The sequence below is a fragment of the Aquimarina muelleri DSM 19832 genome (genome assembly GCF_000430665.1).
Taxonomy (GTDB): domain Bacteria; phylum Bacteroidota; class Bacteroidia; order Flavobacteriales; family Flavobacteriaceae; genus Aquimarina; species Aquimarina muelleri.
In genome coordinates this window covers 1-53,788 of the sequence record NZ_KE387191.1, presented here as the reverse complement: position 1 = coordinate 53,788, position 53,788 = coordinate 1, and the positions used below count along the sequence as shown (strand labels likewise).

Sequence of the window (53,788 nt, the reverse complement as noted above, 5' to 3'; positions counted from 1 at the left end):
CAGTAACTTTTGATGTTCCACTAGAGCCCCAGAATGATCCACAGTAAACCCCTTACAACCCATATATCGCAAAAAATAATAGGGTATCTAAAATAACTTCAAAAAAATAAACTAATAATATATAAGATGTCTTCTCTTTTTGTATTTTAGAAAACATACGCTCAAAAAGACTTAATACATTTTATATAATGAAATTGAAAAGCTTATTTATCACTCTTTTATTAATTACTAATTCTATAACCGCACAACAAATCACTTGTTCGGCAAAGGATAAAGAAATTTTTACTCAAAAAATAGCACAACTTAAAAAAGGATATACTCCTACAGCAGATTTTGGAAAAACGATAGTGTATGTAGGCAAAACCTTTTTAGGTACTCCATACGTAGCCAAAACCTTAGAAATAGGCACAAAAGAATCTTTGGTTATTAACTTACAGGGGCTGGATTGCACCACTTTTGTAGAAAATGTATTAGCTTTTGGTTTACTACTTAAAAATAATAAAGAGGATTTTGAAGCGTATACCAAATACCTAGAAAAAATACGATATAAGGATGGTGTCCTAAATGGGTATGCCTCTCGCCTACACTATTTTTCAGAATGGATAGCTAATAATCAACAAAAAGGAATTATAAAAAATAATACTGCAGATATTGGGGGAGTCGAAATAGAAAAAGAGATCAATTTTATGAGTACGCACCGCGACCTGTATCCTTTTCTTAAGGAGGATAAAAACTTTGAAGGTATACTACAATCCGAAAAAGTCGTTAGTGAATCTTCTTTTTGCTTTTTACCAAAAGAGGAAGTGAAAGAAAATGAAGAATCTATTGCATCTGGAGATATTATTGCATTAACAACTTCTATAAAAGGATTGGATATTACCCATACCGGTATCGCTACCCGAGAAAAAGATGGCAGGATACACTTGCTACACGCTTCTTCTAAGGGGCAGGTTGAAATCTCTGAGTTGCCACTGGTAGATTATCTTAAAAAAATAAAAAATAATATAGGGATTATGATTAGTCGACCACAATAAAAGAGTATTCTTCATAACATATAGTTCTTTATTTACTCTTCTATAGTTTTGCTATATTTAACCTAAATCACTAATTTAGTGTAGCTAAAGAAGAAGAAAATGATAGTATCCAGAACTAATATTGAAAAAAAACTAAGTGCTCTTAGAAATAAAGAATTTGACCCCGAAACTTGGGAATACCAAGTACGGAAAATATTTGAAAGAGAAGAAAGTCACGAAAATAAAATTCTGAAAAACCTAGATACTTCTTCTTCTATAATAGCTAAAAATTACTTTGATCCAGATCATTTAGATACACATAGGATATACCATTTGGATCAAATCAAAAGTATTTGTGTAGATTATAGATTACGTTTTTTAGATTTTAAATACTTTAAAGGCAAATTACCTATTTCAGCACTGTCTGCTATTAAAGAGCTAGAGAAAAAACATCAAACAGAACTTATTGGATTTAAAATAATGGCACCTTCTAAGCTTTTTAAATTAGAAAATGCAGACGATCCCCTACTCTTTGCTCCTATGGGTAATGATTATTTTTATTTAATTCATAAATGGGGCAACGACTTGCACCCTATGCGTAAAAGTATGATGTGGTTTTTTAAAAGTTTCGAAAACTTACTTATTCTTACCTTTTTAATAAGTCTTTTGGTTACTTTTATGGTTCCTAATGGTATGTTTACTAAACATAGTAATGCTTCTACACATATTATGATTTTTTTCTTTATGTTTAAGTCATTAGCTGCTATCGTTTTATTTTATGGTGTTGCCCTAGGCAAAAACTTTAATTCTGCTATTTGGAACAGTAAATATTTTAATGCTTAATAACGGTACAACATATGTTTCCTGAAAGTGAATATGAAAGATTATATACAGGAAGTTTGATTAATATTCAATTTTTGCAAACTTTACTACAAGAAAAAGGAATCCATTCTATCGTTAAAGATGAAATGAAATCTGGTATGATGGCTGGCTTTGGAGGAGGTATTCCGGATCATATTCAACTTTTTGTTAAAAAAACAGATTTAGAAACAGCATTACCAATCGTTAAAAACAATCTATCTTAAAAAATTATGGAAGAAGAAAACAAATCTCCCCGAAGAAAATGGGATTTAATTATAGGGATTGCTCTTATATTATTTGGAGGAATAAGACTATACGACCGTTTACAGGCAGAAGCAGAATGGTCTTTTAGATCCATGATTACTATACTATTTATTGGATATGGAGGATATTTAATCTATCGTTACTTTCAGAATAAACCTAAATAACAAATTCAATTCGACTTTATTGTTTTTTAAAGTAATCTAAATTATTCAAAGAAAAGAAGTATTGTTCTCTTCTTTTTATATTAATTAATAACCTCGGAACAAGCTCACGAGGTTATTGATTGGGTTTTTTCGGAAAAATTGGAGAGCCCTCTGATATTGCCGAGGTTGTAACATTTCTTGCCAGCGATGAAGCAAAATGGATTAATGCTCAAAATATTGGTATTAATGGAGGAATGTCTTAAGAAAACAGAAAAACCTGTAACTTCTCATATAGTTTTTTGATTACCATACGCTATATATTTGTGTAGGCTTTTATACATTTACACTTTATAATATAAGCTTATTCTAATACAAGATACTCTAGATTTAGAATAACATTTTTCTTTTACGAACCAGTAACCATATTACTATGGGAGCTCCTATCAGAGAAGTAATAGCATTAATAGGCAAAGTATATTCACTAGATGGCAACTGTGCAATACTGTCACAAATTAACATAATAATGCTACCTAGTAATATTACTGCAGGAATTAAAGTTTTATGATTTGAAGTATGAAATAATAATCTGGTAAGATGGGGTACTGCAAGACCTATAAATGCAATAGGGCCAGCAAAAGCAGTAACACTACCTGCTAATAAACCTGTAGCTATAATAATAAGAAAACGGCTTTTTTTAATATTTAACCCAAGGCTTCTAGCATAGTTTTCTCCTAATAATAAGGTATTTAGTGGTTTTATAGAAAGAATGGCTAATAACATCCCTACTAAAGATATACTAAAAAAGAGAAGAACATCATACCAACTAAGGTTTCCTAAACTACCAAATCCCCAAAATACATATTGCTGTAATTGGTTTGCAGGAGCAAAATAAGAGAGCACACTTACTATTGCAGAAGTTATGCTACCAAACATAAGTCCTATAATTAGTATTGCCATAGTATCTCTAACTTTAACTGAAATTACCATTACAGCAAATAATACTAATATACTTCCTAAACTTGCAGCAATTACTAATCCCCATTTTGAAACTAAAAAAGTAGAAAAAACAATACCAGTAAAGGTGCTACTTAGTATTAACAAAGCTACTCCTAGTGTTGCTCCTGAACTGATACCTAAAACAAACGGCCCTGCCAAAGGGTTTCTAAACATGGTTTGCATTAACAAGCCAGAAACCCCCAGCCCACTACCAACAATGATAGCTGTAATTGCTTTTGGCAATCTATAATCTATGACAATATGTCTCCAGGATTCTTTTTCTACATTACCACCAATTAAACTATTTACAGTATCAGACCAAGGTATAAATACAGAACCTAAACTTATGTTTACTATAAAACAAATAAATAAAAAGAGAAATATCCCTAAAAAGACACGTTTATATGATTTGATTGGAGTCAATTAGTTTAATTTTTTGAAAAAATAAGGTTCATAATCAATTAATAATTCTGGATGTACAATTTTAATAATATCTTTTAAAATTAAATCCGGACGCATTGGTCCTAATTCATAATAAATCAACCCTTCTTTTGCTCCAGTTTTTAACGAGTAAGAATATACGTTTTTATTTTTAAATGCGTCAAAAGCTTCGTAACGAAGGTTTTTTTCTTTAAGTTCTTCTAAAGATTTGGAATTACCTACTCCTATCCATAGCTCTGCATTCTGTCCTTTTTCTAAAACACTTTCAAAATTTAGTGTTAAACTACCAGAATGGTTATTATCTGCCCATAAATAAGTTGTGTTCGCATCTTTTAAAAATTGAGCCATAAAACTATTTCCGCCAGGTACATACCAAATATCTTTAAACATACTACCAGATAGTACAGTCGGTGATTTTTTTACATTTTCAGCAAGAGTAACAGCTCTATTATATTCCTTTTTTATATTTTGAAAAATATGCTCGGCAATTGTTTCTTTTCCAAAAAATGCAGCGATAAACTTTATCCATTCTGCTCTGCCCAAAGGGTGTTTTTCCATCCAGGAACCATTCATAACTACAGGGATTCCTGTTTTTTGAATTAGATCATATGCTTTGGTATCTCCTGTTGCCGAAAAACCTATTATTACTTCAGGAGAAAGTTCGAGAACAACCTCTGTATTCAAATCATATTCTTTACCAAGTTCCTTGATCTTTCCTTTATCTATTAAAGCACGTGTTTTTTCTGAAGAAATATAATTAGTATGAGGAAATCCTACTAAGTGATTTTCAAGATTCATGTATTCTAACATAGGAATATCGGTAGTAGAAGTAACTACAACTCTTTCTATAGGGACTTCGATAAATATCGAATTAGCAGAATAAAAAGGTTTTTTGGTTCCTTTTGGATATAATATATAGGTTAAATCCTGTTTAGCATCTGGCCATGGGGTAGTGACTTTTATTTTTTTATAATCCTTATAATTCTGGATAGTAAACCCTGTAGCATATTCAATCTTTTGAGCAGAGAGATACATTGCAGTAAGTGGGTCACTATTTTCTTCTTTTTTCTTACAAGATATACTTAACAGAAATAAAAAAGAAAATTGGAGCAGGGTACGCATGAAAAATATTTTTTGTAAAAATAGTAAATCAGTAATAAGTTTCGCTCCAAAGTAGTATTTCATTACTCTATTATTATCCATGTGCTTTGGTTCATTATCATTTTATTAAATAATAGTGATTAATTGATAATCAAAATAATTAATCCATCGTATTTTAACCATTTGTTATCTTAAAGCTAAGGTAAAAAGAGGTTAAAAAAATGACCTTTGAATACCTAACTCATATAATATATCAATGAAAAATCTACAATATTACGTTGCTATTTTTACACTGCTTCTTTTTTTTTCTTGCTCTGAAGACGATAATAATATAAAGGATTACGAGAATCAAATAAAATCTCAAAAAAATAAAAATAGAAATACTGAAAGTTTAACAATACTAAGCTATAATATATTTCACTTGCCTGGGATTGCACTAATAAAACAATATAAAGAAGAAGAGAGGTCAAAAAAACAGCTTCAGGTTTTAACAAAAATGGCTCCTTCATTAGATGTTATTGTTTTTCAAGAAGGGTTTAACCACCATGTCGAAACACATTTGTTTAATAAATTAAAAAACATATACCCTTATAACACAGTACTTGTTGGTCAATATTGTAGTGCAAATTCTAATTGGGATTCTATTAGCGGAAACTGTTCTAACAGCATGTTTGTTGTTAATGGAGGTGTACGGATTTTTAGTAAACATCCTATAGATAGCAAAAAACAATATGTATTTAATAATTCTGGTTTTGGAACAGCAGATTATTATTCCAACAAAGGAGCCGCTTATGTAGAGGTTACTAAAAACGGTAAAAAATATCATATTGTAGGAACTCATTTACAGGCAGATCAAGAAAATTATAATGGAAGTACTGTTAGAATAAATCAATTAAAAGAAATTAAAAACTGGGTAGATAGCATGGATATCCCTGTATCAGAACCATTAATCTATGCAGGGGATATGAATATAGAATATACAGATACCCCTTCTTATACCAGTATGAAAAGTATTTTAAATTCTAAAATATATTATTCTTTTAATCCCTCTACAGATATAGGAACGTATTCTAATACCAATACTTTGGTTAACAAAGAGTATCCAGATTATAATAATACTTTAGATTATATTTTAATAAGTAAAGATCATAAAAAACCTATTTATATACCACAAATGGAAGTATTACAATTTGTGCGAGATAAAGAAGATCTATCGGATCATAATGCTATAAAAGCAACATATCGTTTTAATCCTTCATAGAAAATTTAATAACTTTATAATATAGTATAGCTATCCTATGGTTTCTACGATATAAATTTAGAAAGCTATAAAATCCCCGTAAAGAAAATCAAATCATTTTTGATTTAGGCTAAAAAAATCAGAGGTAACATTTTAGTTTGCCCCTGAATAAATTCGAGGTGTTCTTCTAAATTTTAAACTTAATATATTTGAGACATAAAATACAAGAAATGATTTTCGCAAATAAATTCAGTTAAGAGCTGTTATTATTTCAAAATAAATCTTATAAAAATCAATACTATATACTTGATTAAAATAGGATCTATTGCAATACCTATATTTAGGATTCATTAAGTATAACAATCTGATCAGAGCAAATACTTTGATAATAGTCAAAAAAATACTATTTAAAATCAAAGTATATTTGTCTATCCAATAAATTTTCTTACTACTTTTAAATATTCGATAATCACATACTGATAATGTACTTACAAGAACTAAAAAACTCTCATAAACTTATTAAACCATTTATACATAATACTCCTGTATTTACTTCAAACCTACTAAATCAAATTTCAGATGCTCAGGTTTTTTTTAAATGTGAAAACTTTCAACGTATGGGTGCATTTAAAATAAGAGGAGCGACTAATGCTATTCTTAAATTATCTGAAAAACAAAAATCAAAAGGTGTAGTAACACATTCCTCTGGAAATTTTGCTCAGGCGGTTTCTCTTGCTGCATATAATCTAGGGGTAAAAGCATATATCGTAATGCCATCTAATGCTCCTAAAGTAAAAAAAGAAGCCGTAAAAGAATATGGAGGTATTGTTATAGAATGTCCCTCTACTTTAAAAGATAGAGAAACAACCGCTACACAAATTGAACAAGAAAAAGGTGCTGTTTTTTTACATCCTTCTAATAATCTCGATGTAATATTAGGGCAAGGAACTGCTGCAATAGAATTGTTAGAAGATCATTCTGACCTAGAATACATCTTTACTCCTGTAGGTGGTGGTGGGCTCATTGCAGGAACTGCTTTAGCTGCTAATTTATATGGTAATAATTGTAAAATTATAGGAGGAGAACCTTATGAAGTAAATGATGCATACCGCTCTTTATTAAGTGGAAAAATAGAAACTAACAAAACTACACAAACCATAGCCGATGGGTTAAAAACACAGTTAGGAGATATCAATTTTCCTATAATACAAAAATATGTTACGAAGATAATCTGTGTTGAAGAGCAGGAGATTATTACTGCAATGCGATTAATTTGGGAACGTATGAAAATAATTATAGAACCATCTTCTGCCGTTGCATTCGCCGCTTTATTAAAAGAAAAAGAACAATTTAAAGACAAAAAGATAGGAATCATTATATCAGGAGGTAATGTCGATCTTAAAAATCTACCTTTTTAAATACTAAACTATTTTATATAAAATGTATACTATAAAAAAACAATACCCTCTATTTATCTTATTAGTTATTATATCTACTGTACTATGTGCTCAACAAAAAACTATTACTTATAAAACTATAGACTCTTTAATCTATAGTCAAAATGTTACAAATAACATGAATGCCTTAAAGCAGTTAGAAAATAAGTTTATTAAAGACAGTAGTAAAGTAGAATACTGGGAGAGATATGCACAAGCTTGTTTTAACTCGTTTAAATATTCAAAAGCTATAGAAAGTATTGATAAAGTAATTCAAAAAAAACCTAAATATTCTGAAGCATATTTTAAGAAAGCAACGTTTGTTTTAAAAATAAGAAAAGACTTAATAGAAGCGATTGATCTAATGTCTCAAGCAATACGTTATGAAAACAAAGGAGAATATTATTTTTATCGAGGTATTTATCATCAAATGAATACAGATGACCCTAAAGCGATTAAAGATTATGATAGTGCATTAGAACTAGGGTTTGTACATCCTGGGCTATACAGAAATTATGCTATATTATTACTAAAGTGGGATGATCCTAAAACTGCTTTAAATATTATTGAAAAAGCAATACAGCTCAATCCAGATGTAGCTGAAAACTATTCTACACGTGCCCAAATATACATACCATTACTAGAACCCGAAAAAGTATGTAGTGATTTTAAAACAGCGACAAAATTGGGGTATACCAAAAATATAAGTTTACAAAACATTCTTTGCAAAGAAAATTCTACTATAAATAAATACATGATTTTTGGAGATGTTCTTCAAAAAATGGAGAAGTTTGACTTTGCTAAAAAGGCATATAACTTAGCTATAGAAAAAGAAAAAGATTCGTCTAGATATTATCTAAATAGAGGATACTGTCATTTTAAACTTGAAGAATATGATTTAGCAGAAAAAGATTACTTAACAGCATTACAGCTACCTACACCAACAAAAGATTTATTATACGATAACCTTAGTTTACTATACTTTAATCAAGATAAATATGAGAAATCTATAGAATATTCGACAAAGCGTATAGATCTTAACTCAAACAATGAAGTTCCTTATATAGATCGAGGGCTAGCATATCGAAAGCTCGGAAAATATATAGAAGCTGAAAAAGATTTTAATACTTCTCTTTCTATAAAACCTACTTTTTTTAGAGCTTATGGCTACAGAGCATACTTGTTTTTTGAAAAAGGGGATTTTAACAAGGCTTTCGAAGATGCAAAAAAAGCTATTTCTTTAAATCCTGAATATGGATATGGACATGTTGTTCTTGGCTTATCTAAGCAAAAACTAAATATTGATGGGTTTTGCACCGATTTTAAGACTGCAAAAAAATACAATGGTCTAGATGCAGATAAAGCTATTGCAGCATATTGCAATACAGAAAAATAAAAATAAGACATTCCTAGAAAATGATTACCCTGCTTGTTTAATAAATTAACAAGCAGGGCTCTAAAATAGTTGGTTTTTAATTGTCTTTTTAAAACCTTTATATTCTTGGCAAGTCCCCTTCTCCTTTCAATGGTAAATTAGAGGTTTCCATTAAGTACATATCTACATGATATGCTGCTTGTCTGCCTTCTGCTATTGCCCAAACAATCAAAGACTGTCCTCTACGAGTATCTCCTGCTGCAAAAATGCCTTTGACGTTAGTTGTATAATTATCTTCTGTAGCCTTTATATTCGTTCTGACATCCATATCAACCCCTAACTGTTCTGCAATAGTAGGTTCTGATCCTGTAAACCCTAGAGCCAGTAATGCCAATTCACATTTCCACTCTTTTTCTGTATTCGGGATTTCCTTTAATGTAAAACGACCATTTTCTTTTACCCACTCTACCTCAGTCGTAATCAAACTTTTTAGGTTTCCATTTTTATCTCCTATAAATTCTTTGGTCGAAATACTCCAGTTACGTTCTACTCCTTCTTGATGTGAAGAGCTTGTACGTAAACGCATAGGCCAAAATGGCCAGGGTTGGTTTGCAGGGCGCTCAGTAGTTCCTTTACCCATAATTTCAAAATTTGTTACTGAAGTTGCTCCGTGCCTTACAGAAGTTCCTATACAATCTGATCCTGTATCTCCACCTCCTATAACTATTACATTTTTATCGGTTGCAAGTATCTCTTCTCCAAGATCTTTGATTCCATCTACTCGACGATTATTTTGGGGTAGAAAATCCATTGCTTGCACTACTCCTTTTAAATCCACTCCTTTTACAGGTAAACCTCGTCGAACTGTTGCTCCTGTACATAATACAACAGCATCAAAATCCGATTTTAGTTCCTCTGCTCTAATATCTTTTCCTATATGGATATTTGTTTTAAAAACAATCCCTTCTTCTTCTAAAACAGCCACTCGACGATCAATTACCTTTTTTTCCATTTTAAAGTCGGGAATACCATATCGCAACAGCCCTCCAACTTTTTCATCTCTTTCAAAAACAGTAACCAAGTGTCCTGCTCGATTTAATTGTTGTGCTGTTGCTAATCCAGAAGGGCCAGATCCTATTACTGCTACTGTTTTGCCTGTTCTTTCTTTTGGAGGATTGGCTTTTACCCATCCATTTTTAAAAGCTTGTTCTACAATATTTTTTTCGATATTCTCAATGGTTACTGGATCTTCATTTATACCCAAAACACAGGCTTCTTCGCAAGGTGCCGGACATAATCTACCTGTAAATTCGGGAAAATTATTGGTAGCGTGCAAAATAGTAGACGCTTTTTCCCATTTACCACGATATACTGCATCATTAAAATCTGGAATCAAATTACCTAAAGGGCAACCACTATGACAAAACGGAATACCACAATCCATGCAACGAGCTCCTTGATTTTTAAGTTGTTCTTCTGGCATTTCTACCGTAAACTCTTTATACTTTTTAATACGATCTTTTACAGGCTGGTACTGTTCGATCTCCCTTTCAAATTCTAAAAATCCAGTTATCTTTCCCATGTTTTATATCGTTTTATGCTTGCGCTAATTTTTCTTCTTCTAATCGTTTTAATGCTTGTTTATATTCTTCTGGGAATATTTTTATGAAATTTGACAATTCGTTCTCCCAGTTCTCAAGGATTCTTTGTGCCAAGGGGCTTAAGGTTGTATTGTAGTGGTTTTCTATTAATACTTTTAACTCTTCTATATCTTTTTGTTCTTTAAGAGACTCCAGATTAAGTGCTTCTTTATTGCAATGTGCTTCAAATGTCTTATTGCGATCATAGATATAAGCAATCCCTCCAGACATTCCTGCTCCAAAATTTCTACCTACTTCTCCTAGAATTACCGCAACACCTCCTGTCATATATTCGCATCCATGATCTCCTATGCCCTCTACTACAGCTATTGCTCCAGAGTTACGCACACAAAATCGTTCTCCTGCTTTGCCATTAATATAAACTTCTCCTGCAGTGGCTCCATACAAAGTAACATTACCTGTAATTACATTATTTTCTGGAATGATGGTAGACTCTTCTGGCACTTTAATTATCAATCTTGCTCCAGAAAGTCCTTTTCCTAAATAATCATTAGTATTACCATTTACTATCATAGTTAAACCATTAGTAGCAAAGGCTCCAAAACTTTGACCAGCAGCTCCTTTAAAATTTAATTTTAACGTATTATCTGGCAATCCTTGCGCTCCATAAATTTTAGAAATCTCATTACTTAATATAGTTCCTACGGCTCTATCTGTATTACAAATATTAAAATCTAAAACTGTTTTTTCTTTTCGGAAAAGCGCAGGATGTGCTTGCTCTATAATTTTAAAATCTATGGATTTTTTTAATCCATGATCTTGTTTTTCTGTATTATATATTGCAACTCCTTCGGGAGTTTCTACCTTATGTAAAATCGGTGTTAGATCTACTCCTGCTGCTTTATAATGATTTAGCGCTTTTTTATGATCTAATTTACCGACTTGCCCGACCATTTCATTTATGGTACGAAAACCTAACTGCGACATAATCTCACGCAGTTCTTGTGCTACGAAATACATATAATTTACTACATGTTCTGGTTTTCCTTTAAACTTTTTACGTAATTCAGGATTTTGAGTAGCGATACCTACTGGACAAGTGTTTAAGTGACATACTCGCATCATTATACATCCAGACGCTACAAGTGGTGCTGTTGCAAAACCAAACTCTTCTGCTCCTAACAAACATGCAATAGCTACATCACGCCCTGTTTTTAATTGTCCATCACATTCTAATACGATACGGCTACGTAAATTATTACCCACTAAAGTTTGTTGTGCTTCTGCCACACCTAACTCCCATGGTAAACCAGCATGTTTTAAGGATGTTAAAGGGGATGCGCCTGTACCTCCATCAAATCCAGATATCAAAACAACATCTGCTTTTGCCTTAGCAACGCCTGCTGCAATTGTTCCTACTCCTACTTCTGATACTAATTTTACATTTATTCTGGCTTCTCTATTTGCTGATTTTAAATCATAAATTAGTTGGGATAAATCTTCTATAGAATAAATATCATGATGTGGTGGTGGTGAAATCAAGCCTACATAAGGAGTAGAGTTACGGGTTTTAGCTATTTCTGGGTTTACTTTTGGCCCTGGTAACTGCCCTCCTTCTCCAGGCTTAGCTCCTTGAGCCATTTTGATCTGGATTTCGGCAGCATTTGTTAAATAGTTGGAAGACACTCCAAATCTACCTGAAGCTACTTGTTTTATAGCACTATTTTTCCAATCTCCATTTACATCTTTATAAAAACGTAAAGAATCTTCTCCTCCTTCTCCCGAATTACTTTTTCCTCCTATACGATTCATTGCAATAGCCAAGTTCTCGTGTGCTTCTTTACTGATAGATCCATAAGACATTGCTCCTGTTTTAAAACGTTTTACAATTTCTGTCCAAGGTTCTACTTCTTCTAACGGAATTGGATCATAATTAGAAAATTCTAATAACCCCCGAATTGTCATTAAGTTTTTAGACTGCTCATTGATCAGCTCTGCATATTCTTTATAAGTCTTAGGATCATTATCCCTGACTGATTTCTGTAATTTGGCAACAGATAATGGGTTAAACTGGTGTTTTTCTCCATTACGTCTCCATCTATATTGCCCTCCTATTTCTAAATCTAAAGTAGCTGCTACTTCTTGTTCTGCATATGCCTTTTTATGACGTTTTGATATTTCTTTTTCAATTTCATATAACCCAATACCTTCAATACGAGTAGCTGTATTAGGAAAATACTGATCTACTACCTTTGCATTAATCCCTATACACTCAAATAATTGAGAACTTCTATAAGAATTTAAAGTAGATATCCCGATCTTGTTCATTACTTTTAAGACTCCTTTGCCTACTGCCTTATTGTAATTTTGTATAGCATCATCAAAACTTAGATTAGAAATAGTACCCTCTTCTATTTGTTCCTTTATAATTTCATTTACCATATAAGGATTAATTGCACTTGCTCCATAACCAAACAATAAAGCAAAATGATGTACCTCTCTTGGTTCTGCAGATTCTATAATGATACTAACTTTAGAACGTTTTCCTAATTTTTGTAATCCACTATTTACATAAGAACATGCTAATAATGCGGGAATTGGTGCTTTGTGCTTGCTTACATTCCTGTCAGAAAGTATAACCACATTTGTTTCTTTGTCAATTACCTCTGATACATTTTTAAGTAATGTTTCTAATGCATCCTCAAGTCCATTTAAACCTCTGTTAACATTATAAAGTGTAGGAATAGAAGTTACTTTAAACCCTTTATCTGTATATGTTTTTATTTTGTCTAAATCTTCCTTAGATATTACAGGGTTTTGAATTTTTAGTTTTTTACAATGTTTTTCATTAATATCGAAGATGTTATGATCTGCTCCTAAAGTAAGGCTAATATCCGTTATTAACTCCTCTCGAATACCATCTAATGGGGGGTTTGTTACCTGAGCAAATAATTGTTTAAAATAATTATAAATCAACTGTGGGCGCTGTGATAATATCGCTATCGGCGTATCCGATCCCATAGAGCCTATTGGTTCTTTACCTAACTGCCCCATTGGAGCAATAATAGTGTCTATATCTTCTTGTGTATATCCAAAAATCGATTTTCGTTTTGCAACGGTTTCTTCTCCTAAAAATAATGGACAATCATTATATGCTATATCTTTTAAATAGACCAGATTGTTATTTAACCATTCTCTATAAGGGTGCTGAGATGCTATTTTTTCTTTTATTTCTTCATCATTAATAATTCTTCCTTGATCCATATCTACCAGAAACATTTTCCCTGGTTCTAACCTACCATGGTATTCAATATTAGCTGGTTTTAAATCTACTACTCCTGTTTCTGAAGACATAATTACATACCCATCTTTGGTTACACTATATCTAGAGGGTCTTAATCCATTTCTATCTAATACGGCTCCTATATAGTTACCATCTGTAAACGGAATAGATGCAGGGCCATCCCATGGCTCCATCGTACAAGAATTATACTCATAAAATGCTTTTTTAACATCAGACATTTCTGGGTTTTTTTCCCAAGCCTCTGGAACCATCATCATCATCACTTCTGGCAATGATCTGCCTGTCATTAATAACAATTCTACTACCATATCCATAGAAGCAGAATCGGATTTACCTTTTAATATTACAGGAATTATTTTTTTAATATCCTCTCCAAACCAATCACTTTTTAATAATTCTTCTCTGGATCGCATTCTGGTTACATTACCTCTTAATGTATTAATTTCTCCATTATGACACATATATCGAAAAGGCTGTGCAAGATCCCAAGTAGGAAATGTATTGGTGGAAAAACGTTGATGTACCAGTGCCAATCTTGTAACCACTTTGGGGTTCATAAGATCTGTATAGTACAACTTAATATCCTCTGGTAACAATAGCCCTTTAAATATTAATGTTTTTGTAGACAAACTTGGTACATAAAAAAACTTACTTTCGGATAATTTAGAACTATATATAGTATGTTCTGTTATTTTTCTGGCTGTAAATAACTTTAAAATAAAATCAAAATAGCTTTGTTCTTTATTTTCTTTACTTATAAATATTTGTTTAATGAAAGGTTCTGTAGTAGCAGCAATCTTTCCTATATGTGTATGATCTACAGGAACATCTCTCCATCCTAACAAAACAAGCCCTTGATCATTTATGTTTTTTTCAAATGTTTCTATGCAAAACTGTCTTTGATTCTCTTTTTTTGGTAAAAAAACATTACTTACGGCATACTCTCCTGATTCTGGTAATTTAAAATTACAATGCTCTACAAAAAAATCATGAGGGATATCAATAAGAATTCCTGCTCCATCACCTGTTTTGCCATCTGCACTAACTGCTCCTCTATGTTCTAATTTTTCTAGAATCTCTAACGCTTTGTGAATAATATCGTTTGATTTTTGCCCCTCTAAACTACAAATGAATCCGGCACCACATGCGTCGTGTTCAAATTCTGGTAGATACATACCTTGTTTCTTCATATTATTTTTCCGATCTAAAAAATGGTTCTTACCGATGAAATTAACAAAACATTAATGAATAGAGAAGAAAATTGAAGTAATCCATATTACTTTTCTGAGCTCCCTAAAAAAACAGCTTCTTAAATAAAACAATCCTAAAATAATGACTTGTAATTATGAATTTGACAATGCGTTTTTTAAGAAAAAAATACAATTCTGACAAAAACACAGTCTATTGATTATCAATAATTTCAGTCGAAAACGTTTTCGCTATAAATTCAAAAAAAACCACATCACAGATCATCATTTTTTAAATAAAAATGAATACCCCTTATTTTTTATAGGTTAAAAATATAATATCAATAAAAATATATAATTACACCCTTAATTTTTATATGTTAATAACACAATATTATATTTTTGAATCGAAACAATATTAATTTAATCTTTTTTATGAAGAAAATAGAAGCAATTATCAGAAGATCAAAATATCGTGCAGTAAAGGAGGCTTTACACAATAAAGGTGTAATGTTCTTTTCATATTGGGATGTTACTGGGGTTGGCCATGAGCAAAAAGGTAGTGTTTATAGAGGTATCTCTTATAGCACTACCGATATACAAAGAAGATATTTATCTATAGTTGTAAACGATGATTTTGAAGAGGCTGCAATATCTGCTATTCTGGAAGCTGCCAAAACAGGAGAGGTTGGAGATGGAAAAATATTTGTTTCTGACATACAGGAAGCATATAGAATTCGCACAGCAGAAAAGGGAGAAAACACCTTAATCTAGTTTACCACAATTATTACAAAACATCCAACTAAAACAAACAATAAATTTAATATCAATTAAAAATGGAACTTTTAACCACAAACAATGTATGGATGATGCTATGTACTGCATTAGTATTTTTTATGCACTTAGGGTTTTCTTTTTTAGAAATAGGATTAACTCGTCAAAAAAACACAATCAATATACTTTTTAAAAATGTATTTATTATATGCGCAGGATTATTACTGTATTACATTGGTGGATTTAATTTAATGTATCCCGGATTTGAAGAAGGAGATTTTGGGTTTTTAAAATTTGCGGGATTTGGCATTACTGCACCAGAAAACGGTATGACTCCTGAATACGCTAATGGAGGATATACTTGGTGGACAGATTTCTTATTTCAAGGAATGTTTGCTGCCACTGCTGCCACAATCGTATCTGGAGCTGTCGCCGAACGTATTAAACTTGGCTCTTTTATGATTTTTAGTATTATATATATAGGCTTAATATACCCTATAGTTGGTTCCTGGCAGTGGGGAAAAGGTTTTTTATCTACTTTAAAAATTGGAGAAGCAGAAGGTTTTTATGACTTTGCAGGATCTACATTAGTGCATTCTGTTGGAGGTTGGGCTGCTTTAGTAGCTGTAATTTTACTAGGTGCCAGAATAGATAAATTTACACCAAATGGCAAACCACAGGCAATCCCTGGGCACAATATACCTCTTGCTGCTGCTGGAGTGCTTATTCTTTGGCTTGGATGGTTTGGTTTTAATGGTGGATCTGTACTTTCTGCAGATCCTTCGGGAACTTCATTAGTACTAGTTACTACTTGCCTTGCAGCAGCAGCAGGAGGTATTGGAGCTTTTGTTTTATCTTCCATCTTATACAAAAACTACGACCTCACTATGTTTTTAAATGGAATATTAGGCGGACTAGTTGGGATTACCGCAGGAGCAGACTTAATGTCTCCTAATGAAGCTGTTGTTATTGGCTTACTTGCAGGTATAATTATTATACTTGGAATTGCATTCGTGGATAAACTAAAATTAGATGACCCAGTAGGCGCTATTGCCGTTCATTTAATCTGTGGTATTTGGGGTACATTAGCAGTAGGGATTTTTGGATCTAAAGCTAGTTTAGATCAATTTTTAGTACAAGGGATTTGTATTCTTATTGTTGGAGGGTTTTGTATCATTAGTGCTTTCTTAATTATTTTTGGACTTAAAAAAACAATAGGGATTCGAGTTTCTGAAAAAGAAGAAGTTGATGGATTAGATAATCATGAACATGGTATGGATGCCTATCCTGATTTTAGAATTAACCAGCATTAGAAAATGTAATTTCTAAATTAATTACTAATGAGCTTTTTATATGCATAAAGAGCTCATTAGTAATATCATTTTAATGGATAAGATCTTATTTTTTGAAAAAGATCACTTTTTTTATATGGCTTAGTGATAATACCATTCATTCCTGATTGACCGATTTTTTTAATATTTTTTTCTAAATCAACAGCTGTAAGCGCCAATATGATAACCTTTTTATTAAACTCTCTTATTTTTTGTGTAGTTTGTAAACCGTCTTGACCTGGCATGTGAACATCCATAAAAACAATATCAAAATTATTTTTATGTATTTTAGCGATAGCTTCAACACCGTTATCCACAATTATACAATTTGCCCCTGCACTTTCTAAAACTTTTTTTGTTATCATTAAATTAATTTTATTATCATCTACTATCAGTATATGATATCCTTTTAATATTTTTTCACAATCTTTACCTTTTAAATTAATAGTAGTTATTGTTTGTAAATTTTGCTTCATTTCTATATCAAAAGAAAATGCAGTTCCTTTGTCTTTTTTTGACTCTAATTGTATAGAGGATTTGTATAAATCTTCTATAATTTTTTTTACAATATATAATCCTAAACCAGATCCTCCTGTATTTTCATTTATATGATTAACTCCTTTAAAACCATTAAAAATGTCTGCTTGTAATTCTTTTTCAATACCGATCCCATCATCTTTTACCACAAAACGAAACATAATTGTATTTTCTATTTTAGTTAACTGAATTACTTTTACCCAAATATTTCCGTTAACCGTAAATTTAATCGCATTAGAAATAAGGTTAATAAAAAGCTGTGAAATTTTTAAACGATCGCCTATAACATTAGTTTCTGTTCTTGGTGATATATCGATATGTAATGTAGTATTGTTTTTATGAAGTTGATATGAAAATGAGTTTCCTATTTCTTGTAACATTTCGTCCAGACAAAAAGCATCTTTATTTAATCTTACATTACCTAATCTAAACTTAGAATACTCCAAAGCATTATTAACCAAACTAGACAGATGATTATTAGAGAATTGTAGTGTTTTTAAAAATTCTTTTCTTTGTGTTTCGTTTGTTGTATTTTCTATAATCTCTATTAATCCTTGTATTGTATAAATAGGTGTTCTTAATTCATGGCTCATTACAGAAAAAAATTGATTACGCTCTTCATCAACAGCTAATAACTCTTCATTTTTGTCTTTTAATTTTTTATTAATTTTATTATTTTGACTGTAAGATCTAAAGACATAAGCGCTAAAAATAATTGCTAACAATAACAAAAAACTAATTAGAAAACTTATTTGAGCATAATTTTTTTTTAATTGAATATTTGTGTTATTGATAATAGAAAGTTTTTCTGTATCATTTTTATTTTTAGCAATTTCATATATAAAATCACTTGCATTAGAAGCCCGTTCTTTTAATTTTTTTATATAAACTTCTTGATATTTATTAGATAAAGATTGATGATAGAATACAGAATCAATATTTTTATCAAATTCATAAAAATATCGAGCTTTATATTGACTTATAAGTCTTAGATACTGATCTCGTTCTCTTTTAACAAAAAGAAGAGAATCTTTATTTACTTCACCTAGTAATTGATAGGATTTTTTGTAATCCTCTTTTTTTTCTATTAAAGCCATTGCCAAGTGTAATTTTAGCTCATTACGAACAACTTTATTTATAGATTTAATTATACGTTTGCTTTTATCTGTAAAATCAAACGCGTCTAATTCTAAAATAGCTTTATTAGTAGTATCTATTACTTTTTTGTATTGTTTTCTACGCATACAACTAATTACGTAATCCGTATAATTTAAGAAAACAGCTACTGAATTATTTTTTTTGTTTTCTACAATATTTATCGCGTATAAACTATCTAATTCTTTGTACATATTAACCTCTCTATAGATTCTTAAAATCATACCAGAGATTCTTTCTTTATATAATTTATTGGGTGTTTTATTTGAATATTTTTGAGATTCTAAAAGGTATTTCAAAGCTTCCTTAAATTTTGCTGAACTATTAAACAGAACTCCATAATTATAGTTATAAATTACCCAAAAATTATTGTGCTTTGTATGTTGATACTTTTTATAAACAGTATCTAATACAGTTCGTGCTTCTACAATACTATCATTCTTGATTAATCTAGAAACTATTTCTTCGATACTATCTATAGATTTATGAATTACTGTTTTCTCTTGCCCAAAACTTACATTACAAAAAAACAACAAAATTATAATAGTTTTTTTGACATTCGTACTCCATACTTTCATAAGCTCTATTTGTTCTTACTTTTTATTAAATATAATAAATCTATTTATAATTCATACAAAGTAAGATTTATCAAATAAAGTATATCTTTTGAAGAATACTAATAAATGTAAAAGCTAAATTAAACTTTCATATTTAAACAGCACAAAAGACTATATGCGTGTTATTTACACCGTTTTTTTTATTGTAAAAAAAATTGTTTTGTATTTAATGTTTTGTATAAAAAAACAGGTATTAAGGTTCTCTTCTACTATTAACTTAAGTACTTATACGATTTACGAATAAAAATCTCGCATATAATCGCATTCTTTTTCTACTATATTTTCTTCATAAAATGAAACAATAGCTATGACTATTCTTTAATTTGATTCATCAATCTAGCGAAAAACCTTTGCAATTATTTATACGCAATTCTCATCCGTAAATCGTATTATTTATCAATAATAATCTAAAACAAAACATTAATAAAACTAAAAAACACCTCGTAAAAATAAACGAGGTGTTCTTAACTATATTTAATTCTTTTTAAAATATTAATTTAATTGATTATAAGTTTTTGTGTATTAGTACTACCATCACTACTTATAATTTTTACTAAATAAACTCCAACACCCAAAGATAAATCACGTGTGGATATAGTATTTACTCCTGGTTGCAATTCTAAATATCCTTTTTTGCTTCCTAAAATAGTATAAATAGTGGCCCCAACTTTTCCTGTAGCATATGGATTAATATGTAATGAAAATACATCTTTAGCTGGATTAGGAGTCATTTTTAGTCCTGCAAGATCCCCTTCTTCTTCATTACCCAATATTGGCGAAACAGATTCTAATTCTGCTACCAAACTTTCAGAAGTAGCAGACTGCCCACAAGATCCTTCATATATTTTCACATTACTAAATACAGAAGTATTACCACTACCAGTATCATTATCATTAATAAAAACTAGTCTATTCATAGCTCCTGTATAAAAATTCCCTACTGGTATAGTATATTTTTTAGTTCCTGATCCTGAGTAATTATCAAAGTTACCTACTCCATAATTCTGTGTCCCATACACTCTAAAATATCTTGAAGAAGTAAGAGAGTTATCATTTTCAAAACCTACACCATGTATTTCTCCTTGAGAAGTGCTACTAAAATCAAATTCAATAACGGTATTTGATGTTACTGTATAATTTAGCGTTATATATTTCCAAGTATTATTTTGCATAGATATACCTGCTCCACCACTTACGATTGAAAAGTTACCAGCAGTATCTTGATTTGAAAATGAGGTAATCTGATAATCATTAAAATCAAGAGTTGTACACGTTGGTGGAGGTGGAGGATTTCCATCTAACCCCATAGCATTCCAAAAAGCAGGTATAGTAGCTCTTTCTCCAGAGTTAGAACCTCCTGATGAGGAACAACCTCCATAAGCATGAACTCCAATTGCGTTTCCTGTAGCTGCATCTATGATCGGGCTTCCAGAATTTCCTCCTGTTGTATCTGTTCTATATCTAACAAATGTATTTGTAACTGAAGATAATGGACCTGCATGAGTTTGCTGAGTTTGATTATCAATTCCCGTATCGGTACCAAAACCAGTAATTCTTATCGTACTACTTGGAGCACTTTGCACTACATTAAACGATTTTCCTTGTGCTTGTATAGGTGTTTTTCCTGTTTGTGAATTTGCACTAGCCGTAAATACTCCCCAATCATTAGCCTGACTTGGACTATTTATATAAGGAGACACAAAATTACCTATTGGATATTGATCTTCTGGACCAGGGTGTACTATTGTTCTATTTGGGTTAGATTTAGGCACATTAAACTCTATTATCTCAGATCTACTAGTTAGGCAATGCCCCGCTGTTACAAGTTTACCATTAGTAATAATCCAACCTGTACATCCAATTGGAACTATTCTTCCAATAGCATTATCTGCAGAATCTACTCGGTCATCTGCTGATCCACATTGCGATTTCACATTAGGATCTTCTTCTCCAACACCTACCTCGAATATGTTTAATCCAATGGATTTCTCTCCAGAAGCTATAGTTAGTTTTACAATAACTTTATCTCCATTAAAATAAGCTGTTGTGTTTTTCCAATCTTTTATAGTTTCTGCCGTTAATGTTTGTGTGGCACCATCTAAAACAGAAGTAATAGTTACAGTACTTTTAGCTCCAAGATTTACATCTTTAAAAAATAAACGTAACCATGTCGCTCCTTTTTCTGATATGCTTTGAGTAATAACTTCAGAATTACTTTTGTTGTTAATACCTTCCGATTTTAAAGTTATGTCATATTTTGTATAATGACGAGCAAGTTCATCCTGAGCAAAATTAACATACGGCGAAAGCATAAAAACCGTACATATTAACAGACTGAACTTCTGTACAGAATGTTTTAAAGTAAAATTAATTAAGTTTGTGTTTTTCATAAGAATAAGATTAAAAATTATGAGTTAGATATTAAATATAGTTAGTTCCTAAAATATTTATAACCTAAAGGGTTACAATAAAATAGTATTCCACTAACCGGTCATCTAATTTTTAATCAAATGAAAACCAGCGTTTTCTCGTATTCTTCTTATTTTCCAAAAAGAATTAGCTATTTAAAAATAGCTTTTATTCCTTGTACAATATAGAAAAGAAAAATCACTCTTCAAAAAAGTTTAGCCTACAAAATTTAAAATACTTTCATTAATGCCTATTTTTGCTTTTGATATTTATAATAATGACACAAGATACCATAGTTGCATTAGCAACACCATCTGGAGCAGGGGCTATAGCTGTTATTCGTGTTTCTGGAAAAGATGCTATTACTATTTGTTCTCCTTTATTTCGTTCTATTAGCGGAAAAAAACTAAGTTCCCAAAAAACACATACTATACATTTAGGTCATATTGTTGATGAAAAAAGGATGCTTGATGAAGTTTTGGTTTCTTTATTTAAAGGGACAAATTCGTATACTGGGGAGCCCACTGTCGAAATTTCTTGTCATGGATCAGTCTATATCCAACAAGAAATCATTCAATTATTATTACGCAAAGGTTGCAGAATGGCAAATGCAGGAGAATTTACGCTTCGTGCATTTATTAATGCTAAACTAGATCTATCTCAAGCAGAAGCTGTCGCCGATCTTATTGCTTCAGATTCTGAGGCTTCTCATCAAATTGCAATGCAACAAATGCGAGGAGGTTTTTCTAATGAAATTAAAAAATTAAGAGATGAATTATTGAACTTTGCATCCTTAATAGAATTAGAACTTGATTTTGCAGAAGAAGATGTTGAGTTTGCAGATCGTACTCAATTTAATAGTTTAGTTTTTAAAATTACGAATGTATTAAAACGTCTTATTGATTCTTTTGCTGTAGGTAATGTTATTAAAAATGGTATTCCTGTAGCTATTGTAGGTGAACCCAATGTTGGAAAATCAACCTTGCTTAATGCTTTACTTAATGAAGAAAGAGCTATTGTTTCTGAAATTGCCGGAACAACCAGAGATACTATTGAAGATGAAATTAATATTGGTGGAATTGGTTTTAGATTTATAGATACTGCTGGAATACGAGATACTAAAGATGTTGTAGAAAGTATTGGAATAAAAAAAACCTTTGAAAAAATAGAACAAGCACAGGTTGTTATTTATTTAGTAGATAGTTCTCTTTTAACTCCAAATCGTTTACAGGAATTAAAAACAGAAATAGGTAAGATAAAAAACAAATACCCACAAAAGCCTTTACTTATTGTTGCCAATAAAGTAGATAAGCTTAATGATGATCAAATTTTAACTCTACGATCTGAAATAGAAAACATTCATTTACTTTCTGCTAAACAAAACACAGGGGTTGAAGAGCTACAAAATAAACTTTTAGAATTTGTAAACACGGGAGCTTTACGAAACAACGAGACTATTGTAACCAACTCTCGTCATTATGATGCTTTACTAAAAGCTTTAGAAGAAATTCAAAAAGTACAATATGGCTTAGATTCTGGGCTTTCTGGAGATTTAATGGCAATAGACATTCGCCAGGCATTATATCATTTTGGTGAAATAACTGGTGAAATAACCAGTGATGATCTACTAGGGAATATCTTTGCTAATTTTTGTATCGGGAAATAGATTTTATTGCTTTTGGTATGTTTTTAGCTTTATTTCTCTTCGACTTTTTTCTTTTAATTGATTATTATTTTACAGCTATTTGTATTTTATGATACTACTTTTAGTTTATTATCATTCCAAGTAGTCGCTGACGGATAAAACCTATATAATAACCACTTCTTCTCTTCTTATTCTTCTTAATTTACTTCAGAAATACTTTTTTTTCTATAAAGAAATTATAAAAATAGTACTGTAAAAAGCAACCCTCAGTGGTTAACAACTCCTCTGAGGGTCTAAGCCGAAGCAAAAAATTAAACTAACTCAACTTACACTCAATTAAACTGCTCCAGCTTCTCTTCTATATTTTTAAGACATAGGTTATTGATACTACCTATATGACTATGTTTTGTGTTTTTTTCTGGTTTATAAGTACCTTTTTCAATATCTAATCCAATCTTTATATAAGCATCTCTAAAAGACATACCTTTCATTACCAGTTCATTTAAGGTATCTACACTAAATAGATAATCATACTTAGTGTCTTCTAAAATATTTTTATTTATACGCACATTTTTTAAAGCATACATTGCCATTTCTATAGATGCCTTTAAATCTTGAATAGCAGGTATGATACCTTCTTTAAGTAATTGTAAATCTCTATGATAACCACTTGGTAAATTATTAGTAATCAAGCTTAACTCATACGGTAACGCTTGAATTTTGTTACATTTTCCTCTTATTAACTCAAAGACGTCTGGATTTTTCTTATGTGGCATAATACTGGATCCTGTAGTTAATTCTGATGGAATACTCATAAAATCAAAATTTTGGCTCATATACAAACATACATCCATTGCTAATTTAGATAAAGTACCTGCTACACTGCTCATTGCTAATGCTGCTGATTTTTCAGATTTTCCACGACTCATTTGTGCTGCCACTACATTATATTTTAATGTTTTAAAACCTAACTCTTTAGTAGTAAACTCTCTATCTATAGGAAATGAACTACCATAACCTGCAGCACTTCCTAATGGGTTTTGATCTACCACTTGTAATGCCGCATCTATAAAATACAAATCATCTATAAAAATTTCTGCATAAGCAGAAAACCACAATCCAAAAGAGGAAGGCATCGCTATTTGCAAATGCGTATACCCAGGAAGCAAAACCTCCTTATAAGCATCTGCATTTATTAATAATTGTTGGGATAATTTTTTTATCAAAGATCTAATTTGGTTTAATTCATCTTTTAAATAAAGATGCATTGCAACCAAAACTTGATCATTTCGAGATCTTGCAGTATGAATTTTTTTACCAGCTTCTCCTAACCTATTTGTTAATTCAAACTCTATTTTAGAATGCACATCTTCGAACTGATTTTCTATCACAAAAGTCCCTTTTTCAATTTCCTTTAACAATATATTCAATTCTGTCTTAATTCCCAAGATATCTTCATCAGAAAGCAAGTCTATTTTATGTAACATTTTTGCATGTGCCAACGTTGCTTGTATATCATATTTAGCAATAACTAAATCTAACTGTCTGTCGTTACCTACAGTAAACATATCAATTTTCTGATCTGTTGCCAATCCTTTATCCCAAAGTTTCATCTCTTGTTTTTTTACTTTTTGCTCTTATTTATACTTTTTCTAAATCTCTAAAAAATTTATATTAGAATATTTTACACTATTCCTTCTAAAATTTTTATATACATCTTTACTCCTTCTTGAATTTCTTCAATATAAATAAATTCGTCTGCAGAATGGGATCTAGTAGAATCTCCTGGGCCTAATTTTAAAGAAGGGCAACTCAATACAGATTGATCTGATAAAGTTGGAGACCCATAAGTAATTCTTCCTAATTTAATACCTGATTGCACAATAGGATGGTCTTTGGGTATAGAGGAAGAACCTAAGTCTAATGATCTTGGGTTTATAGTAACATTTTTAGGCATTTCATTTTTTATGACCTTCAATACCTCTTCATTTTTATACATATCATTAACTCGTATATCAACTACAAAATCACAACTTGCAGGGACTACATTGTGCTGTTTACCTGCATTTATTTGTGTTACCGTCATTTTTACTTTACCTAAAACATCAGATACCTTTTCAAATTCATATGATTGAAACCATTGTATTACTGGTAAAGCATTATAAATTGCATTATCTTTATTTGGATGTGCGGCATGACTAGCGGTTCCTTTTACAGATATTTCTATCACCAAAAGTCCTTTTTCTGCAATTGCCAATTGCATCAATGTTGGTTCTCCTACAATAGCAAATTCGACATTTTTGAGATACTTTAACACACTTTTTAAACCTAAAGGACCACTATTCTCTTCTTCGGCAGAAGCTACTATTACAAAATTATATTTTAGGTTTTCTTTTGCGTAGAAGTAAGTAAATGCAGCCATAAGCGAAACCAAACAGCCACCAGCATCATTACTACCTAAACCAAATAACTTATCTTCTACTATGGAAGCTTTAAATGGATCCTTAGTATAATTTCCGTTTGGTTTTACTGTATCATGGTGAGAGTTTAACAAAATAGTAGGCTTAGAGGCATCAAAATGTTTATTATACCCCCATATATTATTATTTTCCCTTTCAAATGGGATGCTATTTGCTGTAAACCATTCTTCTATCAACAAAGCTGTTTTTTCTTCTTCAGAAGAAAAAGAAGGTGTTTCTATCAATTTCTGCAAAAGTACAATTGCCTGATTTGTAAGTTTCTTTATTTTTGGATCAGAGGGTATTTGAGTTTGCAAATCATCAAGTACCTTACCTTTATGGCTATCTGTTTGTAAATTATACATATTCTTTTCTATTTTTTTCATTTTCAAATTTTTAAAACTTATCCCTCTTCTCTACCAATAATCTAAAAGTAAGCTCACAAAATATACTTTCTCATTTATCGGATTACTCATAAACTCAATGTAGTGTGTTTGGTTGTATTATCTTTTATAAATTCTACATTTGCAATATGCACTTTACTTACTTTTTTTTGTAATGCATCAAAACAATTTTGAAGCTTAGGAAGCATCCCTTCTGCAATTATCTCATTATCTCTTAATTGCCCATATTTTTCTAAATCAATGTGTTCTATTACAGATTCTTTATCCTGTATATTTTCTAAAACTCCTTTTAGCTCAAAACAATAATACAACGACACTTCATAATCAATACTCATTGCCGAAGCAATTTCAGAAGCTACAGTATCTGCATTTGTATTTAATAATTGTCCATTCCCATCATGCGTTACCGCGCAAAAAACTGGCATTATATTTTGTTCTAAAAATATTTTTAAAATTTTATTATCTACCTTAATAACATCCCCCACATATCCATAATCCACAAATTGCTTAGGTCTTTTTTTTGCTATAATTACATTTGCATCTGCTCCTGTTAACCCTAAAGCATTACATTCATGATTTTGTAAACCAGAAACAATGGTTTTGTTTACTAATCCAGCATAGGTCATTACTACAATATCTAGATTATCTGCCGAAGTAATTCTTCGTCCATCAATCATTTCGGTCTTTATTTCTAATTTTTCAGCAAGTTGTGTTGCTAATTTTCCTCCCCCATGAACCAGTATTTTGTACCCTTCTATTTTTGAAAAATCTTTTAAAAAAGAATCCAACATTTTTTTATTTTCTATAACATTACCTCCTATTTTGGCAACTAATAATTTTTGCTTCTTCATTTTTGAAGTTTTTCTAGTATTTTCTTTAAAACTAATTGTACTGCAAATGTTCTATTATTTGCTTGCTCAATCACAATAGAGTTTTCACTATCTATTACCTTGTCTTCTACTACTACATTACGCCGTACTGGAAGACAATGCATAAACTTGCCATTATTGGTTAACTCCATCTTCTTTTTTGTCATCATCCAGGAAAAATCGTTAGATACTACTTTTCCATAATCTACATATGAACTCCAATTTTTAACGTATACAAAGTCTGCGTCTTTTAATGCATTTTCTTGATTATAATCAATAGGTACTTGTTTAGTAATCTTATTATCTAATTCAAATCCCTTTGGATGAGTAATTACAAAATTCGCATCCATTTTTTGCATCATTTCTACAAAAGAATTAGCTACTGCCTGCGGTAAAGCTTTTGGATGCGGAGCCCATGATAATACAACCTTTGGTTTATTTGTCTTTTTATATTCGGTAATTGTTATAGCATCTGTAAGTGCTTGCAAAGGATGCCCTGTAGCACTTTCCATATTGATTATTGGAATTGATGCATATTTAATAAAACCATTCAATACCTCTTCCCGATAATCTTCCTCTCTATTTTTTAGTTTTGCAAAAGCTCGTATTGCCAACACATCACAATATTGAGAAACCACCTGAGCGGCTTCTTTAACATGTTCAGAATTTCCTTGATCCATTATAGTGCCATCTTCATACTCTAAAGACCACCCTTCTCCAGTAAAATTCATTACAATTACATGCATTCCTAAATTTAATGCTGCTTTATGTGTACTTAGCCTGGTACGAAGACTGGGATTAAAAAACAGTAACCCTATAGTTTTATTTTTACCTAAAGTTTTATTTGCTAATGGTTTTTTTTTTATTTCTATCGCTTCCTTTAACCAATCGGATAAGGAATCTATATCTTGTATAGAAAAGTAGTTATTCATTAGTATTTTTCTAAATAATTGGTATTTCGACTAATGCACCTTGTAATGCATTTATAAACTGGTCTATTTCTTTTTTTCTAATAGTTAAAGGAGGAAGTATTCGTAATAATTTTTTATTCATTGCTCCACCCGTAAATACATGTTTTTCATAGATCATTTTTTTTCGTAACTCACTAACTTCAAAATCAAATTCTAACCCTAACATCAGTCCCCTTCCTTTTACTTTTTGGACTCCAGGTATTGTACTTGCTTGGGATATAAAATATTCTCCAGTTATTCTGGCATTATCCATCAGGTTTTCGGTTTCTATTACCTCTAAAACAGATAATGCAGCAGCGCAAGCTAAATGATTACCCCCAAAGGTGGTTCCCAACATACCATGAAGGGCTGGTATATGTGGTGCAATTAATATTCCTCCTATCGGAAAACCATTACCCATACCTTTTGCTACAGAAATTATATCTGGAGTTATACCATGATATTGATGCGCAAAAAATTTTCCGCTTCGACCATACCCAGATTGCACTTCGTCCAGAATAAGAACTACATTATGCTTTTTACAAAGAATTTCTAAAGCTTTAAAAAAATCTGTAGTTCCTTCATCTAATCCTCCTACTCCTTGTATTGGCTCTATAATTACAGCACAAACGTCCCCTTTTTCTAATTCAGTTTTGACTAACTCAATTTGGTTTAATGGCAAAAATGAAACGCTTTGCTGACTATTTAATGGTGAATTTATTTTGCTATTATCGGTTGCAGCAACTGCGGCAGATGTTCTACCATGAAAACCATTATGAAATGCTACAATTCTAGATTTTCCTGTAAAAAAAGATGCTAGTTTTAACGCATTTTCATTGGCTTCTGCTCCAGAGTTACATAAAAACAATTGGTAATTGCTATATCCAGATAACTGACCGAGTTTTTCTGCCAACTTAGTTTGAATACTATTTTGAACAGCATTAGAATAAAAACCAATTTTTTCTATCTGTTCTTTTATTTTTTTTATATAATGAGGGTGTGAATGACCTATAGAAATCACCGCATGCCCCCCATACATATCCAAATATTCTGTCCCATCTTTATCTACAACAATACAATTATAAGCGTTAACAGGCTCTACATTATATAATGGATATACATCGAATAGTTTCATTTTTTATTAATTTTTTATTTGTAGTTCATTATGGATTTTGATAAAAATATTATCCATTATTTTCTATTTTATGGTATTTATTTTTTCATAAGATGCCATAACTCCTTTTATTACTGAAGAGCTTAATCCTTGATGTTCCATCTCATTTAAACCTTCAATCGTACATCCTTGTGGTGTAGTTACTTTATCAATTTCTCGTTCTGGATGCGTTCCATTTTCTGCTACCAACGTGGCTGCTCCGATAGCGGTTTGTACTGCTATAATTTGTGCTTCGTGAGGATGAAACCCCATCTGTATTCCTCCTTGTATCATAGCTCTTAAAAATCTTAGAAAAAAGGCGATACCACTTGCTCCCAAAACTGTTGCTGCTTGCATAAGTCGCTCTTCGATCACTAAGGTTTTACCAATGGTATCAAACATTTTTTGTACTATTATTAATTCTTCTTTTACATCTTCATTAGCAGCAATACAAGTCATAGATAGTTTTTTTGATGCTCCTGTATTTGGCATTACTCTTACAATTTTATTGTTAGGAATCACAGCATTTATTTCTGCTATGGATGTCCCTGTAACGGTTGAAATTAGTATTTGATCTGATGTTACTTTATCCTTAATCTCCTGCAATACATTCTCTAATTGTCTTGGTTGTACACAAAGTATTATCCACTTTACATTTGTTATAGATTGTATTATATTTTGAGAAGTAGACACTCCTAATTTTTCTTTTACTTCGTTTAAATTATATTTAGACTTATCTACTACAGTAATATTTTGTTTTTCGAATATATCGCTATCTGCTAATCCAGAAATTATGGATTTCCCTAAATTCCCTCCTCCTATTATGGTTATTTTATTCATTTTTATTTCTTATTTTGTATGCATTTCAATATTATTGGTATAACATCCATCTTAAAATGCACTAGCTTTCAACTCTAAACCTGTTTTTTCTTTTAATCCAAACATTAAATTCATGTTATGAATTGCCTGTCCTGAAGCTCCTTTGATTAAATTATCAATTACCGATGTGATTAATAGCATTCCATTATTTTTACTGATATGAAGAATACACTTATTTGTGTTCACTACTTGTTTTAGATAAATTTCTTCTTCAGATATCTTTACAAACTCAGAACCTTTATAAAAAGAAGTATACATTTCTTTTGCTACCTCTATACTATCGTCATATTTAGTATACATGGTTGCATAAATTCCTTTACTAAAATTACCGCGATTGGGAATAAAGAAAATAGGAAAATCAAAATTGCTTTGTAATTGTTTCACATTTTGTTGAATCTCTCCTAAATGCTGATGTGCAAATACTTTATAACTAGAAAAATTATTATCTCTCCAGCTAAAATGTGTGGTTCCACCTGGCATTACTCCTGCTCCCGTACTTCCAGTTGTAGCATTAATATGTATTGCATCTTTCAATTTTCCTGAGGAAGCTAAAGGCAACAGTCCTAACTGAATTGCAGTTGCAAAACACCCTGGGTTCGCTATATTATTAGCAGTTTTAATTTGATCTTTTTGTAACTCAGGAAGACCATAGACAAAATCTCTATTGAGATATCTCTTATCTTGATGTAATCTAAAATCATTTCCTAAATCAATGATCTTAGTTATAGAAGAAAACTCATTGGTTTCCAAAAAAACTTTAGATCTACCATGTCCTAAACACAGAAAAACTACGTCTACATTTGGGTTTATTATATCTGTAAAACTAATAGCTATTTCTCCTATCAGATCTGGATGTTGTTTATAAATAGGATTCCCTGCATTTGTTGTACTATATACAAAATCCAATTCCACATTAGGATGGTGTACTAATAATCGTAATAATTCTCCTGCTGTATATCCAGATCCTCCTATTATTCCTACTCGTATCATAGTTTACCTGGGTTTATATTGTGATATATTTTATTGGCATTACCATAAATTTTAATAAAACCTTTAGCGTCTTCAGAGGTCCAAGAATTGTTCATTTCTCCATATTGCCCAAAATCTGATTTCATCATATCAAAATCCGATTCGATTCCTTCTAGTATAAAATGGTATGGTTTTAATTTTACTTTTACGTTACCCGTAACAGATTTTTGAGAATCTTCCATAAATACTTCAATATTTCTCATTACAGGATCCAAATAATTACCTTCATGCAATAGCATACCATACCAATTTGCCAATTGTTCTTTCCAATACTGTTGCCATTTGGTAAGTACATGTTTTTCTAATAAGTGATGTGCTTTTATAATAACGATTGGTGCTGCTGCTTCAAAACCTACTCTGCCTTTTATTCCTATAATAGTATCTCCTACATGCGTATCTCTACCTATTGCAAAAGCACTAGCTAATTCTTCTAGTTTTTGAATATTTCTGATGGGAGAATCTTTAACTCCATCTAATCCTGTTAATTCTCCTTTTTCGAAGTTTAAAAGGATAGTTTCTTCACTTTCTTTTTGAAGTTGACTTGGATATGCTTTTTCGGGTAGTGTATCATGAGATGTAAGTGTTTCCTTACCTCCAACACTAGTTCCCCAAAGTCCTTTGTTTATAGAATATTGTGCTTTTTCCCAACTATAATGAACTCCATGTTTTTGAAGATATGTAACTTCTTCTTGTCGGGAAAGTTTTAAATCTCTAATAGGAGTTATAATTTCTATCTCGGGCGCAAGTGTTTGAAAGATTACATCGAAACGAATTTGATCATTTCCTGCTCCTGTACTACCATGTGCTATATACTTTGCTCCTATCTTTTTGGCATGATTTATAACTTCTATGGCTTGAAAAATTCGTTCTGCACTTACTGAAAGAGGGTATGTACTATTTTTTAATACATTACCATAAATCAGATATTTAATTGCTTTATCATAAAATTCTTGTAATATAGTTTTATTACTATGCGAAGAACTTCCTAACTCGTATGCTCTTGTTTGAGTTTCTTTTAATTCTTTTTCTGAAAAACCGCCTGTATTTACCAAAATAGTATGCACTTCAAGGTTTTGTTCGTGAATTAGATATTTTACACAATAGGAAGTATCTAAACCTCCACTATATGCCAGTACTACTTTTTCCATAACAGTAATTCTTTATTGTTTTTAAGCATTATCGCTTGCTTAATATTTTTTAATCTTTTTAGTACCGCCTTATCAAACCACTTCTCTTTCTTACTATTTTTTTTGGCAGGATCATACAACATCCCAGTACATAGGCACATTTTATGCTCTTTAGATGTAAGAATATTAAAATTGGTACATGTTTTACAACCTTCCCAGAACTTAGGGTCGTCTGTTAATTCTGAAAATGTAACGGGTCTATACCCTAGATCTGAATTTATTTTCATTACTGCCAATCCTGTCGTTATTCCAAAAACTTTGGCTGTTGGATATTTTTTTAATGAATAATTAAATATAAATTCTTTGATGTTTTTTGCTAATCCTTGATTTCTAAAATCAGGATGTACAATTAAACCAGAATGTGCTACATATTTACCATGACTCCACACCTCGATGTAACAAAATCCTGCAAATTGATTACCCGATAGAGCAATTATTGCATTTTTGTTTTGTATTTTGGTTTGTATATATTCTGGTGTACGCTTTGCTATACCAGTTCCTCTAACTCTTGCAGAGTCTGCTATTACTTCGCATATTTCTTGTGCGTACTTATAGTGGTTTTCATCAGCAATGATGATGTCTACTTTTTTCATAAACGGACAACGCTTATTAAAGAAGCTTTAAATTAAGTTAGTAATCTGATTGTTCTAAATCCTGGATAGAAAGTGATTATGTTTCGTTTTTATGCGAAAAAAGACAATTAAATACTTTGAAGAAATAACTAAATTCTTCTTCATTTAATTTCACTAAAAGGATTTGATGTCTCTAGGGGAAGTAGGACGCACCTACTTCAAAAAAAGATTAGACCCACAAGGGGCGACGAAAACGACGTACAGTAATATCTATATTACTAAATGTGTTCGAAAATTGAACCTTAACTCTTGATAATGTATAATTTGACGTTTCCATAATAGTAACTCTAAATCGTCGGCCGTAGCCCCTTTCGTTAACTAGATGATACAATATTACGTAAAAAAATAATACATTATATTAGTAAATTTAAAAACTAACTGATTTTTATATTTTCTTCAATTTTAATCAACCACATTAATCAATATGATATTTTTTTCACATTAATTGTGTTTTTTAAATAGTTAATAATGTTAAAAAACTAAAAAACAGTTATGTAAAATTTTAAATCTCTAACAAATATCTATACCAAAAACTGAAACAAATCTGGCTTATCGTTTAGATAATCTCCAAAGAAATTATAAGCTTTCATCCTATCCATTAAAGGTTGTAGGTCTTTTTTATCTTTTAACTCTATACCTACCACCGCTGGACCGTTTTCTCTACTTGATTTCTTCGAATATTCAAAATGAGTGATATCATCATTTGGCCCCAGTACTTCTCCTACAAACTGTTTTAAAGCACCAGCTCTTTGCGGAAAACGAACGATAAAGTAATGTTTTAAATCTGCATACAAAAGTGCTCTTTCTTTTATCTCTGCGGTACGGGTAATATCGTTATTGCTACCACTTACAATACATACTACATTTTTTCCTTTAATCTTATCTTTATAAAATTCTAATGCCGCTAAGGTTAAAGCTCCCGCCGGTTCTACTACTATTGCATCTCTATTATACAAATCCAATATCGTTTGGCACACCAATCCTTCTGGAACAGTAATCATATCAGACAAATATGCTTTACATATTTCAAAATTTAAATCTCCAACTTTTTGCACTGCCGCTCCATCAATAAACTTATCTATATTATAAATCTCTGTATTCTTATTGTTTTGTATCGAAGTGAACATAGAAGGTGCTCCTGTTGGTTCCACTCCTATAATCTTAGTATTTGGTGATAATGTTTTCAAAGCACCGCATAAACCAGATGCCAATCCTCCGCCTCCTATAGCTACAAAAACATAATCAATAGGTACATTTGCCTGATTAAATATTTCTAATCCAATAGTACCTTGTCCTTCTATTGTTTTTACATCATCAAAAGGGTGTACAAATGTTTTTCCTTCAGAAGTACAGATTTGCATAGCAGCTTTAAAAGAATCATCAAATGTATCCCCTTCTAAAACTATCTTTACATGATCTCCTCCAAACATTTTTGTTTGTTCTACTTTTTGTTTTGGAGTTACCGATGGCATGTATATTGTTCCTTCTATACCTAAATGGTTGCATGCAAAAGCTACTCCTTGTGCATGATTCCCTGCACTGGCACAGACTACTCCTTTCTCTAGTTGGTATTTAGTAAGCGAACTTATTTTATTAAAAGCTCCTCTTATTTTATAGGAACGTACTCGTTGGAGATCCTCTCGTTTTAGCAAAACATTAGCTCCATATCTTCTAGAATACCGAATACTATTCATTAAAGGAGTTATCATAGCCACCTCATTAATAATAGTAGCAGCTTTTTGAATATCTACTAGCTTAGGAAAATATACAGGTGTAGTGGTTATGGTACTCATAATTAGGATTTACAATTAAAAAAGATCTGCCAAGACCTAATAAAAGGTTACACAATACACATCTCAAAACTCTTAAAGATCTCGGCAGATTATAATATTCATTATACTATAGGTTTCATTGCGGTCATTGAAGCTCTTAATCTAGCGCCTATAATTTCGATAGGGTGATTTCTTAATGCTGCATTTATAGCTATTAATTTAGCATTATCCACCCCATTACTTTTTCCTTCATCATATGCTTTACCTATTACATTAGTATCTATTGTTTTCATAAAATCTGCAAGTAATGGCTTACATGCGTGATCAAATAAATAACAACCATATTCTGCTGTGTCAGAAATCACACGATTCATTTCAAATAATTTTTTACGAGCAATAGTATTTGCAATTAAAGGCGTTTCATGCAAAGACTCATAATATGCTGATTCTTCTATAATTCCAGAATCTGTCATTGCTTCAAAAGCTAATTCTACACCTGCTCTTACCATTGCAACCATTAATACTCCATTATCATAAAACTCTTGTTCAGAAATTTCAACATTACCTGCAGGAGTTTTTTCGAATGCGGTCTCTCCTGTTGCAGCTCTCCAGGACAATAGATTTTTATCATCATTAGCCCAATCGTCCATCATTGTTTTTGAAAAATGTCCTGAAATAATATCATCCATATGTTTCTGAAATAATGGACGCATACTATCTTTTAATTCTTCAGAAAGTTCAAAAGCTTTAATCTTGGATGGGTTAGATAATCTATCCATCATATTGGTAATTCCGCCGTATTTTAATCCTTCAGTAATGGTTTCCCAACCGTACTGAATTAATTTTGAAGCATACCCTGCATCTATTCCTTTTTCTATCATTTTATCAAAACATAAAATAGATCCTGTTTGCAACAACCCACATAAAATGGTTTGCTCTCCCATAAGATCCGATTTTACCTCTGCTACAAACGAAGATTCTAATACCCCTGCTCTATCTCCACCTGTTCCTACAGCATAAGCTTTTGCTTGTTCAAAACCATGTCCTTGTGGATCATTTTCTGGGTGTACTGCTATTAATGTCGGTACTCCAAATCCTCTTTTATATTCTTCTCTTACTTCTGATCCAGGGCATTTTGGTGCTACCATTATTACTGTAAGATCTTCTCTTATTTGCATTCCTTCTTCTACAATATTAAAACCATGAGAATAGGACAATGTAGCTCCTTTTTTCATTAAAGGCATTACTGCATTTACTACCTGTGTATGTTGTTTATCTGGTGTTAAATTAATTACCAAATCTGCTTTTGGAATCAATTCTTCGTAAGTCCCTACTGTAAACCCATTATCGGATGCATTTATAAAAGACTGTCTTTTTTCTTGAATAGCTGCTTTACGAAGCGCATACGAGATATCTAAACCAGAATCTCTCATATTCAATCCTTGGTTTAAACCCTGTGCTCCACACCCAACGATAACGATTTTTTTTCCTTTTAATGCTTCTATTCCATCTGAAAATTCTTCAGAATTCATGAATCTGCATTTTCCTAATTGCGTTAATTGATCTCTTAATGATAGCGTATTAAAGTAATTTGCCATTTCCTTCTTAATTTGTTGTGATTTCTGTTAAGAAATTTGATTAAATTTTAATTTTCAGTTATTTTATATTATGATGTATCCCCAAACAAGTTTGGGGTCGGGCTATGCGCTATATCTTTTATCTTGTGGATCCCTTCGAGAACCTCAGGGATCCACAAAATAAAAGGATGTCGCTACTATCCCTTACACAGTTTCTACTGCAAAATTTTCTAATATTTTAGAAATATGCATTTTATCTTTTGTTATTGCAATTCTACCTGATCGAACAAACTGCATTAAACCATAAGGCTCCAGTTCATTATACAAAGCTTCTACATCGTTACGTCGCCCTGTTTTTTCTAAAACAAAAAACTCTGGAGTTACTGTGACTATGTTCGCATTGCTACTTTTAATTACGTTTTGAATTTGACGGTCTTCAAAAAGTAGTTTTGAAGCTACTTTAAACAAAGCCGTCTCTTGATAAATTGTTTCGTCATCGGTATGGTAAAAAGCTTTGATAACTTCAATTTGTTTTTCGATCTGTCCAATAATTTTCTTTACCTGCTCTTCGGTAATTTGCACCACTATTATAAACCGAAATACATCTTTAATTTCAGATACCGAAGCTGTAAAACTTTCTAAGTTTATATGTCTTCTTAAAAATATTGCTGAAATCCTATTTAACAGTCCTATATTGTTTTCGGTATATATAGATATGGTGTAATTTTCTTTTTTCATTATTACTATTTTATGTCGTTGTATCTTCTCTAAGCCTAAACTAGAATAAACAAAGGACTATTATTCTAATCTTATATCTGAAACAGAGGCTCCTGTAGGAACCATTGGGAATATATTATTTTCTTTTTCTACACATACTTCTAAAAAATAAGAGTCTTTACAAGCTATCATTTCTTTAATACTTTCTTGTAAATCTTCTCTTCTGGTTACTCTTTTGGATTGAATATGATATCCTTCAGCTATTTTTACAAAATCAGGGTTCACCATTTCTGTAGACGCATATCGTTTATCAAAAAATAATTGTTGCCATTGGCGCACCATCCCTAAAAATTCATTATTTAAAACAACTATTTTTACAGGTACTTTTGTTTGATAAATGGTGCCTAGTTCTTGTATCGTCATCTGATAACCCCCATCACCTATTATAGCTACCACCTCTCTATCTGGAGCTCCCATTTTAGCACCGATCGCTGCTGGCAAAGCAAATCCCATAGTACCTAATCCTCCAGAAGTAATATTACTTTTGGTTTTTGTAAATTCGGCATAACGACATGCTATCATTTGGTGTTGTCCTACGTCAGATACTATAACTGCATCTCCTTTAGTTTCTTCATTGATCCTTCTAAGTACTTCTCCCATAGACAAACCTTCCTCGTTAGGATATAATTCGTCTTTTATAACTTTATCATATTCGATAGTATCATAATTTCTAAATTCTTGTAACCAAGATTCATGCGTATTGGGTTTTACCATAGGTAGTATTTGTGCTAATGTATTTTTTACATTGCCCATAACCGCTACATCTGCTTTTACATTTTTATTTACCTCTGCTGGATCAATTTCAAAATGTATAACTTTTGCTTGTTTAGCATACCTTTCTAAATCACCAGTGACTCTATCATCAAAACGCATCCCAATTGCCAACAATACATCACATTCGTTTGTTAGTTTGTTTGGCCCATAATTACCATGCATACCCACCATACCTACATTTAATGTATGCGCTGTTGGTAGTGCTGAGAGTCCTAAAATAGTCCAGGCAGAAGGTATCCCTGTTTTTTCAATAAATTTTTTGAGCTCTTCTTCTGCTTCTCCTAAAATAATACCTTGTCCAAATATTACCATTGGTTTCTTAGCATTATTGATAAGTTTAGCTGCTGCTTCCAAACTATGCAGATCTGTTTGGGGAACTGGTATATAACTACGTACTCCTTTACATTTTTCGTACGCAAAATCCAACTCCCCAAACTGAGCATCTTTTGTAATATCGATTAAAACAGGTCCTGGTCTACCAGAACGAGCAATATAAAAAGCCTTTGCTAATACCGCAGGGATATCTTCTGCTTTGGTAATTTGATGATTCCATTTGGTAATAGGTGTAGAAATACCTATAATGTCTGTTTCCTGAAACGCATCAGACCCTAACAAATGAGAGCCTACCTGTCCTGTAATACATACCATTGGGGTAGAATCTATCTGTGCATCTGCAATACCTGTTACAAAATTTGTTGCCCCTGGTCCAGAAGTTGCTATTGCTACTCCCACTTTACCACTGGTTCTTGCATATCCTTGTGCAGCATGTGTAGCTCCTTGTTCATGTCGAGTTAAAACATGATGCAGTTGCTCTTGATATTTGTATAGCTCATCATACACAGGCATAATCGCCCCACCTGGATACCCATAAATTAAATCTACTCCTTCTGCCAATAAACATCTAATGACTGCTTCTGCACCTTTCATTCTCTCTGTTGACACTTTTGTTTCTTTTTTTATTGTTTGTGTTTGTGTTTCCATACACTATTATTTTAGAGGCTAGACTTTTAGAAACTATAGTCCAGGCTTTTTTTAGGTTCTGATTTACATCAGAATGATAATTTATTGTTTACCTGCATCAAATATTATTTTTTGACTTCAGCCTTCGCCGTAATACCAATTCATTTAAAACCAACATTTTGTGCAAGAGTACTTTTAGAACTCATCTGTTACACATCCTCGGGATGCAGAGGATACTGTTTTTGCATATTTGTATAATACTCCTTTATTAAACTTTAAGGCTGGTTGCTCCCATGCTGCTCTTCTTTTCTTTATTTCTTCCTCCTCAATAGCTACTGTAATAGTATTTGTTTCTGCATCAATAGTAATAATATCGCCATCTTTTACTAATGCGATCAAGCCACCATCTTGTGCTTCAGGAGTAATATGCCCTACTACAAATCCATGTGTTCCTCCAGAAAATCGTCCATCTGTAATCAAAGCGACATCTTTTCCTAAACCAGCTCCCATTATTGCTGCGGTTGGTTTTAACATTTCTGGCATACCAGGGCCGCCTTTTGGTCCTTCATATCGAATAACTACAACATCTCCTTTTTCTACCTTACCCTCTCTTATACCATCATTAGCATTGTACTCTCCTTCAAACACTTTTGCTTTTCCTTCAAATCGTAACCCTTCTTTACCTGTTATTTTTGCTACGCAACCATCTTGTGCTAAGTTTCCAAATAGTATTCTAAGATGTCCTGTTTGCTTTATTGGATTTTCTATAGGTTTGATTACCTCTTGACCTTCTTTAAGATCTGGAACATCCAATAAATTTTCAGCTATTGTCTTTCCGGTTACGGTTAAACAGTCTCCATGAAGTAGTCCTTTCTTTAAAAGATATTTTAATACCGCAGGAATTCCTCCTACTTCGTGTACATCTTCCATTAAGTATTTTCCACTTGGCTTTAAATCTGCCAAAAATGGAGTTTCGTCACTTATTCTTTGAAAATCGGCTAAAGTAAACTCTACATCTGCTGCTCTGGCTATTGCCAAAAAGTGTAAAACTGCATTTGTAGAACCACCAAGAATAGTAACCAATCGTATGGCGTTTTCTAATGACTTTTTAGTTACTATATCTTTTGGTTTTATATCTTTTTCTAGCAGTAGTCGCATTGCTCGTCCTGCAGCTATACTTTCTTGTTCTTTATCTTTACTTATCGCTGGGTTTGAAGAGTTATATGGCAAAGCCATCCCTAAAGCTTCGATTGCTGAAGCCATCGTATTTGCGGTATACATTCCACCACATGCTCCTGCTCCGGGACAAGCTTTTTCTATCACATTTTTATATTCTGTTTGGGATATTGTTCCTGCTACTTTTTCTCCCCAGGCTTCAAAAGCCGAAACCACATCTAGTTTTTTACCTTCATGGCATCCAGAGGCTATAGTTCCCCCGTATACCAAAATCGATGGGCGGTTTAACCGAAGCATTGCCATTAATGCTCCTGGCATATTTTTATCGCATCCAACTACAGTTACCATACCATCATAAGACATTGCTTGCACTACCGTCTCCATAGAATCTGCAATTACATCTCTGGATGGTAATGAAAATCGCATACCTGGTGTTCCCATAGATATACCATCGCTTACCCCAATAGTATTAAATATTAGTCCAACTACGTCTTCTTGCAGAGTTCCTTTTTTGACCAGCTTTGCGAGGTCGTTAAGGTGCATATTGCATGGATTTCCTTCATAACCAGTACTTGCTATACCAACCAATGGTTTATTAAAATCCTCGTCGGTTAAACCAATAGCATGAAGCATTGCCTGTGCGGCTGGTTGTGTATCATCTTGTGTGACTTGTTTACTATATTTATTAATGCTCATTTTTTTTAAATATCAGTTTTATGAATTATTTTAAATTTTAACTTTTTCAATACCATATATCTATCGAACTAAGCAAATCATAATGTAAAATTATTTCGTTGCATCTAAATCTTTAGATTTTATTCAATACCCTTACAATATCCAACACTACCTTCACTTATATTAATTACTGATTTACAGTATTTTATATTTTAATATTTACAATCACTATTTGTTATTTTTTTTTAAGTATTTAGATATACTCCAAAAAAAAATCCCTTCATAAAATGAAGGGAGCTCTATTTATTTTAGCATACAACATCCCTTCATACTTGCGAAATAATCACAATAATGATAATGACATTGATAATTATATTATTAAACACTCTCATTTTAATCTATATTCTTTTTTTAAGTTCTATTCTTTAAACAGACTGTTTATTCAAACAAAAAAATCCCTTTACTTGAGTAAAGGGATTTTTATATATGATTAATATCTATAAAGGTCCCTTATCAAGGTATAATAATTACCTCAATATTAATGACCACAATGATATTTATGTTTCTGTTATTCATTTTCTGAATTCAAATATAGTTTATTTTTTCGAAAGAGCTAACTTTAAAAAAATCATTTTATAAATACTTCTTTTAAGATCTCTTATCTATTTCATGAAAAAAATATCACTAAACCACAAAAAGTTTATTTTTTATGCAATAAATCACTAATCCAACTCTGGTTTTAACTTCTAGTTTTTTAAATACCGCTTCCCGATAATTTTCTATTGTTTTTGGGCTTAAATGCATCTCTTCTGCAATATCCTTATACGTAAGTTCTGAACAGGCATATTTTAAAAAAATTCTTTCCTTATCTGTTAATTTTTCATGAAGATTTATAGTTTCAGCAAGATCTTCTGAATTACGCAAGGCACTTTCTATTTTTCCTGAATAATAAAATCCTTGCTCGATCACCATTTTCATTGCAAACTCAAAATTCTCGGGATGTATATCTTTTAAAAGATATCCTTTAGCTCCTGATCTTAACATTCTAATAATGGTTTCTTCATCATCCTCCATCGTTAAAGCTAATGCTTTTTGATCTGGTTTGTTTTTCTTAAGCCATTGCATGGTTTGCACCCCATCCATTACTGGCATCTTAACATCTAATAGTATAAGATCTGGCGTTCTCCTTTTATGCTTAAAATACTGTGTAAGCTCCTTACCGTTTTTTAAAATTGCCAAAACCTCATATTTCTCCAGTTTTGATATTAAACTCTCTAACGATTGTGCAAACAGAAGATGATCGTCAACAATAACTATAGTCTTCTTTTTCATAAGTTTTATACGTTTTTATACTTTGATACGGTAGGAATATCTTTTGTACTACAAATGTATAAAATCAATTTTTATTGTATATAGGATAAGACAAAATAAGTAAAACTCCTTTATTTCGAGAAGATGTATACTCTAAATCTGCGTTGACCAAGGATGCGCGGCTTTTCATATTTAACAAACCAGAATTTGCCTGTACAGATTTCATATCAAAACCAACCCCATCATCCTGTATGGTAATATGTAATTTTTCTGGACTAAAATCTAAAGTTACATCTAGTTTTGACGCCTCTGCATGTTTAATAGTATTAGAAAAGAACTCCTGAATGATACGATATAATATAATTTCGTCTTTAGGATTAATATACACTTCCTCGCCTGTTACGGTTAAAGAAGGCGTTAAAAAATTTAGTTTTTCAAAACGTTTTAGTTCTACCTGTATAGATTTTTCTAATCCAACATTCTGGATTACTTCGTGGTTTAGGGTTTTAGACAAGCTACGAATCTCCTGCAAGCTATCTCCTACTAATTTTCGAACATCTTGTAAGGACTCTGCTGTTTTATCCTCTATAGAGGTACTCATAATATTAATTTGCATTACTGCGGTAGACAGCAATTGCCCTATATTATCATGTAGCTCCCAACTTACATTTTTAAGTGCTTGTTCTTGTATTTCTATACGAGATCTAAAAATCTCATCTTCATAACGTTGTTCTGCTTTATGTTTATCTAAAAGGAGCTTATTTTTTCTACGTTGAAAAGCAATAAAAAATATAATCCCGAATATTATAAAAAATAGAATAATAACGGTAAAATAAATGATTAATAAGATTTGTTCTTTCGCAAGCATACAATAAAGCCAATAGTATAGCAAGAATACATAAAAATATTTGCTGTAGTAAGTATAATTCTATAAATCTGAACAAATTCAGGGCTTTTCTCGTTATTATAATACTCTCCATATATAAAAACAGGATTAACTATAATATGAAACACCAAGGCTCCTACTGAAACATAAAATGTTATGGTTTTATAAAAATCTAAGATTTGTTCACTTTGAAGTATCTGATAATAATAATAAATAATAAATAAGATCAATAGTAACGTCCCCAATATTAAATTATAAATCATTGGAGTTTCAAAAAAATTTCCCGAAAGAACTAAATTTAACAATGAAGTTATCACATATCCTATTAGTATATATACTCCAATTTTTTTAATCTTATAAGAATCAATAAAATTTATAAAGAACAATAAATAAAAAGAGAAATTGATTAAGTCAAATGCATTATAAGCCCATTGATTATTTGAAAAAATAGTTTCTTTCAAAAAGGAAAATTGTTCTGTATAATAAATAAGTGTTGGCAACCAACCAAACACAATATCAACAAAAGCAGAAAACCAAAGAAAACAAACAAAGTATCGAGAAAAATTATCTTCTCGACACTTTGTTATATATATAGTTCCTACAATCGCAGCTACGATTTCAAAAAAATTAATAACTATTAAAAACATATTAGTACCCAATTGGTGGATGACCTGTTCCTCCTCTATTATAAGGCTCAATACTATAATTATTTGGAGAACCTCCTCCTCCTTTACCTAGTTCCCCTGCTGGGGCACCTGTAGGCGCTAAAAATACAGTTGCGTATCCTTTGTTCATTTTACATTTTTCTTTAGGGTATGCTCCAAAATAGATGCGAATCCCAGGATTACAGATCCCTTGCTTTTTAGATTGTTTTTTTACATATTTAAGATATTGCTGTAACTCCTCTACACTCCAATGAAACTCTCGGGTATCTTCAAAACCTACACATTTATCAATTTCTGGTGTTCTGGTACAGCACCAAGCATGCTGAAGCTCTTTTGCTTCCTCTGGTGTGATACATTTTTCTGGTCTCTTTTTCTTTCTTTTTGGTAATTCTTTTCCCATGACTGTAAATTATTTTACGTTAACTGAGGCTAATATATCCAAAAAACAAGTTGCAAAGCAAATACACCTACCCTTTGTATCCAAAACTTATCTATCCCAAAAACAGCTTAACAACACAAAAACAACTACTTAGAAGATTCTAAAGAATATTTAAAAAAATACAAGTAGGGGATTTTCCCCCTGTTGCTCTAAGGGGGATTCTCCCCCTTGTTTTTGGTCTGTATGTATTATAAACGTTATCTAAGCATTTGCTTTACTTAAAAAAAGCTTAACAACTTTATTTTGGATCCCAGTATGCACTGGGATGACAAGGATAACATGCGAACATCACATTATAGATACCAGTATGCACTGGGATGACAAAAAAATATCATTATAAAAACATAAAAACACAAAACTAGTTTGTCGCAATACGCAGTATCGTGTTATGGATTCCAGCCTTTAGTTTATCCTGAGTCAAGTCGAAGGGCTGGGATGACAGGGGTAACATTCAAACGCAACACCATGCATTCCAATTATTCATTATTCTTAGCAGAATCGAAGAACTATGTTTGCTATTACATTTCGACAAGCTCAATGTGACAAATTAATTGCATTTCGATAAGCTCCATGTGACATACGAACATCATATTATGGATCCCAGTATGCACTGGGATGACAAGGGGAATATCTTAAATCAAAAGCTTACTAAAACAAAATTAAGCTTCTCTCCCATTCTTTTTTGTGCAATTTGGTTAATCGCATTTTCTGTTACTTGTAAAACTCTGGGGTATCCACCTGTAGTTTGGCAATCTCGCATTAAAACAATTAAATTACCTGATGGAGTTAACTGTACCGTACCCGGCAAAACTGGAGAAGTTATTATGGAAAAAATACTATTTTTTAACTTTTCTTCTAACTGAATTGCCATTCGATTTATGCTATTAGAAATTGTAAAAACAGAATCCATCAAAACTCTTTTCTGTTCTATTGACAACAACTCAAATTCAGGCCCTGGATAGACTTCTACAACCTTTGTTGTTTCTGTAAAAAAAGAACTCGAAATACCAGAGAAATTTCCCTTAAAATATTCTTGTTTTTCATATGCTATTTCATCTCCAATTGATAGCTTTTTTTTAGCAGTAATCCCCCCATAATAAGACCTACTACCTAACACTATTAATGACCTAAATCCATCTTTAATTCCTATATATCCATACACTTTATTCTTACAAAAATTAATAACCAAAATATCATTTTTACCCACCTTAGTTTGATGATACATTTTTATTTTTTCACCATTTAAAAAAGCATCTACAGGTGCGCCTGTCAAAACAATACTTGTAGCTTCATAAAATTGTAAAACAGGAGGTTGAAAAGTCCATTCTATACACGCACAATTTTTATCGTTTCCTAAAAGTAAATTTGCAAACCTTAATGACTCTAAATCCATTGCACCGCTTTTTGGAACTCCATATTTTGAAAACCCAAAACGACCTTCATCTTGCACCGTAGTAAAAACACCTGGCTTTATTATTTTAACCAATCCCATCATAAAATTACAGATTCTGGAAGATAAACCCCGTTAGAAACCAATAACCTTATATCGTTATATTTTTTTTCTTTTATCGATATAAATTGAACACTATCCCCAGGAGAAATAAAACAGCATGGATCTGATTTTGGGTCAAAAAAATCCAACGGACACACACCTATAACATGCCATCCACCAGGGCTATCTATTGGATAGACACCAGTTTGTTTTCCGCCGATAGCAACCGATCCTTTTTTAACCTGTAATGAAGGTGTACTTTTTCTAGCAAGATGTAGTGGATCTACCAAACCACCTAAGTACAAAAACCCAGGTAAAAAACCAATAAAATAAACTTTATACAAAGGAGCAGTATGCATCATAATCACCTCATCGATTCTTAGCGATTTTTGGCTAGCAAAATTTTCTAAATCCGAAGCTAAAGAAGGAGAGTAGCAAACAGGTATTTTCCACAGTCGATTTTTTACCTTCAAATTTTTAAACCCCGAAAAACATAGTGATTTCAGTTCCAAAACAGCACTATAGAAATCCTCTATAGCTACATTATAATAAACTAATAACGAGTTATATGCAGATATTACCTCAATAATTAGTTTATCATAAAAAATCTCTATCCTTTTTTTGTAAAAAAGAAGGTTTTGCAATGTTCTTTCATCTATTTCTGAAGACCATTGAATTAAAATTGCCTTTTCTGAATACCTTATATATTGTAATTTATCGATCATCTTTTTATAATTCACAACAAATTCAACAATGAAAACTCCTTATGCAAATACTGTAAAATCTGAACAGCTTTTGGATTATCTCCATGCACACATATGGTATCGAAACCAACAGGAACTTCTACTCCATTTTTAGTTTTCACTTTTCCTTTAGACACCATTCTGAGCACATGATCAAAAATTTCCTTTGCATCTGTTAAGACTGCATTTTTTTCAGAACGAGAAACCAGCGATACATCTTCATTATAATTGCGATCTGCAAAAACTTCGTGCCTCACCCTAAAATCACCTTGTGCAAGATACGATAATTTAGATTCTTTTTGCGTAATAATACATAATCTTTTATCGATATTTTTGATAGATTCTAAAATTGCAGAAGCTACTTCTTCATTTTTAAAAGCTTCATTATACAAAGCTCCATGAGGCTTTATATGATGTAAATACACTCCTGCTTTTTCTGCATAAGATTTTACTAGCCCAATCTGATCGGTTACTATGTCTACCAAGTTTTGATACGGCATATCCATCTTTATTCTACCCAAATTTTTGCGATCCGGATAAGAAGGATGTGCTCCTATTTTCACATTATTCTTTATTGCCAGTTCGATCGTTTTTCGTATCACTTCACCGTTACCTGCATGCTCTCCACAAGCTATATTACACCAAGTAATAAAAGGCATTATTTCTGCATCAAAACCTGCTTCTTCTCCCACATCTGCATTAAAAATCATTGTATTCATTTCCTACAAAATATATTTTTTACACTTACAAATTTATGATCACTTTCCACACCCCTCTAAAACCTAAAAAACAAGTAATCACCAATATGAAAATCCCTATCAGATTTTGTTTCCAGGTATTGGTATATTTACCTAGTATTTTTTGTTGATTCATAACCCATAAAAGGAAGGCTGCTATGATGGGTAAAAGAAGTCCATTTGCAACTTGAGCAAACTGAATAATCACTATAGATTTTATCCCTAATGAAGAAAATAAAACTCCTAAAAAAAGGATAAACATCCACACTGCTCTAAAGGATTTACTCTTAAGATTTGACTGCCATCCCAAACAACCTTTTACAACATAAGCTGCTCCAAGAGGAGCTGTAATTGCCGATGTAATTCCTGCTGAAAACAGCCCTACAGATAACACATATTTTGCCATAGAACCAAAAACAGGCTCTAATCCTTTTGCCAAATCGGCTGCATTATTTATTTCTGTTTCTTGTATTGCTGCTCCGGTTATTATGATTGCCATAGAGACCAATCCTCCTAATATTATGGCAACTATGGTATCCTTTTTTGCTTCGGGTAAATCCTCTGTAGATTTCCATTTTTCACTAACTATGGATGCATGCAGAAATAGATTATACGGCACTACTGTAGTACCTATTAAACCTACAATAGTAAGTATATTATCTGTCGAAAAATCAGGAACAAAACCTCTAAAAAGAAGAGAAAGATCTGGTTTGGTCACTATTGCAATTACAATAAATGCTGCACTCATTAATAAAACCAATACTATTAAACTACGCTCCAGCACCTTATAATTACCTATATACAATAACACAAAAGCTATTATACCAATAGCTATGCTAAAATAATTGATCGAAATGCTTTGTTCGTTATCTCCTGAAGATTCTAAAAGTGTCGATAACCCTAATGCTCCTCCGCTTATATTACCTGCCTCATAAGCTGCATTACCTATAAAAATTGCGGATAAGATTAAAGCAATCAGTATCCCTCTTACAATTTTATTATCGAACTGTGATTTTAACACTTCGCTTAGTCCTTTTTGAGTAACCACTCCTAATCTTGCTGCCATTTCTTGCAAAACCACGCAGGCAATAATAGATAATACTAAAGCCCATAGTAATGAAAACCCAAATTGTACTCCTGCCAAAGTACATACGGTTACTGTTCCTGGACCTATAAAAGCTGCTGTTACCCAAGTACCTGGTCCTATATTAAAAAATTTTTTCATTTACTCTGCATTAGTATCTAAAGCATAAATAGCAAATGATCCAAGCCAATGCCCTCCTTCATAACTATCGGCTACCAGATTTGGTAAGGAATAATTAACATGTGCATTTGCTACTGAAAAAAGATGTGCATAGTCTTCATATTGCTTTGCAAGCCCGTATAAAACCCAAGCTCTGCTAAAATTAAGCCCATCTAAATGCACTAATTTTCCGTCGGTACGATCCGATACCTCTCCGACAGAAATAGTAAAATCTTTATTTTTAAGTTGTGGCATAAAGTTGGTAATCCAAATATCAAACTGGTATTTATCTAATATTCTTCGCATTAAATCGATTTCTTCTAAACAAGGAGATAAAAAATCATAACCACCAGGCTCCCAACTAATCGGACAACCTTTATCTTTTATATAAAAATCTTTTGCTCTGTTTTCTATAAGCGCTTTCAGTTTTTGATTCTCTGTAGTATGTGCATAATCCCATGCAAAAGATAATCCAAATGCTGTATTTGGGTGCTCTCCTACTCGAACTGGGTATTTTAACTTTGGTAAAAAATCAATATACCTTTGTACTATAATATCTGTTAATGGCTGTAAGTTTTGTTCTAACTCTCTTGCCAGAGGATCTTGCCAAGTATGCAACTCTTCTGCCAATTTAAGTAACCACGCCCAGCCATATGTTCTTTCATAAGATTTGTTATGCTTTCCTTGAAAATAAGAAACCTCTTCTTCTATATTTTTTGCGGATATATTTTGAAGCAATTTAGTTCTGGCTTCTTCTCTTTTTTCAAGGTTTGGAAACTCTTTTAGAAGTTTTACTAAAGACCAGTGCCCGTGCACTGAAGAATGCCAATCAAAACAACCATAAAACGCCGGATGCAAACTATGGGGTTCTCCTATATTTTCTTTTCCTCCTAATGTCTGTCCTAATTTGTTAGGATATTCTATTTGCAAGCAAGCTAATGGCAAATCTGCAAGAGTATTTGCTTGTTTTAAGGTGAGTTGCAAAGGAGCTTCTATTGGATTTTCTTGTACTGCTTCAGTGTTTACTTCTTCTAACTGTTGATTTTGTGTTTTTACTTCTTTATTACAACCTAAAAGAACGATCCCTATCATCAAAAATAGTATTCGGTTCATAATCAATATTTAAAGTTTTGAAAAAAATGATTTCTCTAAAAATATTGATTTCACAATGTAGACCACTAAAATTGTTAATAAGAACGGGGAATAGTTTATAAATTTTAAGTAAATACTAAAGTATACTGTTAAAACACTGAAAACATATCACCCTAACCACCCATCACGATCCAGGCTTCTGTATTGTATGGCTTCAGAAATATGATCTCCTTTTATAGATTCAGCACCTTCTAAATCTGCTATAGTTCTGGACACTTTTAGAATACGATCATAGGCCCTTGCAGAAAGGTTTAGTCTTTCCATTGCCGTTTTAAGTAGTTCTTTTGAACTGTTTTCTAATGCACAATATTCTCGTATTTGTTTTACTCCCATTTGTGCATTATAGTGTATGTTTTTTAGAGCTTCAAAACGTTTGGTTTGGATATCTCTGGCAAAAGTTACCCGTTTTCTTATTTCTACGCTTGATTCTCCTCTTCTCTCTTCGCTAAGCTTATCAAATGGTACTGGTGTAACCTCTATATGAATATCGATTCGATCTAATAGTGGCCCAGATATTTTACTAAGATAGCGCTGCATTTCTGCGGGTGAAGATGTAACAGGGGCACTAGGATCATTAAAATAGCCTCCAGGACTTGGGTTCATGCTGGCTACCAACATAAAACTAGATGGATAGGTTACTGTAAACTTAGCTCTGGATATGGTTACTTCTCTATCTTCAAGAGGTTGCCGCATTACTTCTAAAACTTCTCGTTTAAATTCTGGTAATTCGTCTAAAAATAAAACTCCATTGTGAGATAACGATATTTCACCTGGTTGCGGGTAACTTCCTCCTCCTACTAATGCTACATTAGATATGGTATGATGCGGACTCCTGAATGGACGCTGCGCCATTAATCCAACGTTATTTTTAACACGTCCTACAACACTATGTATTTTTGTAGTCTCTAAAGCTTCTTGTAATGACATTGGAGGCAAAATACTAGGTAATCTTTTACTCAGCATTGTTTTGCCGCTTCCTGGCGGACCTACCAATATAATATTATGTCCTCCTGCAGCGGCAATTTCCATACATCGTTTTATACTTTCTTGTCCTTTTACATCTGCAAAATCAAATTCGGGATTATCTAATGCGGTATAAAACTCTTCTCTTGTGTTTACTATAGTTTGCTCCAATGTTCCTTTTTCATCAAAAAAATCAATTACTTCTTTAATGTTATCTACTCCATACACCTCTAAATTATCTACAATCGCAGCTTCTTTAGCGTTTTGATTAGGTAATATAAAGCCCTTAAATCCCTCTTCGCGAGCTTTAATAGCGATAGGAAGCGCTCCTCTTATTGGTTGTAAGGTACCATCCAGAGATAATTCTCCCATTATTAAGTATTCTGAAATAGCAGTTCCTTTAATTTGAGAACTTGCAGCAAGAATCCCCAAGGCTAGTGTGAGATCATAGGCAGAACCTTCTTTTCTTAAATCTGCAGGTGCCATATTGATAGTTATTTTCTTTCCTGGTAATTTATACCCGTTGTTTTGTAAGGCTGCAGCAATACGATAACTACTCTCTTTTATTGCATTGTCTGGCAAACCTACTAAATGATACCCTATTCCCTTATCAATATTAACTTCTACAGTTATTGAAGTTGCTTCCACTCCAAAAACAGCACTACCAAATACTTTTGTAAGCATATTTTATATTTAACATAAATACAAACATAAGCATAAGAAGTTTTAAAAAATGAAACTTATTTTTTGTATGGAAAGGAAATTAAAATAAAAAAAACATCCACTAGATAGCCTTATCATAAGAAAAGTATATCGAGTGGATATTTTTTACACTTTGTTATAATCAATACTCTCGGAGAATTAAACTCCATAATGTAGATTAAAACAATACTTATAAAAGTAGGGCTGTCACTTCATTAAATATATTACATATGAAATCATAACAAAGCTTACACCCTACTTATATTATGTATAAATTACATAACAAACAATTATAGTACTACTTCTTTTTCAGAAAGAAACAGTTTTTCATTTAAAAATTTTAATGCTGGTATTTTATCTTTGGTATCTACCAGAATTGATATATTATTATTACTTCCTCCATAAGAAACCATTCGTACCGGAATGAAATTTAATATCTCAAAAAGTCTGTATGAATTTTTATCATTAATTACAGATTCTCCTACTATACATATTATACTGTGATCCTGATCTACAGTTACCTCTCCATAAGTCTCTATCTCTCTTACTATTTCGTCTAAGTAATTAGTATCGTCTATAGTTAGTGATATCGCAATTTCTGAAGTTGTGATCATATCAATAGAAGTATGGTACTTATCAAAAACTTCAAAGATCCTTCTTAGATAACCATGTGTCATTAACATTCGATTAGATTTTATCTTAATCGCTGTAATATTATCCTTTGCTGAAATTGCTTTTAATCCTTTTTGGTATGTTTTATTTGAAATTATGGTTCCTGTAGCGTCTGGATCAAAAGTATTTTTTAAAAATACAGGAATATCTTTATCTACTAAAGGCGAAACTGTTTGTGGGTGAAGGATTTTGGCTCCGAAATAAGCTAATTCTGCTGCTTCATTATAAGTAAGATGGGAAATAGGATGTGTATTGTCTACATATCTTGGATCATTATTGTGTAACCCATCTATATCTGTCCAAATTTGCACTTCTGATGCATTTATAGATGCTGCAATAATGGTAGCGGTATAATCACTTCCTCCTCTCTTTAGATGGCTAATCTGCTCTTTTTCATCTCTACAAACAAAACCTTGTGTGATATACAAAGATGATTCTGGGTTATTTTTTAAAGTTTCATTTAACTTTTCACCAACCCTATCCAGATTTGGATTATCCACAGAATCCACATACATAAAATCCTTAGCATCTAACAGTATATTAGAAACCCCTATAGAGTTAAGAAACCCAGAAAATATATAAGTTAGTAATGTTTCTCCGTACGTAATTATTCTAGAATTTATGACATCTGAATATTCTTGACTAGTTATCTCAAACATTTCTGTTATCATAGAAGACAAACCATCCTTAAGCCTATTCTTTATCTCTTCATTAGTGATTAATACATCTATCACATCAGTGTGTTTACTTTCTAAACGATGTAAATTTCTGGTTATAGCATCTGTGTCATTAAATTTTATATTCTCCACTAATCTAACCAACTGATCTGTAACACCAGACATAGCAGAACAAACTACAATTTTATCTTCTTGATCTGCTACTAAAATATCTTTTACTCTATTTAGGTTTTCTACAGATCCAACAGAGGTTCCTCCAAACTTTAAAATTTTCATCAATCTACCTTTTTACTATTTTTAATATTGCATAATTAGTTAATAACATACATATAATAAATTTTTTAAAATAAAAAGCATAGATTTGCACAGCATGTTAAATATATAACAATGAAAACAATTACAGATTGTGTGCATAATATTTTGAGGCACCAACCTTTTCTTGAGGATGCTCTATCTAGAGATATTATAAACTTTAGTTCTTTGGCTGTTGATTTATTACCAACTGTAGAGAAAATAATGAAAAAACCTGTTAAAGCAGGTTCTATCGTTATGGCATTAAGACGTTACCATCCCAAACGAATTAAACATATTGATAATTTAAGGGATTTAGGAGATATCGTAGTAAGATCCGGTATAACAGAATATACTTTCTTAAATTCTAATAGTATTTTAACGAGCCAGAGTAATCTTTTAGAGAATGTGAAAAACGAAACTAAAGCATATTTTACGTATTCCAGCAATTTTCAGGAAAGTAATATTTTGGTAACTTCATCGCTTAAAAACATAGTTGAACAACATTTTAAAAAAGAAACATGTATTTCTGTAGCTGATAACTTATCCTCTATTTCTATAGGTTTACCTGAGGATAACACTAAAGCTATTGGTTTATATTTTTATATTTTCAAATTATTAGCTTACGAAGGTATTCCTGTTTTTGAAGTTATTTCTACTTCCAATTATTTTACTTTATTTTTAGAAAAAGAATATGTTAATAAAGCTTTTTTATTAATGAATGAAATAAAAGAAAACTAACGTATTTAAACCTACTATAATGCCGTTTATCCTTTAAATTTATAAGTAAGTTTAAAGGATAAACCTGAATTATGCAATAGGGTTTAAATTATTGCTATTCCTATTGATTATTACTAGCTTTAGGTTATATTTTAAATTTCACCCATATGGTTAACCTTCCTATTGAGTATTCAGATAAGCAAGTCACTCCTTTTGGCGGTATGAGTTTGATGAAAAGATTTATAGATCAAACAGGGATTCGGGAGTATATGTCTGAATTAGATTTACCTGAACCCGGTTCTAATCGTGGCTATTCACCGGAGCATATTATAGAATCTTTTTGGTTAGGTATTTGGACAGGAGCTTCTCGTTATATTCATTGTGATTGGTTG

Annotated in this window: 43 protein-coding genes and 1 pseudogene; 13 read left to right on the top strand and 31 right to left on the bottom strand. The window is 31.8% G+C overall.

Annotation, left to right across the window (positions count from 1 at the left end; genetic code table 11):
* Positions 1-188: 188 nt before the first annotated feature.
* From H527_RS0120790 to H527_RS23730, 5 genes are all read left to right on the top strand, one after another.
* Positions 189-1,034, top strand: a complete 846-nt coding sequence (locus tag H527_RS0120790) for an N-acetylmuramoyl-L-alanine amidase-like domain-containing protein (RefSeq protein ID WP_035089416.1) — start codon at positions 189-191, stop codon at positions 1,032-1,034.
* Positions 1,035-1,133: 99 nt separating this feature from the next.
* A complete protein-coding gene (locus H527_RS0120785; RefSeq protein ID WP_027414419.1) occupies positions 1,134-1,856 on the top strand; it encodes a hypothetical protein in 723 nt (240 codons plus the stop codon).
* A 14-nt stretch (positions 1,857-1,870) separates the two neighbouring features.
* Entirely contained in the window at positions 1,871-2,098 is a 228-nt protein-coding gene (locus H527_RS0120780) for a putative signal transducing protein (RefSeq protein WP_027414418.1), read from the top strand.
* 6 nt (positions 2,099-2,104) lie between these two features.
* On the top strand, positions 2,105-2,302 hold the full coding sequence (locus tag H527_RS0120775; RefSeq protein WP_027414417.1) for a hypothetical protein: 198 nt from the start codon (positions 2,105-2,107) through the stop codon (positions 2,300-2,302).
* Between the two features lie 119 nt (positions 2,303-2,421).
* Positions 2,422-2,544 carry an SDR family oxidoreductase gene (locus H527_RS23730; RefSeq protein ID WP_081414667.1) on the top strand — a complete coding sequence of 41 codons (123 nt, stop codon included), beginning with the start codon at positions 2,422-2,424 and terminating at the stop codon, positions 2,542-2,544.
* Between the two features lie 124 nt (positions 2,545-2,668).
* On the opposite strand, the gene H527_RS0120765 is transcribed toward H527_RS23730, so the two are convergent.
* On the bottom strand, positions 2,669-3,700 hold the full coding sequence (locus H527_RS0120765; protein ID WP_027414416.1) for a FecCD family ABC transporter permease: 1,032 nt from the start codon (positions 3,698-3,700) through the stop codon (positions 2,669-2,671).
* A complete protein-coding gene (locus H527_RS0120760) occupies positions 3,701-4,840 on the bottom strand; it encodes an ABC transporter substrate-binding protein (protein WP_027414415.1) in 1,140 nt (379 codons plus the stop codon).
* A 235-nt stretch (positions 4,841-5,075) separates the two neighbouring features.
* Between H527_RS0120760 and H527_RS23400 the strand changes: the two genes are divergently transcribed.
* From H527_RS23400 to H527_RS0120745, 3 genes are all read left to right on the top strand, one after another.
* Entirely contained in the window at positions 5,076-6,080 is a 1,005-nt protein-coding gene (locus H527_RS23400; RefSeq protein ID WP_051316896.1) for a sphingomyelin phosphodiesterase, read from the top strand.
* Positions 6,081-6,541: 461 nt separating this feature from the next.
* Positions 6,542-7,477 carry a threonine/serine dehydratase family protein gene (locus H527_RS0120750; RefSeq protein WP_027414414.1) on the top strand — a complete coding sequence of 312 codons (936 nt, stop codon included), beginning with the start codon at positions 6,542-6,544 and terminating at the stop codon, positions 7,475-7,477.
* A 22-nt stretch (positions 7,478-7,499) separates the two neighbouring features.
* A complete protein-coding gene (locus H527_RS0120745; RefSeq protein ID WP_027414413.1) occupies positions 7,500-8,891 on the top strand; it encodes a tetratricopeptide repeat protein in 1,392 nt (463 codons plus the stop codon).
* 97 nt (positions 8,892-8,988) lie between these two features.
* On the opposite strand, the gene H527_RS0120740 is transcribed toward H527_RS0120745, so the two are convergent.
* Together H527_RS0120740 and gltB are read right to left on the bottom strand one after the other, a co-directional pair.
* Positions 8,989-10,452, bottom strand: a complete 1,464-nt coding sequence (locus tag H527_RS0120740) for a glutamate synthase subunit beta (protein WP_027414412.1) — start codon at positions 10,450-10,452, stop codon at positions 8,989-8,991.
* Positions 10,453-10,465: 13 nt separating this feature from the next.
* Complete coding sequence (gene gltB / locus H527_RS0120735) at positions 10,466-14,965, bottom strand: glutamate synthase large subunit (RefSeq protein WP_027414411.1); 4,500 nt, start codon at positions 14,963-14,965, stop codon at positions 10,466-10,468.
* Positions 14,966-15,397: 432 nt separating this feature from the next.
* Between gltB and H527_RS0120730 the strand changes: the two genes are divergently transcribed.
* Both H527_RS0120730 and H527_RS0120725 read left to right on the top strand, forming a co-directional pair.
* Positions 15,398-15,736 (top strand): P-II family nitrogen regulator, encoded by a 339-nt coding sequence (locus tag H527_RS0120730; protein ID WP_027414410.1) that lies wholly within the window; start codon positions 15,398-15,400, stop codon positions 15,734-15,736.
* A gap of 62 nt (positions 15,737-15,798) precedes the next feature.
* Entirely contained in the window at positions 15,799-17,049 is a 1,251-nt protein-coding gene (locus H527_RS0120725) for an ammonium transporter (RefSeq protein ID WP_027414409.1), read from the top strand.
* 65 nt (positions 17,050-17,114) lie between these two features.
* Here H527_RS0120725 and H527_RS0120720 read toward each other — a convergent pair whose 3' ends face one another.
* Positions 17,115-19,337, bottom strand: a complete 2,223-nt coding sequence (locus tag H527_RS0120720) for a response regulator (protein WP_027414408.1) — start codon at positions 19,335-19,337, stop codon at positions 17,115-17,117.
* Between the two features lie 536 nt (positions 19,338-19,873).
* Positions 19,874-21,766 (bottom strand): trypsin-like peptidase domain-containing protein, encoded by a 1,893-nt coding sequence (locus tag H527_RS0120715; protein WP_081414666.1) that lies wholly within the window; start codon positions 21,764-21,766, stop codon positions 19,874-19,876.
* Between the two features lie 293 nt (positions 21,767-22,059).
* Here H527_RS0120715 and mnmE point away from each other — a divergent pair, with 293 nt between their 5' ends.
* The gene (gene mnmE, locus H527_RS0120710) at positions 22,060-23,451 is read left to right on the top strand and encodes a tRNA uridine-5-carboxymethylaminomethyl(34) synthesis GTPase MnmE (protein ID WP_027414406.1); all 1,392 of its coding nucleotides are present in this window, start codon (positions 22,060-22,062) and stop codon (positions 23,449-23,451) included.
* A 311-nt stretch (positions 23,452-23,762) separates the two neighbouring features.
* Here mnmE and argH read toward each other — a convergent pair whose 3' ends face one another.
* The 25 genes from argH to H527_RS0120580 all read right to left on the bottom strand — a co-directional run bounded on the left by argH (position 23,763) and on the right by H527_RS0120580 (position 52,661).
* A complete protein-coding gene (gene argH / locus H527_RS0120705) occupies positions 23,763-25,043 on the bottom strand; it encodes an argininosuccinate lyase (RefSeq protein WP_027414405.1) in 1,281 nt (426 codons plus the stop codon).
* 71 nt (positions 25,044-25,114) lie between these two features.
* Positions 25,115-26,275: a M20 family metallo-hydrolase gene (locus tag H527_RS0120700; protein ID WP_229809277.1), complete on the bottom strand. Its 1,161-nt coding sequence runs from the start codon at positions 26,273-26,275 to the stop codon at positions 25,115-25,117.
* A gap of 86 nt (positions 26,276-26,361) precedes the next feature.
* Positions 26,362-27,144, bottom strand: coding sequence for an acetylglutamate kinase (gene argB / locus H527_RS0120695; protein WP_027414403.1), 783 nt, complete (start codon positions 27,142-27,144; stop codon positions 26,362-26,364).
* The gene (locus H527_RS0120690; protein WP_027414402.1) at positions 27,141-28,094 is read right to left on the bottom strand and encodes an N-acetylornithine carbamoyltransferase; all 954 of its coding nucleotides are present in this window, start codon (positions 28,092-28,094) and stop codon (positions 27,141-27,143) included. Before H527_RS0120690 ends, argB begins: the two co-directional genes overlap by 4 nt.
* 10 nt (positions 28,095-28,104) lie before the next feature.
* Positions 28,105-29,247 carry an aspartate aminotransferase family protein gene (locus H527_RS0120685; RefSeq protein ID WP_027414401.1) on the bottom strand — a complete coding sequence of 381 codons (1,143 nt, stop codon included), beginning with the start codon at positions 29,245-29,247 and terminating at the stop codon, positions 28,105-28,107.
* A gap of 63 nt (positions 29,248-29,310) precedes the next feature.
* Positions 29,311-30,105: a pyrroline-5-carboxylate reductase gene (gene proC, locus H527_RS0120680; RefSeq protein WP_035089412.1), complete on the bottom strand. Its 795-nt coding sequence runs from the start codon at positions 30,103-30,105 to the stop codon at positions 29,311-29,313.
* Positions 30,106-30,156: 51 nt separating this feature from the next.
* Positions 30,157-31,134 (bottom strand): N-acetyl-gamma-glutamyl-phosphate reductase, encoded by a 978-nt coding sequence (argC, locus tag H527_RS0120675; protein ID WP_027414399.1) that lies wholly within the window; start codon positions 31,132-31,134, stop codon positions 30,157-30,159.
* Entirely contained in the window at positions 31,131-32,321 is a 1,191-nt protein-coding gene (locus H527_RS0120670) for an argininosuccinate synthase (protein WP_027414398.1), read from the bottom strand. The genes argC and H527_RS0120670 overlap by 4 nt, the downstream gene beginning before the upstream one ends.
* Positions 32,309-32,953 (bottom strand): GNAT family N-acetyltransferase, encoded by a 645-nt coding sequence (locus H527_RS0120665; protein WP_027414397.1) that lies wholly within the window; start codon positions 32,951-32,953, stop codon positions 32,309-32,311. Before H527_RS0120665 ends, H527_RS0120670 begins: the two co-directional genes overlap by 13 nt.
* Before the next feature lie 560 nt (positions 32,954-33,513).
* Entirely contained in the window at positions 33,514-34,785 is a 1,272-nt protein-coding gene (gene ilvA, locus H527_RS0120660; protein WP_027414396.1) for a threonine ammonia-lyase IlvA, read from the bottom strand.
* Positions 34,786-34,886: 101 nt separating this feature from the next.
* The gene (gene ilvC / locus H527_RS0120655; protein WP_027414395.1) at positions 34,887-36,362 is read right to left on the bottom strand and encodes a ketol-acid reductoisomerase; all 1,476 of its coding nucleotides are present in this window, start codon (positions 36,360-36,362) and stop codon (positions 34,887-34,889) included.
* A gap of 183 nt (positions 36,363-36,545) precedes the next feature.
* Positions 36,546-37,079 carry an acetolactate synthase small subunit gene (ilvN, locus tag H527_RS0120650; protein WP_027414394.1) on the bottom strand — a complete coding sequence of 178 codons (534 nt, stop codon included), beginning with the start codon at positions 37,077-37,079 and terminating at the stop codon, positions 36,546-36,548.
* A 60-nt stretch (positions 37,080-37,139) separates the two neighbouring features.
* Positions 37,140-38,873 (bottom strand): biosynthetic-type acetolactate synthase large subunit, encoded by a 1,734-nt coding sequence (gene ilvB, locus H527_RS0120645; protein WP_027414393.1) that lies wholly within the window; start codon positions 38,871-38,873, stop codon positions 37,140-37,142.
* Between the two features lie 174 nt (positions 38,874-39,047).
* Positions 39,048-40,724: a dihydroxy-acid dehydratase gene (gene ilvD / locus H527_RS0120640; RefSeq protein ID WP_027414392.1), complete on the bottom strand. Its 1,677-nt coding sequence runs from the start codon at positions 40,722-40,724 to the stop codon at positions 39,048-39,050.
* Positions 40,725-41,387: 663 nt separating this feature from the next.
* Entirely contained in the window at positions 41,388-42,035 is a 648-nt protein-coding gene (locus H527_RS0120635; RefSeq protein WP_035089407.1) for a response regulator transcription factor, read from the bottom strand.
* A 64-nt stretch (positions 42,036-42,099) separates the two neighbouring features.
* Positions 42,100-42,882 carry a sensor histidine kinase gene (locus H527_RS0120630; protein WP_027414390.1) on the bottom strand — a complete coding sequence of 261 codons (783 nt, stop codon included), beginning with the start codon at positions 42,880-42,882 and terminating at the stop codon, positions 42,100-42,102.
* Positions 42,855-43,598, bottom strand: a complete 744-nt coding sequence (locus tag H527_RS0120625) for a hypothetical protein (protein ID WP_155837977.1) — start codon at positions 43,596-43,598, stop codon at positions 42,855-42,857. Before H527_RS0120625 ends, H527_RS0120630 begins: the two co-directional genes overlap by 28 nt.
* Positions 43,549-43,965 (bottom strand): hypothetical protein, encoded by a 417-nt coding sequence (locus H527_RS22875; RefSeq protein ID WP_051316895.1) that lies wholly within the window; start codon positions 43,963-43,965, stop codon positions 43,549-43,551. The genes H527_RS0120625 and H527_RS22875 overlap by 50 nt, the downstream gene beginning before the upstream one ends.
* Before the next feature lie 676 nt (positions 43,966-44,641).
* Positions 44,642-45,499, bottom strand: coding sequence for a 5-oxoprolinase subunit C family protein (locus H527_RS0120610; RefSeq protein ID WP_027414388.1), 858 nt, complete (start codon positions 45,497-45,499; stop codon positions 44,642-44,644).
* A complete protein-coding gene (pxpB, locus tag H527_RS0120605) occupies positions 45,496-46,221 on the bottom strand; it encodes a 5-oxoprolinase subunit PxpB (RefSeq protein WP_027414387.1) in 726 nt (241 codons plus the stop codon). The genes H527_RS0120610 and pxpB overlap by 4 nt, the downstream gene beginning before the upstream one ends.
* Positions 46,222-46,232: 11 nt before the next feature.
* Positions 46,233-46,958, bottom strand: a complete 726-nt coding sequence (gene pxpA / locus H527_RS0120600; RefSeq protein ID WP_027414386.1) for a 5-oxoprolinase subunit PxpA — start codon at positions 46,956-46,958, stop codon at positions 46,233-46,235.
* Positions 46,959-46,983: 25 nt separating this feature from the next.
* Positions 46,984-48,201 carry an Nramp family divalent metal transporter gene (locus H527_RS0120595; RefSeq protein WP_027414385.1) on the bottom strand — a complete coding sequence of 406 codons (1,218 nt, stop codon included), beginning with the start codon at positions 48,199-48,201 and terminating at the stop codon, positions 46,984-46,986.
* Positions 48,202-49,332: a DUF2891 domain-containing protein gene (locus tag H527_RS0120590; RefSeq protein WP_027414384.1), complete on the bottom strand. Its 1,131-nt coding sequence runs from the start codon at positions 49,330-49,332 to the stop codon at positions 48,202-48,204. It abuts the gene before it with no gap.
* Positions 49,333-49,479: 147 nt separating this feature from the next.
* The gene (locus tag H527_RS0120585) at positions 49,480-51,018 is read right to left on the bottom strand and encodes a YifB family Mg chelatase-like AAA ATPase (RefSeq protein WP_027414383.1); all 1,539 of its coding nucleotides are present in this window, start codon (positions 51,016-51,018) and stop codon (positions 49,480-49,482) included.
* 308 nt (positions 51,019-51,326) lie between these two features.
* Positions 51,327-52,661: an aspartate kinase gene (locus H527_RS0120580; protein WP_027414382.1), complete on the bottom strand. Its 1,335-nt coding sequence runs from the start codon at positions 52,659-52,661 to the stop codon at positions 51,327-51,329.
* 111 nt (positions 52,662-52,772) lie between these two features.
* Between H527_RS0120580 and H527_RS0120575 the strand changes: the two genes are divergently transcribed.
* A complete protein-coding gene (locus tag H527_RS0120575) occupies positions 52,773-53,417 on the top strand; it encodes a hypothetical protein (RefSeq protein ID WP_027414381.1) in 645 nt (214 codons plus the stop codon).
* Between the two features lie 146 nt (positions 53,418-53,563).
* Positions 53,564-53,788 (top strand): annotated as a pseudogene (locus H527_RS22870) (hypothetical protein); the annotation flags it as partial.

Excerpts from the sequence above, each read along its gene's own strand:
- H527_RS0120610 (WP_027414388.1), bottom strand. The coding sequence starts at position 45,499 with ATGATGGGATTGGTTAAAATAATAAAGCCAGGTGTTTTTACTACGGTG.
- H527_RS0120580 (WP_027414382.1), bottom strand. The coding sequence starts at position 52,661 with ATGAAAATTTTAAAGTTTGGAGGAACCTCTGTTGGATCTGTAGAAAAC.
- H527_RS0120730 (WP_027414410.1), top strand. The coding sequence starts at position 15,398 with ATGAAGAAAATAGAAGCAATTATCAGAAGATCAAAATATCGTGCAGTA.
- H527_RS0120720 (WP_027414408.1), bottom strand. The coding sequence starts at position 19,337 with ATGAAAGTATGGAGTACGAATGTCAAAAAAACTATTATAATTTTGTTG.
- H527_RS0120715 (WP_081414666.1), bottom strand. The coding sequence starts at position 21,766 with ATGAAAAACACAAACTTAATTAATTTTACTTTAAAACATTCTGTACAG.
- ilvD (WP_027414392.1), bottom strand. The coding sequence starts at position 40,724 with ATGAGCATTAATAAATATAGTAAACAAGTCACACAAGATGATACACAA.
- H527_RS0120700 (WP_229809277.1), bottom strand. The coding sequence starts at position 26,275 with ATGAAAAAAATAGAAAAGAATATGTATAATTTACAAACAGATAGCCAT.
- H527_RS0120745 (WP_027414413.1), top strand. The coding sequence starts at position 7,500 with ATGTATACTATAAAAAAACAATACCCTCTATTTATCTTATTAGTTATT.
- H527_RS0120585 (WP_027414383.1), bottom strand. The coding sequence starts at position 51,018 with ATGCTTACAAAAGTATTTGGTAGTGCTGTTTTTGGAGTGGAAGCAACT.
- H527_RS0120790 (WP_035089416.1), top strand. The coding sequence starts at position 189 with ATGAAATTGAAAAGCTTATTTATCACTCTTTTATTAATTACTAATTCT.
- pxpB (WP_027414387.1), bottom strand. The coding sequence starts at position 46,221 with ATGATCGATAAATTACAATATATAAGGTATTCAGAAAAGGCAATTTTA.
- H527_RS0120635 (WP_035089407.1), bottom strand. The coding sequence starts at position 42,035 with ATGAAAAAGAAGACTATAGTTATTGTTGACGATCATCTTCTGTTTGCA.
- proC (WP_035089412.1), bottom strand. The coding sequence starts at position 30,105 with ATGAATAAAATAACCATAATAGGAGGAGGGAATTTAGGGAAATCCATA.
- H527_RS0120785 (WP_027414419.1), top strand. The coding sequence starts at position 1,134 with ATGATAGTATCCAGAACTAATATTGAAAAAAAACTAAGTGCTCTTAGA.
- H527_RS0120780 (WP_027414418.1), top strand. The coding sequence starts at position 1,871 with ATGTTTCCTGAAAGTGAATATGAAAGATTATATACAGGAAGTTTGATT.
- ilvC (WP_027414395.1), bottom strand. The coding sequence starts at position 36,362 with ATGGCAAATTACTTTAATACGCTATCATTAAGAGATCAATTAACGCAA.
- H527_RS0120725 (WP_027414409.1), top strand. The coding sequence starts at position 15,799 with ATGGAACTTTTAACCACAAACAATGTATGGATGATGCTATGTACTGCA.
- H527_RS0120630 (WP_027414390.1), bottom strand. The coding sequence starts at position 42,882 with ATGCTTGCGAAAGAACAAATCTTATTAATCATTTATTTTACCGTTATT.
- H527_RS0120670 (WP_027414398.1), bottom strand. The coding sequence starts at position 32,321 with ATGGAAAAAGTAGTACTGGCATATAGTGGAGGTTTAGATACTTCCTAT.
- H527_RS0120665 (WP_027414397.1), bottom strand. The coding sequence starts at position 32,953 with ATGAAAAAAGTAGACATCATCATTGCTGATGAAAACCACTATAAGTAC.
- argB (WP_027414403.1), bottom strand. The coding sequence starts at position 27,144 with ATGAAGAAGCAAAAATTATTAGTTGCCAAAATAGGAGGTAATGTTATA.
- ilvA (WP_027414396.1), bottom strand. The coding sequence starts at position 34,785 with ATGAGTACCATAACCACTACACCTGTATATTTTCCTAAGCTAGTAGAT.
- ilvB (WP_027414393.1), bottom strand. The coding sequence starts at position 38,873 with ATGGAAACACAAACACAAACAATAAAAAAAGAAACAAAAGTGTCAACA.
- argH (WP_027414405.1), bottom strand. The coding sequence starts at position 25,043 with ATGAAACTTTGGGATAAAGGATTGGCAACAGATCAGAAAATTGATATG.
- H527_RS0120590 (WP_027414384.1), bottom strand. The coding sequence starts at position 49,332 with ATGAACCGAATACTATTTTTGATGATAGGGATCGTTCTTTTAGGTTGT.
- H527_RS0120575 (WP_027414381.1), top strand. The coding sequence starts at position 52,773 with ATGAAAACAATTACAGATTGTGTGCATAATATTTTGAGGCACCAACCT.
- H527_RS23400 (WP_051316896.1), top strand. The coding sequence starts at position 5,076 with ATGAAAAATCTACAATATTACGTTGCTATTTTTACACTGCTTCTTTTT.
- H527_RS0120775 (WP_027414417.1), top strand. The coding sequence starts at position 2,105 with ATGGAAGAAGAAAACAAATCTCCCCGAAGAAAATGGGATTTAATTATA.
- H527_RS0120750 (WP_027414414.1), top strand. The coding sequence starts at position 6,542 with ATGTACTTACAAGAACTAAAAAACTCTCATAAACTTATTAAACCATTT.
- H527_RS0120740 (WP_027414412.1), bottom strand. The coding sequence starts at position 10,452 with ATGGGAAAGATAACTGGATTTTTAGAATTTGAAAGGGAGATCGAACAG.
- argC (WP_027414399.1), bottom strand. The coding sequence starts at position 31,134 with ATGATACGAGTAGGAATAATAGGAGGATCTGGATATACAGCAGGAGAA.
- H527_RS0120690 (WP_027414402.1), bottom strand. The coding sequence starts at position 28,094 with ATGAATAACTACTTTTCTATACAAGATATAGATTCCTTATCCGATTGG.
- gltB (WP_027414411.1), bottom strand. The coding sequence starts at position 14,965 with ATGAAGAAACAAGGTATGTATCTACCAGAATTTGAACACGACGCATGT.
- H527_RS0120760 (WP_027414415.1), bottom strand. The coding sequence starts at position 4,840 with ATGCGTACCCTGCTCCAATTTTCTTTTTTATTTCTGTTAAGTATATCT.
- H527_RS0120595 (WP_027414385.1), bottom strand. The coding sequence starts at position 48,201 with ATGAAAAAATTTTTTAATATAGGACCAGGTACTTGGGTAACAGCAGCT.
- H527_RS0120685 (WP_027414401.1), bottom strand. The coding sequence starts at position 29,247 with ATGAAACTATTCGATGTATATCCATTATATAATGTAGAGCCTGTTAAC.
- pxpA (WP_027414386.1), bottom strand. The coding sequence starts at position 46,958 with ATGAATACAATGATTTTTAATGCAGATGTGGGAGAAGAAGCAGGTTTT.
- H527_RS22875 (WP_051316895.1), bottom strand. The coding sequence starts at position 43,965 with ATGGGAAAAGAATTACCAAAAAGAAAGAAAAAGAGACCAGAAAAATGT.
- ilvN (WP_027414394.1), bottom strand. The coding sequence starts at position 37,079 with ATGAAAAAAGAAAATTACACCATATCTATATATACCGAAAACAATATA.